Source organism: Ruegeria sp. HKCCD7255, from assembly GCF_013031565.1.
In the GTDB taxonomy this organism is placed as follows: domain Bacteria; phylum Pseudomonadota; class Alphaproteobacteria; order Rhodobacterales; family Rhodobacteraceae; genus Ruegeria.
Map to the genome: position 1 here is coordinate 505,195 of NZ_WQAG01000002.1, position 57,032 is coordinate 562,226.

General features: G+C 57.3%; 54 protein-coding genes and 2 tRNA genes (2 of these 56 only partly in view). 26 read left to right on the top strand and 30 right to left on the bottom strand.

Going from position 1 to position 57,032, the window contains the following annotated elements; translation table 11 throughout:
• Together lpxD and GOX45_RS06250 are read right to left on the bottom strand one after the other, a co-directional pair.
• Positions 1–893, bottom strand: the 5' portion of a protein-coding gene (lpxD, locus tag GOX45_RS06245) for a UDP-3-O-(3-hydroxymyristoyl)glucosamine N-acyltransferase (protein WP_171099053.1). It extends 199 nt beyond the left edge of the window; 893 of the gene's 1,092 nt are visible here — the first part of the coding sequence; it begins with the start codon at positions 891–893; the stop codon falls past the left edge of the window.
• A 36-nt stretch (positions 894–929) separates the two neighbouring features.
• A complete protein-coding gene (locus GOX45_RS06250; protein ID WP_254445938.1) occupies positions 930–2,477 on the bottom strand; it encodes a murein L,D-transpeptidase in 1,548 nt (515 codons plus the stop codon).
• A gap of 395 nt (positions 2,478–2,872) precedes the next feature.
• Between GOX45_RS06250 and GOX45_RS06255 the strand changes: the two genes are divergently transcribed.
• From GOX45_RS06255 to GOX45_RS06275, 5 genes are all read left to right on the top strand, one after another.
• Positions 2,873–3,442, top strand: coding sequence for a DUF882 domain-containing protein (locus tag GOX45_RS06255; RefSeq protein ID WP_171099057.1), 570 nt, complete (start codon positions 2,873–2,875; stop codon positions 3,440–3,442).
• A 228-nt stretch (positions 3,443–3,670) separates the two neighbouring features.
• Entirely contained in the window at positions 3,671–3,922 is a 252-nt protein-coding gene (locus tag GOX45_RS06260; protein WP_171098166.1) for a hypothetical protein, read from the top strand.
• Positions 3,903–4,136 carry a hypothetical protein gene (locus GOX45_RS06265; protein ID WP_171099059.1) on the top strand — a complete coding sequence of 78 codons (234 nt, stop codon included), beginning with the start codon at positions 3,903–3,905 and terminating at the stop codon, positions 4,134–4,136. The genes GOX45_RS06260 and GOX45_RS06265 overlap by 20 nt, the downstream gene beginning before the upstream one ends.
• Entirely contained in the window at positions 4,136–4,342 is a 207-nt protein-coding gene (locus tag GOX45_RS06270) for a hypothetical protein (RefSeq protein WP_171099061.1), read from the top strand. The genes GOX45_RS06265 and GOX45_RS06270 overlap by 1 nt, the downstream gene beginning before the upstream one ends.
• Positions 4,342–4,488 (top strand): hypothetical protein, encoded by a 147-nt coding sequence (locus GOX45_RS06275; RefSeq protein WP_171099063.1) that lies wholly within the window; start codon positions 4,342–4,344, stop codon positions 4,486–4,488. The genes GOX45_RS06270 and GOX45_RS06275 overlap by 1 nt, the downstream gene beginning before the upstream one ends.
• A 67-nt stretch (positions 4,489–4,555) precedes the next feature.
• Here GOX45_RS06275 and GOX45_RS06280 read toward each other — a convergent pair whose 3' ends face one another.
• The 11 genes from GOX45_RS06280 to GOX45_RS06330 all read right to left on the bottom strand — a co-directional run bounded on the left by GOX45_RS06280 (position 4,556) and on the right by GOX45_RS06330 (position 14,409).
• Entirely contained in the window at positions 4,556–5,188 is a 633-nt protein-coding gene (locus GOX45_RS06280) for a hypothetical protein (protein ID WP_171099065.1), read from the bottom strand.
• A 720-nt stretch (positions 5,189–5,908) separates the two neighbouring features.
• Positions 5,909–6,292, bottom strand: coding sequence for a hypothetical protein (locus tag GOX45_RS06285; RefSeq protein ID WP_171099068.1), 384 nt, complete (start codon positions 6,290–6,292; stop codon positions 5,909–5,911).
• 487 nt (positions 6,293–6,779) lie between these two features.
• A tRNA-Arg gene (locus GOX45_RS06290) sits at positions 6,780–6,856 on the bottom strand.
• Between the two features lie 75 nt (positions 6,857–6,931).
• The gene (locus GOX45_RS06295) at positions 6,932–8,152 is read right to left on the bottom strand and encodes a cysteine desulfurase (protein ID WP_171099070.1); all 1,221 of its coding nucleotides are present in this window, start codon (positions 8,150–8,152) and stop codon (positions 6,932–6,934) included.
• A gap of 12 nt (positions 8,153–8,164) precedes the next feature.
• Positions 8,165–8,731 carry a Yip1 family protein gene (locus GOX45_RS06300; RefSeq protein WP_171099072.1) on the bottom strand — a complete coding sequence of 189 codons (567 nt, stop codon included), beginning with the start codon at positions 8,729–8,731 and terminating at the stop codon, positions 8,165–8,167.
• Complete coding sequence (locus tag GOX45_RS06305; RefSeq protein ID WP_171099073.1) at positions 8,728–9,213, bottom strand: YIP1 family protein; 486 nt, start codon at positions 9,211–9,213, stop codon at positions 8,728–8,730. Before GOX45_RS06305 ends, GOX45_RS06300 begins: the two co-directional genes overlap by 4 nt.
• Positions 9,213–10,493: a Fe-S cluster assembly protein SufD gene (gene sufD / locus GOX45_RS06310; RefSeq protein WP_171099075.1), complete on the bottom strand. Its 1,281-nt coding sequence runs from the start codon at positions 10,491–10,493 to the stop codon at positions 9,213–9,215. Before sufD ends, GOX45_RS06305 begins: the two co-directional genes overlap by 1 nt.
• Complete coding sequence (gene sufC, locus GOX45_RS06315) at positions 10,493–11,248, bottom strand: Fe-S cluster assembly ATPase SufC (protein ID WP_171099077.1); 756 nt, start codon at positions 11,246–11,248, stop codon at positions 10,493–10,495. The genes sufD and sufC overlap by 1 nt, the downstream gene beginning before the upstream one ends.
• A 71-nt stretch (positions 11,249–11,319) precedes the next feature.
• Entirely contained in the window at positions 11,320–12,840 is a 1,521-nt protein-coding gene (gene sufB / locus GOX45_RS06320) for a Fe-S cluster assembly protein SufB (RefSeq protein WP_171099079.1), read from the bottom strand.
• An 18-nt stretch (positions 12,841–12,858) separates the two neighbouring features.
• A complete protein-coding gene (locus tag GOX45_RS06325) occupies positions 12,859–13,902 on the bottom strand; it encodes a cysteine desulfurase family protein (RefSeq protein ID WP_171099081.1) in 1,044 nt (347 codons plus the stop codon).
• A gap of 48 nt (positions 13,903–13,950) precedes the next feature.
• Complete coding sequence (locus tag GOX45_RS06330; RefSeq protein ID WP_171099083.1) at positions 13,951–14,409, bottom strand: Rrf2 family transcriptional regulator; 459 nt, start codon at positions 14,407–14,409, stop codon at positions 13,951–13,953.
• A 179-nt stretch (positions 14,410–14,588) separates the two neighbouring features.
• On the opposite strand from GOX45_RS06330, the gene GOX45_RS06335 reads away from it, so the two are divergent.
• The 4 genes from GOX45_RS06335 to GOX45_RS06350 all read left to right on the top strand — a co-directional run bounded on the left by GOX45_RS06335 (position 14,589) and on the right by GOX45_RS06350 (position 18,862).
• Positions 14,589–15,242 carry an alpha/beta hydrolase gene (locus GOX45_RS06335; protein WP_171099085.1) on the top strand — a complete coding sequence of 218 codons (654 nt, stop codon included), beginning with the start codon at positions 14,589–14,591 and terminating at the stop codon, positions 15,240–15,242.
• Entirely contained in the window at positions 15,242–15,487 is a 246-nt protein-coding gene (locus GOX45_RS06340; RefSeq protein ID WP_171099087.1) for a hypothetical protein, read from the top strand. The genes GOX45_RS06335 and GOX45_RS06340 overlap by 1 nt, the downstream gene beginning before the upstream one ends.
• Before the next feature lie 483 nt (positions 15,488–15,970).
• Entirely contained in the window at positions 15,971–17,788 is a 1,818-nt protein-coding gene (gene typA, locus GOX45_RS06345; protein ID WP_171099089.1) for a translational GTPase TypA, read from the top strand.
• Positions 17,789–18,076: 288 nt separating this feature from the next.
• Positions 18,077–18,862 (top strand): hypothetical protein, encoded by a 786-nt coding sequence (locus tag GOX45_RS06350; protein WP_171099092.1) that lies wholly within the window; start codon positions 18,077–18,079, stop codon positions 18,860–18,862.
• Positions 18,863–18,973: 111 nt separating this feature from the next.
• Here GOX45_RS06350 and GOX45_RS06355 read toward each other — a convergent pair whose 3' ends face one another.
• The 4 genes from GOX45_RS06355 to recA form a co-directional block, all read right to left on the bottom strand.
• Positions 18,974–19,510 carry a transglutaminase-like cysteine peptidase gene (locus tag GOX45_RS06355; protein WP_254445939.1) on the bottom strand — a complete coding sequence of 179 codons (537 nt, stop codon included), beginning with the start codon at positions 19,508–19,510 and terminating at the stop codon, positions 18,974–18,976.
• A gap of 412 nt (positions 19,511–19,922) precedes the next feature.
• Positions 19,923–20,210 carry a DUF1330 domain-containing protein gene (locus GOX45_RS06360; RefSeq protein ID WP_171099096.1) on the bottom strand — a complete coding sequence of 96 codons (288 nt, stop codon included), beginning with the start codon at positions 20,208–20,210 and terminating at the stop codon, positions 19,923–19,925.
• Between the two features lies 1 nt (position 20,211).
• On the bottom strand, positions 20,212–22,884 hold the full coding sequence (alaS, locus tag GOX45_RS06365) for an alanine--tRNA ligase (RefSeq protein WP_171099098.1): 2,673 nt from the start codon (positions 22,882–22,884) through the stop codon (positions 20,212–20,214).
• Positions 22,885–23,062: 178 nt separating this feature from the next.
• Positions 23,063–24,130, bottom strand: coding sequence for a recombinase RecA (recA, locus tag GOX45_RS06370; RefSeq protein ID WP_171099099.1), 1,068 nt, complete (start codon positions 24,128–24,130; stop codon positions 23,063–23,065).
• Between the two features lie 351 nt (positions 24,131–24,481).
• Between recA and GOX45_RS06375 the strand changes: the two genes are divergently transcribed.
• Positions 24,482–25,042, top strand: a complete 561-nt coding sequence (locus GOX45_RS06375) for a gamma-glutamyl kinase (RefSeq protein ID WP_371808955.1) — start codon at positions 24,482–24,484, stop codon at positions 25,040–25,042.
• Here GOX45_RS06375 and GOX45_RS06380 read toward each other — a convergent pair.
• The 3 genes from GOX45_RS06380 to guaB form a co-directional block, all read right to left on the bottom strand.
• Complete coding sequence (locus GOX45_RS06380; protein WP_171099104.1) at positions 25,039–27,330, bottom strand: ATP-binding protein; 2,292 nt, start codon at positions 27,328–27,330, stop codon at positions 25,039–25,041. The two genes, GOX45_RS06375 and GOX45_RS06380, sit on opposite strands and share 4 nt — an antisense overlap.
• A 103-nt stretch (positions 27,331–27,433) precedes the next feature.
• A complete protein-coding gene (locus GOX45_RS06385) occupies positions 27,434–28,597 on the bottom strand; it encodes an RsmB/NOP family class I SAM-dependent RNA methyltransferase (protein WP_171099106.1) in 1,164 nt (387 codons plus the stop codon).
• A 22-nt stretch (positions 28,598–28,619) separates the two neighbouring features.
• A complete protein-coding gene (guaB, locus tag GOX45_RS06390; RefSeq protein WP_171099108.1) occupies positions 28,620–30,068 on the bottom strand; it encodes an IMP dehydrogenase in 1,449 nt (482 codons plus the stop codon).
• 216 nt (positions 30,069–30,284) lie between these two features.
• Here guaB and GOX45_RS06395 point away from each other — a divergent pair, with 216 nt between their 5' ends.
• Together GOX45_RS06395 and GOX45_RS06400 are read left to right on the top strand one after the other, a co-directional pair.
• Entirely contained in the window at positions 30,285–32,330 is a 2,046-nt protein-coding gene (locus GOX45_RS06395; RefSeq protein ID WP_171099109.1) for an ASKHA domain-containing protein, read from the top strand.
• 24 nt (positions 32,331–32,354) lie between these two features.
• Positions 32,355–33,212, top strand: a complete 858-nt coding sequence (locus tag GOX45_RS06400) for a class I SAM-dependent methyltransferase (protein WP_171099112.1) — start codon at positions 32,355–32,357, stop codon at positions 33,210–33,212.
• Between the two features lie 8 nt (positions 33,213–33,220).
• Here GOX45_RS06400 and GOX45_RS06405 read toward each other — a convergent pair.
• Positions 33,221–33,294 (bottom strand) — tRNA-Gly (locus GOX45_RS06405).
• 80 nt (positions 33,295–33,374) lie between these two features.
• Positions 33,375–33,746: a VOC family protein gene (locus tag GOX45_RS06410; protein WP_171099113.1), complete on the bottom strand. Its 372-nt coding sequence runs from the start codon at positions 33,744–33,746 to the stop codon at positions 33,375–33,377.
• A gap of 39 nt (positions 33,747–33,785) precedes the next feature.
• On the opposite strand from GOX45_RS06410, the gene GOX45_RS06415 reads away from it, so the two are divergent.
• Positions 33,786–34,322 carry a winged helix-turn-helix transcriptional regulator gene (locus GOX45_RS06415; RefSeq protein WP_171099115.1) on the top strand — a complete coding sequence of 179 codons (537 nt, stop codon included), beginning with the start codon at positions 33,786–33,788 and terminating at the stop codon, positions 34,320–34,322.
• A gap of 56 nt (positions 34,323–34,378) precedes the next feature.
• On the opposite strand, the gene GOX45_RS06420 is transcribed toward GOX45_RS06415, so the two are convergent.
• From GOX45_RS06420 to GOX45_RS06435, 4 genes are all read right to left on the bottom strand, one after another.
• Positions 34,379–35,440, bottom strand: a complete 1,062-nt coding sequence (locus tag GOX45_RS06420) for a methyltetrahydrofolate cobalamin methyltransferase (RefSeq protein ID WP_171099117.1) — start codon at positions 35,438–35,440, stop codon at positions 34,379–34,381.
• A gap of 9 nt (positions 35,441–35,449) precedes the next feature.
• Positions 35,450–36,376, bottom strand: a complete 927-nt coding sequence (locus tag GOX45_RS06425; RefSeq protein WP_171099274.1) for a methylenetetrahydrofolate reductase — start codon at positions 36,374–36,376, stop codon at positions 35,450–35,452.
• 26 nt (positions 36,377–36,402) lie between these two features.
• A complete protein-coding gene (locus GOX45_RS06430; RefSeq protein ID WP_171099120.1) occupies positions 36,403–36,699 on the bottom strand; it encodes a virulence factor in 297 nt (98 codons plus the stop codon).
• A gap of 248 nt (positions 36,700–36,947) precedes the next feature.
• Positions 36,948–38,834, bottom strand: coding sequence for a PhoX family phosphatase (locus GOX45_RS06435; RefSeq protein ID WP_171099122.1), 1,887 nt, complete (start codon positions 38,832–38,834; stop codon positions 36,948–36,950).
• 180 nt (positions 38,835–39,014) lie between these two features.
• Here GOX45_RS06435 and GOX45_RS06440 point away from each other — a divergent pair, with 180 nt between their 5' ends.
• Together GOX45_RS06440 and GOX45_RS06445 are read left to right on the top strand one after the other, a co-directional pair.
• Complete coding sequence (locus GOX45_RS06440) at positions 39,015–40,127, top strand: Ppx/GppA phosphatase family protein (protein ID WP_171099123.1); 1,113 nt, start codon at positions 39,015–39,017, stop codon at positions 40,125–40,127.
• Entirely contained in the window at positions 40,127–40,843 is a 717-nt protein-coding gene (locus tag GOX45_RS06445) for an RlmE family RNA methyltransferase (protein WP_171099125.1), read from the top strand. The genes GOX45_RS06440 and GOX45_RS06445 overlap by 1 nt, the downstream gene beginning before the upstream one ends.
• 3 nt (positions 40,844–40,846) lie before the next feature.
• Here GOX45_RS06445 and GOX45_RS06450 read toward each other — a convergent pair whose 3' ends face one another.
• The 3 genes from GOX45_RS06450 to GOX45_RS06460 all read right to left on the bottom strand — a co-directional run bounded on the left by GOX45_RS06450 (position 40,847) and on the right by GOX45_RS06460 (position 43,892).
• Positions 40,847–41,041, bottom strand: a complete 195-nt coding sequence (locus GOX45_RS06450) for a hypothetical protein (RefSeq protein WP_171099127.1) — start codon at positions 41,039–41,041, stop codon at positions 40,847–40,849.
• A gap of 92 nt (positions 41,042–41,133) precedes the next feature.
• A complete protein-coding gene (locus GOX45_RS06455) occupies positions 41,134–43,029 on the bottom strand; it encodes a cytochrome c3 family protein (protein WP_171099129.1) in 1,896 nt (631 codons plus the stop codon).
• Complete coding sequence (locus GOX45_RS06460; RefSeq protein ID WP_171099131.1) at positions 43,026–43,892, bottom strand: YihY/virulence factor BrkB family protein; 867 nt, start codon at positions 43,890–43,892, stop codon at positions 43,026–43,028. The genes GOX45_RS06455 and GOX45_RS06460 overlap by 4 nt, the downstream gene beginning before the upstream one ends.
• Before the next feature lie 169 nt (positions 43,893–44,061).
• Between GOX45_RS06460 and GOX45_RS06465 the strand changes: the two genes are divergently transcribed.
• The 8 genes from GOX45_RS06465 to GOX45_RS06500 all read left to right on the top strand — a co-directional run bounded on the left by GOX45_RS06465 (position 44,062) and on the right by GOX45_RS06500 (position 52,475).
• A complete protein-coding gene (locus GOX45_RS06465) occupies positions 44,062–45,147 on the top strand; it encodes an AI-2E family transporter (protein ID WP_171099133.1) in 1,086 nt (361 codons plus the stop codon).
• Complete coding sequence (locus tag GOX45_RS06470) at positions 45,148–46,263, top strand: acetoin utilization protein AcuC (protein ID WP_171099136.1); 1,116 nt, start codon at positions 45,148–45,150, stop codon at positions 46,261–46,263.
• Positions 46,264–46,376: 113 nt separating this feature from the next.
• Positions 46,377–47,354 carry a MoxR family ATPase gene (locus GOX45_RS06475; protein WP_171099138.1) on the top strand — a complete coding sequence of 326 codons (978 nt, stop codon included), beginning with the start codon at positions 46,377–46,379 and terminating at the stop codon, positions 47,352–47,354.
• A complete protein-coding gene (locus tag GOX45_RS06480; RefSeq protein WP_254445940.1) occupies positions 47,311–48,303 on the top strand; it encodes a DUF58 domain-containing protein in 993 nt (330 codons plus the stop codon). Before GOX45_RS06475 ends, GOX45_RS06480 begins: the two co-directional genes overlap by 44 nt.
• Positions 48,300–48,773 (top strand): DUF4381 domain-containing protein, encoded by a 474-nt coding sequence (locus GOX45_RS06485; protein WP_171099140.1) that lies wholly within the window; start codon positions 48,300–48,302, stop codon positions 48,771–48,773. Before GOX45_RS06480 ends, GOX45_RS06485 begins: the two co-directional genes overlap by 4 nt.
• Positions 48,773–49,756, top strand: coding sequence for a VWA domain-containing protein (locus GOX45_RS06490; RefSeq protein WP_171099141.1), 984 nt, complete (start codon positions 48,773–48,775; stop codon positions 49,754–49,756). Before GOX45_RS06485 ends, GOX45_RS06490 begins: the two co-directional genes overlap by 1 nt.
• Entirely contained in the window at positions 49,756–51,258 is a 1,503-nt protein-coding gene (locus GOX45_RS06495) for a VWA domain-containing protein (protein WP_171099143.1), read from the top strand. Before GOX45_RS06490 ends, GOX45_RS06495 begins: the two co-directional genes overlap by 1 nt.
• The gene (locus tag GOX45_RS06500) at positions 51,255–52,475 is read left to right on the top strand and encodes a BatD family protein (RefSeq protein ID WP_171099145.1); all 1,221 of its coding nucleotides are present in this window, start codon (positions 51,255–51,257) and stop codon (positions 52,473–52,475) included. Before GOX45_RS06495 ends, GOX45_RS06500 begins: the two co-directional genes overlap by 4 nt.
• Here the strand turns inward: GOX45_RS06500 and GOX45_RS06505 are convergent.
• Positions 52,472–53,131, bottom strand: coding sequence for a Crp/Fnr family transcriptional regulator (locus GOX45_RS06505; RefSeq protein ID WP_254445941.1), 660 nt, complete (start codon positions 53,129–53,131; stop codon positions 52,472–52,474). The two genes, GOX45_RS06500 and GOX45_RS06505, sit on opposite strands and share 4 nt — an antisense overlap.
• A gap of 221 nt (positions 53,132–53,352) precedes the next feature.
• On the opposite strand from GOX45_RS06505, the gene GOX45_RS06510 reads away from it, so the two are divergent.
• The 3 genes from GOX45_RS06510 to cls all read left to right on the top strand — a co-directional run.
• Positions 53,353–54,963: an arylsulfatase gene (locus GOX45_RS06510; protein WP_171099149.1), complete on the top strand. Its 1,611-nt coding sequence runs from the start codon at positions 53,353–53,355 to the stop codon at positions 54,961–54,963.
• Positions 54,964–55,038: 75 nt separating this feature from the next.
• Complete coding sequence (locus tag GOX45_RS06515; protein WP_171099152.1) at positions 55,039–56,013, top strand: HAD family phosphatase; 975 nt, start codon at positions 55,039–55,041, stop codon at positions 56,011–56,013.
• Positions 56,014–56,033: 20 nt separating this feature from the next.
• A protein-coding gene (gene cls, locus GOX45_RS06520) for a cardiolipin synthase (RefSeq protein ID WP_171099154.1) crosses the window boundary here: on the top strand, positions 56,034–57,032 show its 5' portion. The gene runs 414 nt beyond the window's last position; the window shows 999 of its 1,413 coding nt (coding positions 1–999); the start codon lies at positions 56,034–56,036; its stop codon lies off the right edge, out of view.

Genomic DNA, 57,032 nt, shown 5'->3' on the forward strand with positions numbered 1-57,032 from the left:
AAGATGTTATCGACCACGCCGGTTTGTCCGCCCAGGACCACGTTATTGCCGATCTCGACCGAGCCCGACACACCGGTTTGCCCGCAAAGCAGACAATCGCGTCCAACGCGTGTGTTGTGCCCAACATGAACGAGGTTATCCAGTTTCGACCCATCGCCGATGACCGTATTGCGAATGGTGCCGTTATCGATCGTGCAATTGGACCCGATCTCAACATCGTCGCCGATCTGAACAGCCCCCAGCGAGTGAATCCGCATCCAGCTTTGTGCTTTTGCATCGCCCTGATCACCCATTGTCTTGCGCGCGTTTTCTGCGCCCGAAACCTCTGGGGTGACATAGCTGAACCCATCTCCGCCCACGCGTGCGCCGGGTTGCGCGATGAAACGGTCGCCGATCTGTGCGCGCGCGCCGATGCTGACCATCTCGCGCAGCAGCGCATTTTCGCCCAGAACGGCATCCATACCAACGGTGGCATGGGCCCCAAGGGTCGAACCCGATCCGATGCGCGCCCGGGCGCCAATCACCACAAGCGGGCCGATTGAGACGTTTTCGCCAATCTCGGCTGTCGGATCAATCACGGCAGACGGGTGGACACCCGGAACGACACCCTGCCCGCGATCCATCATCGCGGTAACACCCGCCATCGCCCGGCGTGGGCGTGCAACAAAGATGGCGGCTTCAAGCCCAAGCGCCTTCCAATCAGCCCCGTCCCACAATACCGCCGCACGGGCGGTGCCACCGGACAGAGACTCGGCGTATTTCGGGGACATGGCCATCGCCAAATCCGTTGGTCCCGCGTCACCCGGTTCGGCGGCGCGCAAAACGGTCAGGTCGGTATTGCCTGCGGCCTCAACACCCAGGGCATCGGCGATTTGCTGAATGGTGAACTGCATTTGGGGCGTCCTTCTGGCAGGATTTGCGCCCCGTGCTTACCCCTGAACGTCCGGCAGGACCACCCCTGCCTTTTGCAACGCCTCCCAGATCTTGCGATCCCGGTCATAAACGTCGCGGCGATATTGAACCTCGCCTTTGGGGCCGATGAAAGCCGTGCGATAGATCAGATGCACAGGGATGGGTTGGTCGAGTTTGACCGTAGCCTCGCGCCCCGCATCCAGCACGCGGTGGAAAAACGCTTTTGGGTCTTCCTCTTGGACAGCCAACAAGGCGTAGGCGAACTCGAAGGGTTCCGCCAGTCGAATACACCCGTGCGAGAACGCCCGAACCTCACGCGCGAACAGGTTTTTCTGAGGCGTATCATGCAGATAGATGTTGTACTTGTTGGGGAACATGAACTTCACCAACCCCAGCGCGTTGCTGCGGCTGGGTGGTTGACGCATCGCAAACGGGAAGTCACGCGCGGTGAAAGTGGTAAAGTCAACAGCCCCGCGGTCGACCCGGCGGCCGCTACGATCAGTGATCTCAAGATGGCTGACCGCATTCGGGTTGGTCTGCAATTGCGGCAGATACTCTTTGGTGATGATCGAGCGTGGCACATGCCAGCTGGGATTGATCACCATATGCTCCATCACATCCGAAAATTCAGGGCTGCGACGGTCATGCACATTCTTGCCGATCACTGCGCGCGTTTCGAAGGTGATATGCCCGTCGTCGACGATCTTGGCCGAGAAATCCGCCTGATTCACCAGCACATGTCTGGGCCCGCGTTCATCAGGCAACCAGCGTTCCCGCTCCAGCGCGACCAAAACAGCACGCAGGCGGTCCGACGCGGGCCGGTTGAGCTCGGTTAGGGTGCCCTGCCCGGCCACACCATCCGCCGCCAATCCGTGCGCGGTCTGAAAGGCCTGTACCGCCGCCAGCAGGTTGGCGTCGAAGGCAGGGCTGGCTGTAGGCTTCATATAGCCCATCGCAACCAGCCGGTTGCGCATCTTGATCACTGCGGGACCCGTATCGCCAAGTTCCAACTTGGCCACTGGAACCGTCGGCCCCCAGCCGCCGTCGGCAATCAGCTGTTCCAATACCAATTTCTGCTTCATCAACGCGCGATACTGGCGCGACTGCGGCATCAAGGAATGGAAGTATTGTGTTGCGTCTGCTGAGGAAATTTCTCTCAGATAGTCCTGGGCCGAACGGTATTCGACCTCGCGCACCAAACCGTCGTCGATGCTGCTTGGTTTCAGGAACCCTGACTGCAATTGGGTGGCATAGTCCACAAAAAGCTGGCTCAATTCCGCTTCAATCTGCCCCAGATCCCGCAGCGAGCGCGCAGTCTCAAGCCGGTTGAGCAAAGCTTGCACATCGACGCGCTGCGGCAGGCCATGCATATGAGCCGATGACAGGGCCCGGATCAGCCCTGCGCGCCGGGCAGCATATACCTCACCCTCACCGACCCAAATCGGTTGGAAACCCGTTTCACGATAGAATGCCGCTATATCGGACCGTTCTGACGATTGCTCGGCTACAGCCATGCGGAACGCGGTTCCTTCAGTCGCGGCCTGAGCAACCGAGGCGGCTGCCATGAAACAGGCTGCAAGTAAAGCACGTGTTGAAGTCCGAAAAACTGAGGTCATGGCGTAGCCTTGGATCTTGAAACTGGAACGGCGCGAAAAAGGAGCGCCTGAAAATAATGTTTTCCTACGGAAATCTTGTCCATTCACAAGTACATCACCCAACGGTTCCTCTGTCACCTGATGCGCGTTTGCATCGCGACAGGAAAAATGCACGTTATAATTGCACAAAAACATCAATTGCGCAGAAATTTGCCGAAATTTCCCCCTTGCCAGCGGATTGTTCAAAGTTTCCTTGGCCCGCGAATCTGCTTGTGCCATACATTCTGCATCTGGGATGGGGAAAAAATTAAGACGGCGCGCGTAACATCGTGCGCAGGCAGGAACTAGTACGGGACGAAACAAAAATGACCACGAGCAGTTCTTCGGGCTTGACCCGACGTGCATTGTTGGGTGCGTTTGCAGCCACAGCCGTTGTTGCAGCCCCCACCTATTCAAACGCAGCAGGTTTTCTACGTGGCGGCGGGGATATCCGCCGCATCCGTATGTATTCGGGCCGCACGGGCGAGCGGATCGATATGGTATATTGGGTGGATGGAAAATACATCAAGGATGCCGTCAAAGAAGTGAACTACTTCATGCGCGATTGGCGCAGCGATCAGGTCAAGAAAATGGACCTGCGCACCATCGACATCATGGCTGCCTCTCACAATCTTCTCGATGTGAGCGAACCTTACATGCTGCTCTCGGGTTATCGCTCACCCCAAACAAACGCCATGCTGCGATCAAAGTCGCGCGGCGTTGCGCGTAACTCCCTGCATATGAAAGGCCAAGCGGCTGATCTGCGGCTGTCCTCGCGCTCGGTCACGCAAATGGCCAAAGCCGCCATGTCCTGCCGTGCAGGCGGCGTCGGAAAATATTACCGCTCGAACTTCGTCCATATGGATTGCGGAGATATCCGCACCTGGCGCGGCTAACCCAAAGCCATAGCCAATTACCCCCTCGAACCCCCGTCAGCTGAGCTGGTGGGGGTTTTGTTTTGCCTGTTTCAAAACGTCGGGAACAACAAAATGGTGAAATGGCGCGCCTGAGAGGAGAAAGTTCGAACTCTCTCCTTGAGGCGCTACTCGAATGGGAGCGCCACTTACAGGGAACTGAACTCGCTGAAACCTTGAAGGGCCTAGAGCCTGAATCGAGGTGCAGCGATGTCCACCTCGAATAATAAATTCAACACCTTAGCCAAAGGGAAGACACCTGCGCCGTTCTCGCTGCGTCTGACCTTTGAAGAGCGTGCGAAGCTGGAAGAGGCCGCGAATGGTCTGCCTTTGGGGGCTTACATCAAGGCAAAGCTGTTCGGTGAAGACCTCGAGAAGGTTCGCAGGCGCAATATACAACAACCGCTTTGCCGTGCTGACGACCTCGCCAACTATTCAGCACTTGAACGGAACGGTCGGTAAGAACCCGATACACGTTCACCAATTCGAACTGACCCGCGCCCTGCAAACACTGCTGCGCGATCTTGGTATCCGCAGCAAAGACGTTCTGAACGACCGCCTGAAATCCCCGCTGGATGGAAAAAAACGCCAGCCGCACCGGAAGACCATCGATGCAAAACCAGTCGCAACGCATGATGACGGATCACCGAATTGGGACAGCCTGAGAATAAACTGATGCCCGACACATGCCCGCCGCGCGCATGGTTTGTTGAAAATCTGATGGGCGGGCACTGGCCACCGCCAGACGGACCGGGCCGCATCGCCTATTTTCGGGTGATGTCGGATAACCTCAACGTGGTATCGCTTCCGATCAGTCGGTTTGCCTTGATGGATGCCCTGCCGTGGGATGAACTGAACGACGTGAATTTGGGGCGCATCTGATGACCAAGAGACACATCGATGCCGCAGCCTGTGCCGCCATGTGGTGCGCAGCGATCAAGGAACACATCAAAGCAGCCGAACGCGGGGATGAATCCGCCCGACTATGGTTGTCGAATGATGGCATTCATCTTCTGTATAAATCCTGATCTAAAACGGATGACTTCGCGGCCTCGTTTATGATGTGTAGGCACCAACCAACTTGCTACTTTCATGTCAAAAACAATACCCAAGCTCCTGATAGTCAACCGCGTAAAGAGTTTTACACATATCCAAAACAAAACTGGGAACTGATGTCGGACGACCGCTCTTCAATTTCTTTGAAAATTCAATATTGTAATTTTTGAACATAAACTCAGACAAATCATCCAGCCTTATACTGTCCGTTATGGATTCTAAGCTCAAGCCCAAACGCTTGACGATTTGCAACTGACACCTCGTATGGGCATCTTTTTGATAATACATTGGAAAATATGTGCAAAGACGCCTCATAGTCTCTTCAGTGCGCCTGTCTTCAGCTCTTAGAGAGCAGAACTCCATATAGAAGTCGTTGTCACAAACATCGAACAGTAAATTGAATTGCTGATTCAAATTTGGTGGATTTCCAACCACTGGATAATTTACGAACCAATGGTAATAATATGACATCCAACGTTCTGCTGGATTACGATGAACAAACGCAACGCGCTCAATAGACTCAGTTTTGATGAAATCCCGCGCATCAGTTTCAGAATTTGGAACCAGCTGAAGCTCTACTGGCCTTTGGTTGTTTAAAGCAGTGAAGCCAACCTTTAGATTTGTAATCAAAAGTAAGTTTTTGTTTTTGTCGAAAAATATCCGCGATCTCATCAGTTGGCCTTCTACTTGGCTGTAGTTCTCGAGCGCAAATTCGTTTCTGCGTAAGGAAGAGTCAATGTTTCAGACTGAATTGATGATGAGACTTTCACGTCCATTACCCCTCCAGACAGAGTACACGCCTTTTCTGGGACGAAAATTAGAAGAGAGATTACTGTCACCAAAGTCCAAGTATTGCTGGTTCATTTGACTTCGCAGAGGTGGCTCCAAGTAGGAAAGATCAAAGTCCAGCTGGCAAACTTTAGGATAGTTTCAACAAACAGGCACACTAACGTCGGGTGCTAGAGATTGCTTAAGGTTGCAGATGAACGTGGCGAACACCGTTCGTGGCTTTTGACAAAATTCGACGACGTATTTCCCCAAGATATTGTTAAATTACGATATTCGAATGAAAAGTTTCATAAGATGAGCTGATTTTTTTGGATGTTGTTCTGCCCTTTCTGGAACTGTCGCCCAAAGCGATGCAATGGCGAAAACTTCGACCAGCGATAACCACACTCGCGCGACGAGAACCATAAGTAACACAAGCAACATCGCCGTTACCGTGCACGGTTCTGGCCTAGTTGTCCGTGTTGCTTCGTTTCTGTGTGGTGAGAAAATCATTGATTTGTACCGAAACGAAATCGGAAAACAGGGTTTAGTCAGCCAGATTGACCTCCACACTTGCCCGCGTGAATGTAATTCCGTCCCACCTGGTAGCTGAAAAGTGTTTGATCACGCCGGAGCGCAAGGAAAGGACTGGATCAAGGCTATTATTAATCCCTGTGTAAACGGTATCGACCACTGATCAGGATTTTCGTCTGCCCACTTGTAGAACGAATGCACTATGGACTTGTTTGTCCCACCTGTTCCAACCGCCAGCGGTCCGGCGTAACCGGGAGTATTACAGTTCTCTCGCATCACCACGTAAACGCCACGAGTGATGCCCAAGCAAAACCCAAGATCACTGTGGTCTTTTGCGTTCTCCAATGGGCGGTTCTCATAGTAATTGCGGCAAATTTCCCAACCTTTTCCTACCGTAAGTTCGGAAGACTGATCAGCGATGGCGGGCAATGCGTATACGGCGGTGAATAGTCCAGTGATGAGAAAGCTTTTCATCTAACGCTCTTTAGCTGCTCGAAGTACGTCGGTTGCTACTATCTGTTGTACTAACATTGCGAACAACAGAAATGTGCCACCGAGCGTCGATGCAACGTATTTGACTTGATGCAGGTCGGCTTCGTTGGCTACTGTGACTCATGACGGACACTGTTGCCAGTATCCGCCTGCTAGATAGGTTTCTAGACTTGGGTCGTTGCACTGTTACTTTTGGCCAAAACTTCTCAGTGCGACGACCAGACCTGCCATCGATGCCACTGTTCCAATAATGGTTATGACGTCGATCAGGTTTAGAGCATTCCCGCTCATACCTTTATGCTGGCGCGGTGAATCGACCGTGTAAACCCTACCGCCCAAGGTTATCCACAAACAAATTTATACCCTGTGGATTTTGGAAGTCGGAAACACGTACCAGCCAAAACGACGGCATTCTGGACACTGACGGGACACGCGATTGTGTCCAGATCGTCTAAGTTGTTGAAAAGGTTGGCGCACCTGAGAGGATTCGAACCTCTGGCCTCTGCCTTCGGAGGGCAGCGCTCTATCCAGCTGAGCTACAGGTGCGTTGGGGTTTAGCTACCCTCGTTCTGTTTTGGGCGCAACTGCAAAACGCTGCGCGTGCGTCCCGTTTCTTCGCGCTCAGGCAAAGAGTTCATGGGCCAGTTCCAACGCCTCGATCAGCGTGTCGACCTCATCTGTGGTGTTATAGAGCCCAAAGCTTGCGCGGCAGGTTGCCGAGACACCCAGATGATCCATCAACGGGCCTGCGCAATGGTGGCCTGCCCTTACGGCGACACCCTTTTTGTCAAGGATGGTCGAGATATCATGCGGGTGTCCTGCCCCGTCCAGCGTAAAGCTGAAGATGGCCGCCTTGTTTGGCGTTGTGCCCTGAACCTGCAGCCAGTTGAGCCCGGTCAGACGCTGCATGGCATAGTCGCGCAAACCCGCTTCGTGGGCCGCGATATTCTCCATCCCCAGGTCCATCATGTAGTCCAGCGCCACACCCAGACCGATGGTTTGGACGATGCCCGGCGTTCCAGCCTCGAACTTCATTGGCGGGTCATTATAGATGACCTGTTCCTTGGACACTTCCTTGATCATGTCACCACCGCCGATAAAGGGCCGCATCTCGGCCATGCGTTCGGATTTGATATAGATCGCCCCCGACCCTGACGGGCCATAGAGCTTGTGGCCGGTGATTGCGTAGAAATCGCAGCCAATATCGGCGACGTTCACCGGCATATGGACAGCGCCCTGGCTGCCATCGACCAGCACGGGCACCCCCTTGTCATGCGCGCCCTGTGTGATCGCTTTGACGTCAACAACCGTACCCAAAACGTTCGAACACTGGGTGACCGCGACCAGCTTGGTCTTGGGACCAATCGCATCGATCACCGCTTGCGGATCCAGATGCCCTGCCGCATCCACATCTACCCATTTCAGAACGACGCCGTGCCGTTCACGCAGGAAATGCCAGGGAACGATATTGGCGTGATGCTCCATCACACTCAGAACGATCTCATCACCCGCCTGCAGGCGTGGCATGGCCCAGCCATAAGCGACAAGATTGATCCCTTCGGTCGTGCCCGAGTTCAGCACGATCTCATCCTCGTCTGGGGCCCCCAGAAAGCGTGCGATTGTTCCGCGTACGGATTCGTATTTCTCGGTCGCGAGGTTCGACAGGTAGTGCAGCCCGCGGTGCACATTCGAATATTCATGCGCGTAGGCCTGCGTGATCGCATCAATCACCACCTGCGGCTTTTGTGCCGAGGCACCATTGTCCAGATAGGTCAGCGGCTTCCCATTCACCTCGCGGCTGAGAATAGGGAAATCGGCACGGATTTTCTGTATGTCGTACATGAGGATAAGTCTCTAGACCGGGCCGCCCGAAAACAGCATCAGAACAAAGGGAATGGCCACAACGCCCGAAATCAGGATCACCACGAAAGATCGGCCGAGTGAGTCAAACTTGTGCGCCTGATTGAGGAAATGCAGCGTGATGAACAGGCTAAACCCCAGCATCGCCAGGCTGAAGGGCAGGAACAGGAAGGGCAGCGCCAAGCCGCAGATGATCACGAAGGCCTGGCCGACGATCTGCAGCAGTTGCAGCCAGATAACCAGTGTCATGATCTCATAAAAATTTGCTGTGCCACCCAGCAGACGGCCGACCAGAAGGAAAGAGGCCACGCTAATCAGGATCGCTGCGACCGAAACCAGAAGCGTGCGCGACAGCGGTTCAGCGACCTGAAGCGTGTCCGGGCTTAGAGCCGGCAGCATGATGTTCGCGACAGATTGCAGCGCTGCGTTCAGGATCACGGCCAGCGAAAATGCCAGCCACAGCACGTCGCCGCCAAGCTTCATGGCCAGCAAGCGCCGGGCAGCTTCGGCAGGATTGGTCAGGGTGAGCCCGACAAGGTTCAGTAATGATGCAGTATTCATGCCCTAACCCATAGCGATTGCTTCAGGCCAGACAACCAAAACCACAGAAAAACCGCCACCCAAAGCAGACCGGCCAGCGTCAGAGCTGGTCCGGGACCAATGAAACCGGCAACAAGACCGTTCAACAACACCAGCGGTGTCGAGGCCAGCAACGCCCAAAACAGCGCCAGACGCGCACCATAGCTGGACCCACTGCCACCGAACAAGCGAGCCACCCCGTGTGAGATCCAGGCCAGCACGTAAAGCAGCAGAGGCAGGATAAAGACCGACCCCATCAGCGCGCCGCCCATCAGCATGTTCAGCTCAAGATCTTCCAGATGAGCCCGACGCGCCAGGCTGGGCAGTTGCGCCACAAAGCCGATCACGCAAAAAGCCATAACAAAGGCCAGCGCGCGATCTTCGCGCGGGCCCATCTTCATCAGACGCCCGACCACCCGACCGGGCCCGCGATAGGTTGCAACGATATCAGTTGTGACAGGCATCAGCGGCGGCGGGACAGCCATCCTTGCAAACGCTCGACAATGACCTCTGACAGAGCCTCGTTTTCGATCTCGTCCACGGCTTCGGCCAGGAAGGCCAGCGTCAGCATATCGGTCGCATCCGCAACCGGAACGCCGCGAGAGCGCAGATAGAACAGCGCCGTTTCGTCGATCGCGCCCGAGGTCGAGCCGTGCGAACAGGCCACGTCATCGGCATAGATCTCTAGTTCCGGCTTGGCGAGGAACTGGCTGTCATCGTCCAGCAGCAGAGACTGGCTGATCTGATACCCGTCCGTCTTCTGCGCCCCCTCTTTCACAAGGATCTTGCCTTGGAACACACCGGTCGCGCCGTTGCGCAGCACTTTCTTAAAGACCTGACGGCTTTCGCAATTCACCGCATCATGGGTAACGAACACCGTGTCGTCGTGATGGAAATCACCATCGCCAACACAAGCGCCGGCCACATGGGCCACAGCGTCATCGCCTGTCAGTTCCACAACCTGTTCATTGCGCGTAAGCACACCGTTCACGGTCAGAGTGAAGGATTTATAGACAGATTCCTTGCCCAGACGCGTGAACATATGGGTGGCCGCACGGCGCTGATGATCACGACCTTGCGCCCGGATGTGATGCAGCGTGCCATTGTCGGCGATATCGATTTCCATGCACTTGTTAAAGCGCGAGGCCGCCGGGCCGTTTTCCAGAATGGTCACCTCGGCATCGCTTTCGACCCGCACGATATGGTGCAGGATGGCGTCCGAATCCTCGGAAGCATGGCGATAGACAAGATTGATCGGTTTCGACGGCTTGCCGGTGACACGAATGGCCACACCATCCGACGCAAAGGCCGTGTTCAACGCAGCCAGCGGGCGCTGAACCGGCACCTGACCACGCGTTTCCAGAACGCCATAGAGATCCTTGGCCCAGTGGATATCCTTGCAGCAGATGTCCTCGAGCCGGTCAATCGAGACACCTTCAAGCGTCAGGTCGTCCGACTGCTCAGGGCTGAAAACACCGTCAATAAACACGATCTGAAGGCGATCGAAGTCGTGGAAGATGTCAGGTTCTTCGCCGTCAAACAGCGCAGCGTGGGGTGCTTCGACCGAAATCAAAGTGTCGGGCCGGGTATATTTCCAATACTCGTCGCGACGCCCGGGCAGGCCCATCTCGCGCACGCGAGCAATCGCTGCCTCACGCGCCTTTCTGGTGCAACCGGCATCCGGCAGGCTGAGCGCTGCCAGCCGCTCTTCAGTCGCAGTCTGTTTTGCTTGCGGTAAAGCCATCAGTTCACCTCGGCCAGAATGTCGGCGTATCCGTTGTTTTCTACCTCAAGCGCCAGCTCGGGTCCGCCCGATTTCACGATCCGGCCATCGGCCATGATATGCACAACATCGGGTTTGATGTGATCCAGCAGGCGCTGATAATGCGTGATCACCAGGAACCCACGGCCCGCATCACGCAGCGCATTAACACCTTCGGACACCAGTTTCATCGCATCCACATCAAGACCCGAGTCAGTCTCGTCCAGGATGCACATCTTGGGTTCCAGCATGGCCATCTGCAGGATCTCATTGCGCTTTTTCTCACCGCCCGAGAAACCCACATTGACAGGGCGCTTCAGCATGTCAGCGTCGATCTTCAGCGATTTCGCTTTCTCGCGCACCAGCTTCAGGAAGTCGGCTGCCGACAGTTCTTCCTGCCCACGCGCCTTGCGCTGTGCGTTCACGGCGGTCCGCAGGAAAGTCATGTTGCCCACGCCGGGGATTTCGACCGGATATTGGAACGCCAGAAAAATACCGGCTGCCGCGCGCTCTTCGGGCTCCATCTCCAGCAGGTCTTCGCCGTCCAGCGTCGCCGCGCCATCCGTGACCTCATAGCCATCACGCCCCGACAGCACATAGCTGAGCGTTGACTTGCCCGAGCCGTTCGGCCCCATGATCGCGTGCACCTTGCCAGCCTCGACCGTCAGATCAACACCTTTGAGGATTTCTTTCTCTTCTTCCTCAAGTTTCACGTGCAGGTTCTTGATTTCCAGCATGTTTTGTCCTTTTGCATCTCGCAGGGGAACCCGCAGGCTCCCAATGTATCTATTCGTCAGGGAAGTCGAGCTTAGCCCACAGATCCTTCAAGGCTGATCGCCACCAGTTGCTGTGCTTCCATCGCAAATTCCATTGGCAGCGCCTGCAACACGTCCTTGCAGAACCCGTTGACGACCAAGGCCACGGCCTCTTCCTCGTCCATACCGCGCTGGCGGCAATAGAACAGCTGGTCGTCATCCACTTTGGACGTCGTCGCCTCATGTTCCACGCGGGACGAGTTGTTGCGGACCTCGATATAAGGCACCGTATGCGCGCCGCATTTATCGCCGATCAGCAGGCTGTCGCACTGGGTATAGTTGCGACTGTCCTTAGCCTTGGGGTGCATCGACACCAGACCGCGATAGGTGTTCTGCGCCTTGCCCGCGCTGATGCCTTTCGACACGATCCGTGACTTGGTGTTCTTGCCCAAGTGCACCATCTTGGTGCCGGTATCGGCTTGCTGATAGTTGTTGGCAATCGCGATCGAATAGAACTCACCCTGGCTGTCATCGCCGCGCAGGATGCAGGACGGGTATTTCCATGTCACGGCAGAGCCGGTTTCGACCTGAGTCCACATCACCTTGGACCGATCACCGCGGCAATCGGCGCGTTTTGTCACAAAGTTATAGATGCCGCCCTTGCCGTTCTCATCCCCGGGAAACCAGTTCTGAACGGTCGAATATTTCACCTCGGCATCTTCTTCGATGATGATCTCGACCACCGCCGCGTGCAGCTGCGCGGTGTCGCGCTGGGGCGCGGTACAGCCTTCCAGATAGGATACATAGGATCCTTTGTCGGCAATGATCAGGGTGCGTTCGAACTGACCAGTGTTTTCCGCGTTGATGCGGAAATAGGTGCTCAGCTCCATCGGGCAGCGCACGCCCGGCGGCACATAAACAAACGAGCCATCCGAGAACACGGCCGAGTTCAGCGTGGCATAAAAATTGTCGGACACCGGCACAACCGTGCCCAGATATTTCTTGACCAGTTCGGGATGCTCTTTGATCGCCTCGGAAATCGAGCAGAAGATCACACCAGCCTTTTTCAATTCGTCCTGGAAGGTCGTACCGACGGAAACCGAGTCAAACACCGCGTCCACCGCGACTTTGCGGCCCTCGGCAGGCATGTTCTCAGCACCTTCGACACCAGCCAGAATCATTTGTTCTTTCAGAGGGATACCCAGCTTTTCATAGGTCGCCAGTAGCTTGGGATCGACCTCATCCAAAGACTTGGGCTTTTCTTCCATCGATTTGGGACGGGCATAATAATACTGGTCCTGAAAATCGATCTCAGGATAGTTGACCATCGCCCATTTGGGCTCTTCCATCTGAGTCCAGCGCTCGAACGCGGCCAAGCGCCACTCGGTCATCCATTCGGGTTCTTCATTCTTTTCCGAAATCAGCTTGACGATATCGGGGTTCACGCCTTTGGGGGCGTATTCCATCTCGATATCCGTTTCCCAGCCGTATTTATACGTGCTGACCTCGCGCACCGCATCCACGGTTTCCTGATCGACACCCTCTTTTACCTGGGTCTGGTCCAATGCGGCCATGTCTTACCCTCCTTGGGATCACGCAGCGCGCGCGTGATGCTTCTTTGCTTTATCCAGCCACGTCTCAGCGAAACGCAGCACGTCTTCTTCTGTTGTCTCGGGTCCTAACGATACCCGCACAGCGCTTGCCGCAACGGTTTCGTCATAGCCCATGGCCGTCAGAACCGCGCTTGCCCGCACCTTGCCGCTGGAACAGGCCGAGCCCGCACTGATGGCAAAACCCGACAGATCCATCTGCATCACCTGTGTTTCCCCTTTCCATCCGGGGGTCGCAAAACACAGCGTATTCGGAAGGCGATCCTGATCTTTCCCGACAAAAATAGTTGAATTAGGTCCGGCCTCAAGGGCATTTTCTAGAATAATTCTAAGATTCTCAACTTTTTCCCAGACACCATCGGCCAGATCCCGCGCTGCCGCTTCAGCTGCGGCCCCGAAGCCCGCGATTCCAATGACATTTTCAGTGCCCGAGCGTCGACCCATCTCTTGCCCGCCACCTTTGATCCTCGCGCCCAGTTCCGTGCCGCGTTTCAGCACCAAAGCGCCAATGCCCTTGGGACCGCCCAGTTTATGGGCCGAGATCAACGCCATCTGAGTGTCGAGCCAGTTGAACGCCACTGGAAGCTTGCCAAAAGCCTGAGTCGCGTCGGTCACGGCAAGCCCTTTTGGCAAAGTCTGGATGATCCCGGTTTCGGAATTGGCCAGCTGCAACGTAGCTTGTGCTGGGTCGGCTATGGATACCAAACCCGAGGGCGAAACAGGCAAAACTTCATCCGTCCAGGCGCGCACCGCATCATGCTCAATCGGAGCGCCAAGCAGGCCCCGACCCTCCAGCGCCAAAGCCGCAGCTTCGGTGGCGCCAGAGGTGAAGACAATATCGGCACCATCGGCCCCAAACGCCTCGGCCACCTGCGCGCGGGCCCGTTCAACCAACGCCTTGGCTGCGCGCCCTTCGGCATGAACCGAGGACGGGTTTCCGCAAAGCTCCATCGCTGCAATCATCGCAGTACGCGCTTCGGCCCGCAGCGGGGTTGTTGCATTGTAATCCAGATAAACGCGCTTCATGGATGCATCTTTTCTGGTGCGATGAAGGAAGCTTGCGTGGACATCGGCCTATTCATCCACAACGGCAAACAGGCTTGGAACAGCCGGGCAAGGCGCGAGGTCGTTCTCGATCACATCAGACAAGCGGGTCTGATGCAGGAAAACATAGACATGCGCGCTCAGGCTTTCCCACAGACGGTTCGTCAGCGACTGTGCGCGGCTGCCAGACGATCCACCGGACGCCCCTGCCCCCTTGTGCATGGCATCCACAGTTTCATCGACCGCTGCCAGAATCTCGACCACACGGATTTCCGACGCCGAGCGCGCCAGCTTATAGCCACCACCGGGCCCCCGGACAGAAGAAACAAGTTCGGCACGACGCAGCTTGACAAAAAGCTGTTCGAGATAAGGTAAAGAAATGTCTTGGCGGCCAGAAATTTCGCCCAAAGTCACCAATTGCTCCGCCGGTTGCAAAGCAATATCTGCCAATGCCACCATCGCATAGCGCCCTTTGGTCGACAGTTTCATGCTTTACCCCACCGGAAGTCGCGTGAAATCATTGACGTCACAACAGCCAGTGCGTATTTCCCACTGACAGCGTGTTCACGCGATGCAATGTAATTAGAACCGTTCTAAAGTGCCCGACGATTATCGTCAAGATAGTCCCGCTGAAGACGCGTTAAAAAAGAGACAGGACGAAAGCACTCATGCCCGAGGTGATTTTTCCCGGACCCGAAGGCCGCCTGGAAGGCCGCTACCACCCGCAAAAGGAAAAAGACGCACCGATCGCCATCGTGCTGCATCCCCACCCCCAATTCGGCGGGACCATGAACAACAAGGTGGTCTATAACCTGCACTATGCGTTCTATAATATGGGTTTCACCGTATTGCGCTTTAACTTCCGTGGTGTGGGTCGCAGCCAGGGCGAATACGACCAGGGTGTGGGCGAGCTAAGCGATGCAGCCTCGGCGCTGGACTACCTTCAGTCGATGAACAACAACTCCAAGCATTGCTGGGTTGCAGGCTTTTCCTTTGGCGCGTGGATCGGGATGCAATTGCTGATGCGCCGCCCCGAGATCACCGGCTTTATCAGCGTTTCGCCCCCGGCCAATATGTATGATTTCTCGTTCCTCGCCCCCTGCCCGTCGTCGGGGCTGATCATCAACGGCTCATCCGACCGTGTGGCCCCGCCCGCAGATACGGCGGCACTGGTCGACAAGCTGCATGAGCAAAAAGGGATCACCATCACTCATAACGAGGTCGAAGGAGCCGATCACTTCTTCCAGGATCGTCACATGGAGACGTTGATGACTGATGTGACCGACTATGTAAAACGCCGCCTGACCGAGAACACGCGCTGATGTCCGATACGGTTTCGACCCTCGCCGCCCGACTTGCGGAAGACACGTTGAAAGTCATGGACGAAACCGGCGACGACCGGTTCTTTGTCGAGGTGGGCGACCTGTTGGGAGCGTCGTCCCAAACATTGGAAGAGGCCTTTCTGACCGAAATTCGAGTTAGGCTGGCCGAACGCAAGGCGCGGCAGTTTGTCGTGAAACGCCTGTCACAATACCGGACAAAACAAAAAGCAATCGAAAAACAATAAGCTGAACCGTTCAACAGGATGGAAGATGCAAAATGAAAAAGGAGCCCGAAGGCTCCTTTTTCACCGGTTACGACGCGACAACCACAAAACAATAAAACCGTTCAACATCAACGGATTGCAATAGAATAGACGGACCCCCCGTCTGCAAGCCACCCAATTGCCACGATCAGAACCGACACGGTTATGACGGATTTAACAAATATCGTCATGTCTAAAAATACTCATAAAAATCAAAGCACTATTTAATAACGACACCTCTACCATAGATGTTAATGCTTCGAAAAGTCTGGTTTCCCTGACCTATGGTAAACTTGACGCCATTGGGTTAGCCCAACCGCTCCAAAATCTGCTTCGTTTCTAATCTGTCCTCTGTGCTTTTCGCGTTTTTCCAACGCTTCGGTCGCTGAACGCGCGTTTGGGCTGGAAGTTTGGTCCAAGCCGCGTTATGCGCGCGGCAACTTTCCGTTCAAAGGCTGACCTCTCATGGACCTGCGCAATATCGCAATCATCGCTCACGTGGACCACGGCAAAACGACCCTGGTGGATGAGCTGCTCAAACAATCCGGTGCGTTCCGGGAAAACCAGGCGGTTGCCGAGCGCGCCATGGACAGCAACGATCTGGAACGCGAGCGCGGCATCACCATTCTGGCGAAGGCAACAAGTGTCGAGTGGAAAGACACGCGCATCAATATCGTCGACACCCCCGGACACGCCGACTTTGGCGGAGAGGTCGAACGGATCCTCAGCATGGTTGACGGCGTTGTTCTGCTGGTCGACGCGGCCGAAGGCCCGATGCCACAGACCAAGTTTGTCACCTCCAAGGCGCTGGCCCTGGGTTTGCGCCCCATCGTGGTGCTGAACAAGGTCGACAAGCCAGACGCAGAGCCTGACCGGGCCCTGGATGAGTGCTTTGACCTGTTCGCCAATCTCGGTGCCGATGACGACCAGCTGGATTTCCCCTCCATGTATGCCTCGGGCCGGTCGGGCTGGGCGGATATGGAGTTGGACGGGCCGCGCAAGGATCTGAGTGCGTTGTTTGACCTGATCGTCGACCACGTCCCGTCCCCGAAACAGGTGGACAAGAAAGACGAACCCTTCCGGATGTTGGCAACGACCTTGGGCAGCGATCCCTTCATCGGTCGTATCCTGACCGGTCGCGTCGAAAGCGGCACTCTGAAAGCCGGTGATACGCTCAAGGCGCTTAGCCGGGATGGTACGCTGATCGAAAACTTCCGCGCCTCAAAAATTCTGGCCTTCCGCGGGCTCTCGCAACAGCCCATCGATCAGGCCGAAGCGGGCGACATCGTCACCATCGCAGGTATGAGCAAAGCCACTGTCGCCGATTCTCTGGTGGCCCCCCAAGTTGAAGAAGCCCTTCCCGCGCAGCCGATCGATCCACCCACCATCACTGTAACCTTTGGCATCAACGATTCCCCGCTGGCCGGGCGCGATGGCAAAAAGGTGCAATCGCGCGTTATCCGGGATCGATTGATGAAAGAGGCCGAATCCAACGTGGCTATCCGCATCACCGACACTCCGGGCGGCGAGGCGTTCGAAGTTGCCGGACGTGGCGAATTGCAGATGGGTGTTCTGATCGAGAACATGCGTCGCGAAGGTTTCGAGCTTAGCATCTCGCGCCCGCAGGTTCTGTTCCGCGAGGAAAATGGCCAACGTCTGGAACCCATCGAAGAGGTCACGATCGATGTGGATGACGAATATTCGGGCTCGGTCATCGAAAAGATCACCGGCGCGCGCAAAGGCGAACTGGTCGAGATGCGCCCAGCCGGTGCAGGCAAAACCCGCATCATCGCCCATGTGCCGTCGCGCGGGTTGATCGGCTATCACGGGGAGTTCCTGACCGATACCCGTGGCACCGGCGTTCTGAACCGCGTGTTCCATGATTGGGCCCCGCATAAAGGCCCGATCCCAGGGCGCCGCGCAGGCGTTCTGATCTCGATGGAGAAAGGTCAGGCCGTGGCTTATGCGCTGTGGAACCTCGAAGAGCGCGGACGGATGTTCGTGGGTCCGCAGGTCGAAGTCTATCAAGGCATGATCATTGGAGAGCATTCGCGCGACAATGATCTTGAAGTGAACCCGCTTAAGGGCAAGAAACTGACCAACGTGCGCGCCAGCGGATCGGACGACGCAGTGCGCCTGACACCGCATGTGCAATTTTCACTGGAAGAGGCCATCGCCTATATCGACGATGACGAGTTGGTCGAAGTGACGCCAAATGTAGTGCGTTTGCGCAAGCGATACCTTGATCCGCACGAGCGCAAACGCATGTCCAAGGCCTCGTAACGCCGTTTCTAGGACGGCTACAATCACCCATATGTTGCATTTTTGCCCACATATGGAGAAACAATCAGGTGCCAAGACCCTATATAGTATAAGGTCTTAGCGCCCTTTTTTTACTCATTTTTCCGGAATTCAAGTGTCCGACCGCTGGTTCTTGAACTTGCGTCGTCTTGAAAGTCTGGCATTACGAAGGTGTATTTGCGGCCAAAGTGTGACGCTGTTCATATAAGCGCTTTGCCTGAATGTGTATCAGTCGTCGCAGTCGAGTTTATGAGTTCCAGGAGAAGCGCCATGCGCATCAAATCCAAATTGCTTTCTGTTGTACTGACCAGTGCGACTGTCCCGTTTGTTATGTCTGCCCCCGCCTATGCCGATCAAAGATGTACGGTCGCGACCGGAAAACAATCCGTCGCGACGCAGACCTTGTGCGAATGCAAAGTAGTAACAACCGGCCTTATCAAATACCTGCAGAAACGTCCCGATTTTGACGACATCGTCGCCCGCACCGCGTCGGAATGTGCACCGTTCGCAGCAGTGCTGACCGACTTCCCGACCTCATCAGTATCGGGCGCTGCCGACAACCGGTCAGGTGATGGCCCTGCCGACGAGAATGACGCAGACAACTTCGGCGATACCACCGGCGAAAACGAAGATAGTGCGAACACCGGCGGCGGCGGCACCTCTGGTGGCGGTTCGAATGGCGGCGGCGGATCTTCCAGCGATACCGGCACAAACGGCGGCGGAGACGACACCGGATCCGAACGTGAAGAAGAGCGTGAGGAAGAAAGAGAAGAAGAGCGCGAAGAAGAGCGCAAGGAAGAAAAAGAAGAAGAGCGCGAAGAAGAGCGTAAGGAAGAAAAAGAAGAGAAGCGCGAAGAAGAGCGCAACGAAGAAAAAGAAGAGAAGCGCGAAGAAGAGCGTAAGGAAGAAAAAGAAGAGAAGCGTAAAGAAGAACGCAAAGAAGAAAAGCGCGAAGAAAAAAAGAAAGAAGAGCGTAAAAAAGAAGGCTACGAGGGCAAAGGCGAGAAGAGCCACGGCAAAGGAAAAGGCGGGAAAGCTAAGGAAGGCAAGAAGTAAACACTAACAGTTTGCTTCCGAGGCAAAGCATCGCAATCGCGAATTGCCTTACCTACCGATCAAACACCCACACGGCGCCGCCGAATTGTTCCTTGATGAGCGATGGCGGCGTCAGCTTTGCAGGTAGACACCAACCCAGTTTCGCGGTTGTCTGGGATCCTGCATCCTCAGAAACAAGTAGCGCGTTACAGACCAAGGCTTGATACGATTGGTCAAGTTATCCAGTACCAAATCTCCCTGGCTTGAACGATAGACCAATACCGCGTGTGCGTTTCGCTTTCTGTCCAGAACCGTCGCGATCAATAGCTTGCTGGGGTCGATCCCTGCTCGGATCAACTCCCGCTTTTTGAGCAACGCAAAATCTTCGCAGTCACCGCCGCGCCTTGTGGGCAAAGCCCAGCGTTCTTGCATTCGGTACTGAGATTGATCGGTAACTTCCCGGGTCGACGCATTCACATGTCGATTGATACGCCTGACCAATTCCATCTCGCGCTCACCCGACATCGAGACCGAAGTCGCGCTGGCACAAGCCCAGCTATACTGATCGCAAAGCTGGAGAGCGCCCGAAGGCGGTGGCGATGCGGAAACGACCGGCAAAAACGCAGTCCCGGACGCAACGGCCGTAGAGGACAGTCCAGATGCACCCATGCAAAAAATGGCCGCACCCAGCAGGGCAACCCCTCGTTTCAAAAAGCTTTTGTCCCTCGTGCCAACGAAAAGCATGACAGTCCCCCCAGGCGTCAGTCCGTTTAGGCGTTTGGCAAAATCACAATACATTCGTATTCCAGAAAGTATTCCTGAACATTTCGCCAACCGCAATGGTTATGACAGGTTGGTCCTGAAAAGCGGCGGAATCCCGTTCAACTTCATGGCCATTTCGGTGCATCATCGTGGCAGGCCATGACACAATCTGAGCGACAAATACGTAAAATATCGTTAAATTACTTAATCTTAACCAAAGACTCTCAGGCGCACCCCGTCGGCCAACGGAAATGCGAAATCGCCGTCTGCAAAACGCAGCTTTGTCAGTTTGGAACCGGTCAGCGCGCCCAAGTGATTCCTATTCGGTGATCTCGACCACCATCAATTCGCGCTCGCTTGCCCCTCGCGCATGGGAAAGGGCTTCTTGATAGGCGTCTGAGTTATAGCATTCCACCGCCGCTTCCACCGACGGAAACTTTGCCACGACGTTGCGTGAGCGCTCTTTGCCTTCCAGTTGTACATAACGCGCTGCCCGCGCGATAAAATGCCCACCATGGGCCGCGATTGCCGGGCCAGCCAGTTCGGCATATTTTCCGTATGCTTCCGCGTCTGTCACAGTGACATGTGCAATCCAAAGTGCAGCCATCTTACCCTCCCAATACCTGTTCTGCGGCCTTGATCGCGGCTTCGGCGTTCGACGCATCCTTGCCACCGCCTTGGGCCATGTCCGGGCGACCACCGCCACCCTTGCCGCCCAGCTCGATCACTGCGGCCTTGACCAAATCAACAGCGGAAATCTTGTCGGTCAGGTCTGGCGTCACACCGGCAGCGACAGCAGCTTTGACGCCTGTATCTGCAATCAAGAGAACCGCACCCGATTTCAGCCGCGCTTTGTGTTCGTCGATCAGCGACGGCAGGTCCTTGCCAGACACACCTGTGAGCGCCTGCGCCAGAAAGGCCACCCCGTTGATGTCGCGCGCCTCGGCACCACCACCCTGCCCGGCCCCTCCGGCCATGGCCAGATCACGGCGCAGTTGGGCCACTTCGTTCTGCAAGGCCTTGCGCTCGTCCAGCAGCGCTTTGACACGCGGCACCACATCATCCGGCTGCGCTTTCAGCTCCAACGCGACCTGCGCCAGCCGGTGATCCTGCGCCGAGAGATAGCGGAAGGCCTCATCGCCGGTCAGCGCCTCAATCCGGCGCACACCTGCACTGCTAGCACTGTCGCCCAGAACCACAAAGGTGCCGATGTCACCTGTCTGGCGCACATGGGTGCCACCACAGAGTTCAATCGACCAGGTTTCGCCATCTTGCCCTTTGCCGGTCGGCGCCTTGCCCATCGAAACAACGCGGACTTCATCACCATATTTCTCGCCAAACAGCGCCTGAGCGCCCAGGGCTCGCGCATCATCAGGCGTCATGATCCTTGTTTCCACAGCCGAGTTTTGCCGAATGAAATCATTGACTTCACGCTCGACCTTCTGGATCTCTTCCAGGCTCAGTGCCTTGGAATGGCTAAAGTCGAACCGCAGCCGGTCCGCGGCGTTCAACGAGCCGCGTTGCGCCACGTGATCCCCCAGTGCCTCGCGCAGTGCTTCGTGCAGCAGGTGCGTGGCCGAGTGGTTGGCCCGGATGGAAGACCGGCGGGCATGATCAACCTCCAACGCGATCCCGTCGCCTTTGGACAGCGTGCCGGATTCGACGGTGACCTTATGGCCATAGACCTTGCCATCGGCAAATTTTCTGGTGTCCGTCACCCGGCACACGTGCTCGCGATCTTCCAGACGGCGCAGCTCACCAGTGTCACCAATCTGACCACCAGCCTCGCCATAGAATGGGGTCTGATTAACCACGACCCAGGCCTCTTGGCCTACGCTGATACTGTCCGCCTGTGCGCCATCGACGATCAAGGCCGCCACCTGCGCCTCGGCGTTTTCGGTGTCGTAGCCCAGGAAATCGGTGGCCCCGGCATAGTCGAGCACATCAAACCAAACGGCCTGATCCGCAGCCTCGCCAGACCCGGCCCAGGCCGCGCGAGCCTTGGCCTTTTGTTCCGCCATAGCCGCATCAAACCCATCTGTGTCGACCTCACGGCCTTTTTCACGCAGCGCATCCTGGGTCAGGTCCAGCGGGAAGCCGTATGTGTCATAGAGTTTGAACGCCGCCTCACCCGACAAGGGTGCACCTTCAGCCAGGCCCGAAACTTCGTCATCCAGCAGTTTGAGCCCGCGATCCAGCGTTTGCTTGAATCGGGTTTCCTCCAAAAGCAGCGTTTCTTCGATCAACGGCTGCGCCTGAGACAGCTCGGTATAGTGTCCTCCCATAAGCTGAACCAGGGTCGGCACAAGTCGGTGCATGACCGGGTCTTTGGCCCCCAGCAGGTGTGCGTGGCGCATAGCGCGGCGCATGATGCGGCGCAGAACATAACCGCGCCCGTCATTGCTTGGCATCACCCCATCGGCAATCAGAAACGAGGTCGAGCGCAAATGGTCTGCGATCACCCGATGATGCACGTTCTGGTCGCCGTAAGGATCAACACCGGTCGCCTCGGCCGAGGCCTCGATCAGGGTTTTGAACAGGTCCGTATCGTAATTGTCGTGGCTGCCCTGAAGCAACGCACCAATCCGCTCCAGCCCCATCCCGGTGTCAATCGACTGCATGTCAAGCTCGACCATCGAGCCGTCCTCGAACTGTTCGTTCTGCATGAAAACGACGTTCCAGATCTCGATAAACCGGTCGCCATCTTCTTCGGGTGAACCCGGAGGGCCGCCCCAGATATGGTCGCCGTGATCGTAGAAAATCTCGGTGCAGGGACCGCAGGGGCCGGTCGGGCCCATCTGCCAGAAGTTGTCGCTGGTTGCGATGCGGATGATCCGGTCTTCGGGCACGCCGACCTTCTTCCAGATCTCAAACGCTTCGTCATCTGTGTGGTAAACCGTGGCCAGCAGGCGGCTTTTGTCGATTCCGTATTCTTTGGTGATCAGGTTCCAGGCAAAGGGGATGGCCTCATGTTTGAAATAGTCGCCGAACGAGAAATTCCCCAGCATTTCAAAGAATGTATGGTGGCGTGCGGTATAGCCGACATTATCAAGGTCATTGTGCTTGCCGCCGGCACGTACACATTTCTGCGCCGTGGTCGCGCGTTTATAGTCCCGTGTCTCAAGGCCGGTGAACAGATTCTTGAACTGCACCATGCCCGAGTTGACAAACATCAGCGTCGGATCGTTGCGCGGCACCAGAGGGCTGGACGCCACGACCTCATGCCCCTGTTTTTCAAAATAATTCAAAAAGGTTGATCGGATATCGTTCAGGCTGGGCATGGGGCTCTCTCGGCGCGCAGAAATCTTGGTTTTCGCAGGTTTATCCCCCCGGTTTCAGACTGTCCACAGCCCAGATGGCCGGATACGAAACAAGGCGGCCCGTTTGGACCGCCCTGCTCCACGTATTCTCAGCACCGTCGAAGTGCCGGGGGATTTAAGCTGTTCCCGTCAGCAACCTTCACGCTTCGAGGATGTCGTCATCCTCTGCCGCGCCGGGTGGCATGTCGAAATCAAGCCCATGTGCCGCGCGGATCTTGTCCTCTATTTCGAACGCAATGGAGGAATTGTCGCGCAGATATTGCTTGGCGTTCTCACGCCCCTGCCCAATCCGCTCATCACCATAGCTGAACCACGAGCCCGATTTCTCGACCACGCCCGCCTTGACGCCCAGATCCAATAGCTCACCCATCTTCGATATGCCTTCGCCATACATGATGTCGAATTCGACCTGTTTAAAGGGTGGTGCCACCTTGTTCTTGACGACCTTTACGCGGGTCTGGTTGCCGACCACTTCATCGCGGTCCTTGATCGCACCGATGCGGCGGATATCCAGGCGGACCGAACTGTAGAATTTCAGCGCGTTGCCCCCGGTGGTGGTTTCCGGGCTGCCGAACATCACGCCGATTTTCATGCGAATCTGGTTGATAAAGATAACCATACAGTTCGAACGGCTGATCGAGCCGGTCAGCTTACGCATCGCCTGGCTCATCAACCGGGCTTGCACGCCAACACTGCTGTCGCCCATGTCACCCTCAAGCTCGGACTTCGGCGTCAGTGCCGCGACCGAGTCAACGATGACCATATTCACCGCCCCCGAGCGCACCAGAGTATCCGTGATCTCAAGCGCTTGTTCGCCGGTGTCGGGTTGCGAGATCAGCAGTTCGTCAAGATCAACACCCAACTTGCGGGCATATTGCGGATCCAGCGCATGTTCGGCGTCGACAAAGGCGCAGACACCACCGCGTTTTTGCTGCTCGGCAATGCAATGCAGGGTCAGCGTCGTTTTACCCGAACTTTCCGGGCCATAAATCTCAACAATCCGGCCCATCGGCAAACCACCGATTCCCAGCGCGATATCCAGGCCCAGCGACCCGGTTGAGCTGGCTTCGATATCCTGCTTGGCGTCCTCGCCCAGCTTCATGATCGAGCCTTTGCCGAACTGCCGTTCGATCTGGGCCAGCGCGCTGTCGAGCGCCTTTTGCTTGTCTGCGTTTTTCTTGTCGCTCATCGTCAGAAGATCCGCCATTGTCCTGTCGCCTTCCTTTTGTCACACCCATGTACGGGCGGCAATCACTGCTTTGTTCGCCTCTTGTTCCTAATAGGACCAAAAAGAGAACATTTCAATAAAAACTTACTAAGCTCACCTTTTCCCAAACCAGTTAACGAGTGGTTTATTTCTGAAATAAAAAGTCGCACATCGAAAATTCGCGATCTATCCGTATGTTTTGAAACAATTTTGCAACCCGATCCAATGCGGTGCGCGGCCCGAGATTGGCGTCTCAGGCAGATTGCGATAAGCCTGTCCGTGTCATCCATTCTCGGAATCCCCGTCAGCCACATGCTTGTTTTTTTTGAAGAACGCCTTGCCCTGCTATCCATGCCCAAAACCGGCAGCACGGCCTATATCTCGGCCCTGAAGGACCGCGCGGATCTGGTGATATCTCATCCACCCGAGCTCAAACATGCTTCGGTCCGACGGTTTGACCGGTTCTTTCAGACGATGTTTCAGAAAATGTTCGACACCGAGATGGAGATCATGGCTGTGGTGCGCGAGCCCGTAGACTGGCTGGGCAGTTGGTACAGGTATCGCAGTCGCCCGGATTTGATCGGGTCAGAGAACTCGACCCGGGATCTGAGTTTCGACGACTTCATCCAAGCCCATCTGCAAAAATCGCCCCCTGCTTTTGCCGATATCGGCCGCCAAAGCGATTTCCTCAAGCCCCGCAGCAATGGCGCAGGTGCAACCCACATTTTCAAATACGACCACCAAGAGGAAATCCGCACCTTCCTTGAAAACCGGCTGAACTGCGCGGTCGATCCGGCGCGCGAAAACGTCTCTCCGAGCCGATCGCTGGAACTTTCAGAGGCCACACGATTGCGCCTTCGGTCCGAACTTGCGGCAGAGTTCGCGCTCTATGAGGCGGCACGCTACGTCTAGTTCAGCCGTTGGAACACCGCTTCGGTCAGTTGGTTGAGCGAAAAGGGCTTCGGCAGGAAGGTGGAGTTTTCGACCTGCGGTCCCGCTTCCCCAAAGGCGCCTTCGGCATAGCCTGACATAAAGATCACCTGCACCTCGGGCCGGGTCTTCAACGCCTGGCTAACCCATGTTGGACCATCCATCCCGGGCATGACGACATCGGTGACAAACACATCAACCGACAGGTCCTTATCCTCAAGCAGGGTCAAGGCGGCTTCGGCCGAATCCGCCTCGAGCACGGTATAGCCTTTCAGCCGCAATGCGCGCGTGGCAAAGGCCCGGACTGGCGCTTCGTCTTCGACCAGTAGAACCACCCCTTCGCCTTGGCGCCCGCCTAGATCCGGCACCGTTGCCGGGCCTTTTGGCGTTTCTTCAGGCAGCGCAACGCTGACCGGCAGATAGACCGTAAACTCGCTGCCCTGCCCCACAACGCTGTCGACAAAGATGAACCCGCCGGTCTGCTTGACGATCCCGTAGACGGTCGAAAGACCCAGCCCCGTGCCCTCGCCCGTGCGTTTGGTGGTAAAGAAAGGCTCAAAGATCTTTTGCAGTTTGTCGACGGCGATCCCTGTTCCGCTGTCGATGACTTTCACCGTCACATATTCACCGACCGGCACGGTGGCTCGGTCACGCGTCAACGGTTGGTCAAGAGACAGGATCTCGGTTTCAATCCTGATCTCACCCCCCTCGGGCATCGCGTCCCCTGCGTTCACCACCAGGTTCATCAACACCTGTTCCAACTGCCGCTTATCCGCCCGTACGGGTTTGAGCACCGGATCATGGCTGAGGATCAGGCGGACTTTTTCGCCAACCAACCTGTTGAGCAGGTGGATAAGGTCGGAAATCGTATCGCGCAGATCCAGCATCTCGGGCCTTAGGGTCTGCTTGCGCGAAAAGGCCAAAAGCTGACTGACAAGAGCCGCGGCACGGTTTGCGTTTTGATTGATCTGCACCAGATCGCTGTAATTGGCATCGCTTTGGTCATGACGCAGCAGCAACAGGTCGCAATGCCCCGAAATCGCTGTCAAAAGGTTGTTAAAATCATGCGCGACACCCCCCGCCAGCTGCCCCACGGCCTGCATCTTTTGGCCTTGTACGAATTGCGCCTCGAGCGTCTTGAGCTCGGTCGCATCGTTCAGCACGGCGATCAGGCAGGGTTCACCATCACGCAGGATGCGCGACAGGGTCACTTGCACAAAAGTCTCTTTGTCCTGCCGTTTGAGACGCAGGATTTCTGTGTGCGGTGTCGTATCTTGCTCGGCAGTTTGGGCAAGCCAATCCTCAATTGGCCTGTTCAACCCTTGCATCATTTGGTCGATATTAGTGTTTCCGGGCAACAAATCTCCGATAAGGCGAGAGGCAAGCCGGTTGGCCTCAAGTATCTCACCCTGCAGCGACAGGCGCATGATCGGGACCGGTAGATCCGAAAAAGACATCACCCCAGCCTGCCCGACACCGTGTTCCAGAGGCGCCAGCAGCAATGCGCGATCCAACCCTTTTTGTCGTAGCGTGGTCACAAGGAACGCCTTGGGCCCATGAACCGTTACAAGCCGTGTGACCCCTCCCGATTGCGCAACATCCGGTGGCAATAGGTGTTCGAGCTTGGGAGGAACACCACTCAAGAGCCTTCGGGCAGGTTCATTGGCATGCAAGATGACATCGTTTCGACCGATGTTCAGAACCGGAAGCTGAATGCTGTTCCAACTCTGCTGCGCCTGCAAATCGACACGCCAGTAGACCATCCCGTCGTTGAGCCAGGTTGCTGCGACGGGGATTGCGACGCCGCGGGTTGCGATGTCTTCCGATGCATAGCCAGCTTCTTGTGCCAGAGACTGCAAGCGGACCAAAATCGCGGCTGGATTGGCGAAAATGGATCTTAAGCAGGCTGCCATATGCGAACCCTGCACGGCCTGAAACCGGCTGCTCGCGAGCGTGTTCGCCAAAAGAACATTGCCTTCGATATCCGCTACGAAACAGGCAGCATCCTGGTTTTCCAACACCTTGGCGAGCACGTCTTTTGTCTGTGCAGCAGTTCGTTTTTGCAAAGTGTCGCGGCCAAGGATCACCGCTACGACACCCAGAAACGCCAATCCGATCGCGATCAGGCCAGCGCCCCAGGCTGGTGGAGCGATCCCCATCGCCGGAGCGAGCAAAAACATGATTGAAACCAAAATCAGTGAAATGACGCGTTTGCCTGAAACACCCACAAAGCGAGGGTCTTCGGTAATAAACTCAACAGAATCTGTCATATACGGCCCTGAATAGAACGTCGCAGAATATCAACTCGATTTGGTTAACGACTGCTTAAAGGGTCAAGCCGCCAATAACCCGTTAAAGTTGTATCTCAACGGTCTATTTTCGTGTCAAGTGCGCACAAAAGAAACCATCGGTTCCGTGCGACACAGGCCACGCTTTATCAAAAATCGACGTCCAGTCCGGGCACGCTTGCAAGAAAGCATCCACGACCGCCTGGTTCTCAGCAGCCAGCACAGAACAGGTTGCGTAAGCCAGAATGCCTTTTTCCGCGACCAGAGGGATCACGTCACGCAGGATTTGCCCTTGTGTCACAGTCAGGCCGCGCAATGCGTCCTGCGTCAATGACCATTTCCCGGCGGGTGCACGGCGCCAGGATCCGCTGCCGGAACAGGGAACATCCGTCAGAACAACGTCGAACGGAGCCAATTTGGCCAGTTGCCCGTTGGAGAGTATAGGTATCTTTGCACCGGCCCGCTCCGCGCGTGCAGGCAGGTCGCGCATCCGCCCGGGATTGGCGTCATGCGCAAAGACCTCAACTTGCGGATCACGTGCAGCGATGGCCAAGGCCTTTCCGCCGCCACCCGCGCAATAGTCCAGAACGCGCAGGCCCGGCTTCAGCGGGATGGAGGCTACCACCGCTTGGCTGGCAGCATCCTGCAGTTCAACAGTACCGTTCTTGTAGGCGTGGCTTTGCGCGATTCTTCTGGCCCCTTCGGTCACCTCAAGCGCGGTGTCGCAGGCCGGGTGGGCTTGGGCTGAAATGCCCTCCTGCGCTAATTGCGTGATGGCTTCCGCACGGGTCGTCCGTTGCAGATTCACACGCAGATGCACCTGCGCGCGCGACTTTAGGGCTTGCGCCGCCGCCTCCGCCTCGTCCCCGAGGGACAGGGTGAATTCAGGCCAGAGCCAATCGGGGATGTCGAGCCGCTCAGCCTCGGACGCAAAGGCGCGCGGTGCTTCATCCTCACCAACCGGTGCCGGCGCGTGCCGGTCGCCCGAGAACAGCATGTCGATGGCAAGGCCCTGTGCACGGGCCAAGCCGATCATCAACCCTCGGCCACCCGGCGCACCACCCAATGCAGCGAAGGACCGCCTGTTCCTGATTGCATCAAACACATGATCCCGGATCGCCGCACGATCCTTGGACCCCGCAAACCGACTGCGCCGGGCCCAGCCGGTCAGCGCCTTTTCGACCGGAGCCCCTGACAGGATGTCGTCGAGAATCTCGATCGCGGCCTGCACACGGGCTGCCGGGGTCATGGCTGTCTCCGATCCTGGTCGGTTACATCACGCGGTAGTTCGGGCTTTCGCGGGTGATCTGCACGTCATGCACATGGCTTTCCTTCAGGCCCGCCCCGGTGATTTTGACGAAGTTGCAGTTCTTGCGCATTTCATCCACCGTGGCACAACCGGTATAGCCCATGGCTGCCCGCAAACCGCCGACCAGCTGGTGCACCACCGCGCTGGCCGAGCCTTTATAGGGCACCTGACCTTCGATGCCTTCGGGCACCAGCTTGTCATTGGCCGCATCTTTCTGGAAATACCGGTCGGCCGAGCCGCGCGCCATCGCACCCAAGCTGCCCATACCGCGATAGGATTTGAACGACCGGCCCTGATACAAGATCACTTCGCCCGGGCTTTCATCCGTGCCTGCAATCATCGAGCCGACCATGGCGCAGGACGCCCCAGCCGCGATGGCCTTGGCAAAATCACCCGAAAACTTGATCCCACCATCAGCAATTACCGGCACATCACCAGCCGCTGCGGCGCAATCCATGATCGCGGTCAACTGCGGAACGCCAACGCCTGCCACCATCCGCGTGGTACAGATCGAGCCCGGCCCGATCCCCACCTTGATCGCATCCGCGCCCGCGTCTATCAGCGCTTTGGTTGCTTCAGCCGTGGCCACGTTGCCCGCGATGATCTGAACCTCATTCGACAGGGTCTTGGCGCGTTTGACCGCATCCAGCACCCCTTGCGAATGGCCATGCGCCGTATCGACCACGATAATGTCGACGCCGGAATCTACCAATTGTTCGGACCGCTCGAACCCGGCATCTCCGACCGAGGTCGCCGCCGCCACGCGCAATCGGCCCAGCCGGTCCTTGCAAGCGGTCGGGTTCAACACCGCCTGTTCCGTGTCTTTGAGCGTCAGCAGACCCGTCAGCTTGCCAGACCCATCCACAACCAGAAGCTTTTCGATCCGGCGCGCGCGCATCAGGCTTTTGGCCTCTTCCAGATCTGCGGGCTCTTGCAGCATTGCCAGGTTGTCCGCGGTCATCATGGCATGGATCGGCGTGTCATCCGAAGTGGCGAAACGCATGTCGCGGTTGGTGACAATCCCGACCACCCGGCCATCGCCGTCCACAACCGGGAAACCGGTAAAGTTGTAGCGTTCCACCAAAGCCTGCGCATCTGCCAGCGTTTGATCCGCACGCAAAGTCACCGGATTGTACACGATGCCGGATTCAAAACGCTTCACCCGGCGGATCTCACGGGCCTGTTCTTCGACTGACAGGTTCTTGTGGACCACCCCGATCCCTCCGGCCTGCGCCATCGCAATGGCCATCCGCGCCTCGGTCACAGTATCCATCGCCGAGCTGAGCAAGGGGATGTTCATGGTGATCTCACGCGTGACCCGCGTGCTGGTATCCGCCGTTGCCGGCAGCACAGTGGATGCGCCCGGAACCAGGAGAACGTCGTCAAAGGTGAGTGCCTCACGAATCTGCATCTGATAACCCCATGCAAAAGCCCGTTTGACGGCGACCCTATGGCATGGATTTCAACCAAGGGAAAGCCCCGAACCCAAGTTGTTTGCCCCTGCGGGGTTCTGCCGCGCCCCAAAACGACGCCTCTTGATCAAAACCTGCCGCGGAATGGCCTTTCCCTTTGCGAATAAACCCATATCTTGCGCGGCAGATGCGCGAATACAAAAGGCAGGCCTTTCATGACCACCGATCCTCTTGTCGTTTTTACCCCCTCGGGCAAACGCGGGCACTTTCCAATCGGCACGCCGATTCTGACGGCAGCGCGCCAGTTGGGTGTCGATCTGGATTCGGTCTGCGGCGGACGCGGGATCTGTTCGAAATGTCAGATCACCCCAAGTTATGGTGAGTTTCCCAAGCATGGAGTCACCGTATCCGAGAACGCGCTGAGCGCGTGGAACGCGGTCGAGCAGCGCTATGATGACAAACGCGGGTTGAAACCCGGGCGTCGGTTGGGATGTCAGGCCACCGTACAGGGCGACGTGGTGATCGATGTGCCGCCCGAAAGCCAGGTACACCGCCAGGTCGTGCGCAAAGCCGCCGCCGCGCGCGCGATCACTATGGACCCGGCGACCCGCCTGTATTTTGTGGTGGTGGAAGAACCCGACATGCACTCTCCCACCGGCGATCTGGAACGGCTGGAACGTGCGTTGCAGCAACAATGGCAGATCGACGCCGTGACTGCCGACCTGTCGCTGATGTCCAAGCTGCAACCGGTTCTGCGAAAAGGCAAATGGGAGGTCACCGTCGCCTTGCACAAAGGGTACAAGGACAGTGTGGCCCGCATCGTCGAAATCTGGCCTGGCCTGCATGAGCAGGGCCTTTACGGTCTGGCCATCGATCTGGGCTCGACCACCATCGCCGCGCATCTGACCGATCTGGAAACCGGCGAGGTCAAGGCATCTTCGGGCCTGATGAACCCGCAGATCCGCTTTGGCGAAGACCTCATGAGCCGCGTGTCCTACGCGATGATGAACCCCGGCGGCGATCAGGAAATGACCAAAGCCGTGCGCGAGGCAATCAACGATCTGACCACCTCGATCGCCGAGGAGGCCGAGATTGACACCGCCCTGATCGTCGAGACGGTTTTTGTCTGCAACCCGGTGATGCACCACCTGTTGCTGGGGCTGGATCCGGTTGAGCTCGGCCAGGCGCCCTTTGCGCTGGCCACGTCTGAAAGCATGTCTTTGCCCGCGCGCGAGATGGGTCTGACCACGATGAACCCGCGGGCTCAGGTTTACATCCTGCCCTGTATCGCGGGCCATGTCGGCGCTGATTGTGCCGCCGTGGCCTTGTCGGAAGAACCCGGCAAATCCGACGATCTGGTGCTGATCGTCGATGTGGGCACCAATGCCGAGATTTTGCTGGGCAACACCCATCGTGTTCTGGCTTGCTCCTCGCCCACTGGGCCTGCTTTTGAGGGCGCTCAGATCAGCTCGGGCCAACGCGCCGCCCCCGGTGCCATCGAACGGATCGAGATTGATCCGGTCACCAAAGCCCCCCGCTTTCGCGTCATCGGGTCCGACAAATGGTCGGATGAAGACGGGTTCGACATCGACATTGCAACCACCGGCATTACCGGGATTTGCGGATCCGGCATTATCGAGGCTGTCGCCGAAATGCGCATCGCGGGCCTGCTGGACGAAAGCGGGCTGATCGGCTCGGCGGCACAAACCGGAACCGAACGCTGCGTGCCCGAAGGACGCACCCATGCTTATCTGATCCATGACGCCAGTGCTGAAGGCGGCCCGCGCATCACGGTGACACAGGGCGACATCCGTGCCATTCAACTGGCCAAATCCGCGCTCTATGCCGGGGCGCGGCTGCTGATGGATGAGATGGCGGTCGACAAAGTGGATCGTGTGGTGCTGGCGGGCGCGTTTGGCGCGCATATCTCGACCAAACATGCGATGGTTTTGGGCATGATCCCGGACGCACCTTTGGACAAGGTGACAAGCGCAGGCAACGCCGCTGGCACTGGTGCCCGGATTGCGCTGTGCAATATCGGCTCACGGGCTGAAATCGAGCGCGTCGTGCGTGAAATTACCAAGATCGAAACCGCAATCGAGCCAAAGTTCCAGGATCACTTTGTTGCGGCCAACGCGATCCCGCATAAATCCGACCCGTTCCCGGAACTAGCTCAGGTGGTCACCCTGCCCGCGCCATCGTTCAACACCGGAGGTGCGGATAGCGAAAAATCTGGTCGTCGGCGCCGAAGGCGGTCATAGTCCCCCTCATGCAGGAGGCGCACCATGTTGACGATGAATCTGGACCAGGAAGAATACTGGGGTAAGTCCGATCAGGGCGTTAAGTGGCTGACCTTCGAGGACCAATTGGATCAGCTTTTTGCACCGGTTCTTGATCTTGTGATAGACCGGGCCGCGCTGTTGCCGGGCCAGCGGGTGCTGGATATCGGTTGCGGGACCGGCATCAGCACGCTGGCCGCAGCAGAATGCGTCGGTCCCAAAGGTCATGTTCTGGGCGTGGACATTTCAAAGCAGTTTCTGGATCGAGCCCGTGCCCGCGCGGCGCAAAACGATCTGTCGAACACGACCTTTCAATATGCCGACGCTCAAGCGCACGATCTGTCACCTGGCGATCGCGACGTGGCGATTTCACGCTTTGGCGTCATGTTCTTCGAAGATCCGGTCGCAGCGTTCGCCAACATGGCGCGGGCGTTAAAGCCCGGGGGCCGCATCGTCTTTGCGGCCTGGGGAGACTTGTCGCAAAACCCCTGGTTCAAAATCCCCCATGTTGCGGCCGTCAAGCGCATGGGCCAGCCCCCCAAAATGGACCGAAACGCCCCCGGCCCTCTGGCCTTTCACGCCCGTGATCGCGTGGCGGGTTTGATGACGCAGGCCGGGCTGTCCGAGGTCTCGGTCGACGCCGTCCCCCTGAAACTCACAGGCCCCGACACCGCAATCGACGCAGCCGCCCTCAGCGCCCGGATCGGGCCCTCTGCTCGCACCATCGCGCATTTTGATGGCACCGAAGAGGACGAAATCGCCGTGCGTGACGCAGTTGCACATGAATTTGCACCGTTCGAGACGTCTCAGGGCACGCGCATCCCGGCGCTGATCAACATCTTGCAGGCGCGACGCCCTTCCTGAGGAGGTTCTGGAGCGGGTAGCGGGAATTGAACCCGCACGTTCAGCTTGGGAAGCTGACAGGCTACCATTACATCATACCCGCCGCGAAAGACTGAATAGCACCGGCCAGAACCTAGGTTCAATCTCAAATTGCGGTTCGGCGTGGTATTAATCGCGCGGCATTCACTTGGTCAGATCTTGCGCCAGCATCAAGGCGTTGTTGTCGGGATCGTAGAAGGTTGCGGTGCTGACCATACCTTCGATCGTGTCGGTTGGACCATCAAACCGAACGCCTGCGTCTTCAAGCGCAGCTCGCGCCTGAACGATGTTCGAAACACCAAAGACAGGGACGCAATTGCCCGGCACGGGCTCGGCCTGCTCACCCAAACCCAAGGTCACGCCTTTGGTTTTGGTTTGCACCTCGCTCCAGCCCGCCTCATCGATGTGATACAGCAGCTCAAAGCCGAGATTTTCCAAATACCACGCAGCGCTTGCATGCCGATCGCGGACAGAAAGCGCCAAAGTGAGGGTGTTGTCGAGAGAAACGCGGGCCATGTGCTTTACCTATGTCTGTAATTAAAGTAACTATACTTTATGGACATTACGACACTTGTCAACCTGACATCTCGGGCCTGGTGCCTGAGTATCTTGGCGGCCCTGAACGCGGGCACGCCCGGGCGTCAGGCACCTTTGCTGGCGGCGACACAGGCCAGTCGAACGTCATTTCGGGCAAGTCTGGACCATTTGATTGACATTGGCCTTCTGGAACGAAATCCGGGCCATGGTCACCCCTTGCGGCCCGAGTTTCGGCTAACACCCGCCGGCGCCGAGGCCGCGCAAATGGCCAGAAAGATCATCAAGGCAGTTCCGAATGCAGATGAATTTGCCCTTCTTCGCAAAAGTTGGAGCGTTCCAGTGCTGGCCCTGACCCAAACCCCGCAACGGTTTTCGATCATGAAAACCAAGTTGCACAGGGTCACGGATCGCGCGCTGTCAGCATCGCTGCTTCAACTGGAGGAAGGTGAATTAATCCAAAGGGATATCAACCTGTCTGAACGCAGGCCTTACCCGACCTATTGCGCGATCAATGCCGGGCGTGAGGTCGGTCATGCGGTTGGGTTGAACTTTTAGTAACAAACGAAAAAGGCCAGGCAAATGCCCGGCCTCTTGTGTTTCGTTTGTCTGGCTTACGCCCGGCGGCGACGTCCGCCTCCGCGACGCCCGCGCCCTTCGCCTTCGGCTCCGGGTGCATCAGCGGGTTTGTTGGCGCGAATCCACTCGCCCCCATGCGGGTCATTGTTGGTCAGCAGGTTGGCGGCGCGGATGGCCTCCATCTCTTTGCCCGAGCGCGGCTTGGTCGAGCCCAGACCAAACATCTGAACAAAACTCTCATCGTCCATTCCGTCCGGCAAAATGATCCCAGCAGCGGCGACGGCCTCTTTCTTTTCGGCAATCTTCTTCTGCGTCACCGGCAGCGCGACCGGGTTCATGATGGCAGAGGTCATGCCAGCCCCCATCGCCATGGGCAGAAACGCGTTGTTGATGCCATGGCGGTTGGGCAGACCGAATGAGATGTTCGACGCGCCGCAGGTGGTGTTCACACCCAATTCTTCGCGCAGACGACGGACCAGAGCAAAGACCTGCAGTCCAGCCGTTGCCATCGCGCCAATGGGCATCACCAGCGGATCGACCACGATGTCATGGGCTGGAATACCGAAATCGGCGGCGCGTTCGACGATTTTCTTGGCCACGTCGAAGCGTACATTGGGGTCCTCAGAAATCCCCGTGTCATCATTCGAAATCGCGACAACCGGCACGTTGTATTTCTTGACCAGTGGCAGAACCAGTTCCAGGCGTTCTTCCTCACCCGTGACCGAGTTCAGCAACGGGCGGCCTTCGGCGGCTTCAAGACCGGCCTCCAGCGCGCCGGGCACCGAACTGTCAATGCATAAAGGCACGTCCACAAGCCCCTGAACCAGCTCGACAATCTGACGCATCAACGGCGGCTCGGTCTCGTTCGGGTTGGGGTTCGAGTTATAGACAACGCCCGCATTGATATCGAGAACAGTCGCGCCCGCGGCCACCTGCGCCAACGCGTCTTTTTCGACAGTCGAGAAATCTCCGGCTTCCAGCTCAGCGGCAAGTTTTTTGCGGCCCGTTGGATTGATCCGCTCACCGATCACGCAGAACGGCTCATCAAAGCCAAGAACGGCAGTTTTTGTTTTTGATTCTACGACTGTACGAGTCATTTCCGTTCCTTAAGCATTTGCAGGCTGAGCCGAGGCGCCGCCGTTATTGATCGCCCAGTTGGCGTTGGTCTTGATCCCACCCAGCGGGAAGAAGTGCACGTTTGTGATGTTGAAATCTGGGTTGGCAGCTTTGTGGTTGGCCAATTCAGTCAGGACATCGGTTGGCTCATAGGGCAGCAGCAGTTTCGAGACATCCATCGCGCGTTTCTGCAGCACCTTCAGCGAGGGGCCGACACCGCATGCGATGGCGAACTTGATCAGGGTCTGCAATTTCGCAGGCCCCGCGATACCGATATGGATCGGAATATCGATGCCCGCCTCTTTCAAACTGTCGGCCCAGGCTATGATCGGCTTGGCATCAAACGCGAATTGCGTGGCAAGGGCCATTTCGGCGTCTGTGGTCACGCTGAATTTCTGCTTCCAGCGCAGCGCTTCGTCGACATTCTTGGTCGAGCCGTCCGGGTCGATATCCTTATTGCCTTCGGGGTGGCCTGCCACATGCAGGCGTTTGAATCCTGCCTTGTCGAACAAGCCGGTTTCCAGCAACTGCATCGAGCTGTCGAAGGCGCCATGCGGGGTGGCAACACCGCCCGCCAGCAGCAGCGCTTGCTCGACACCTGCCTCGCCTTGATACATGGCGATCCAGTTTTCCAGCGTAGCGGCATCCTTGATGATCCGCGCCGGGAAATGCGGCATCACCGGATAGCCTTCAGCCGCAAGGCGCCTGGCGGTCTTGACCATGTCTTCAATCGGCGTGCCTTCGATATGGGCGATATAGACGCGCGTACCCTGAGGCAGCAGCGCGCGGAAATCTTCGACCTTTTCGGCAGTACGCGGCATCACTTCGATCGAATAGCCCCGCAAAAAGGCTTCGACGGTGGGATTGACCGGGCCGGTTTCGACCGCGTCACGTTTCTTGAAGTTCAGCAAAGCCATTGCGGCCTCCCATAGCTGTCTGGGGCTCATGCCCAACCGTCATTGGCGATCAGAGCCTTGATGCGTTCCTGATCATACTCGGTCTCAAGACGCAGGGCCTGGGCTTCGGCGATGTCCGAGGGATCACCCTCGACCGCGAAAGGTTCGGCTTTGCGCCATTCGGCCAGATAGGCATCACTGTCCTTGGCATTCACCTTCATGGCGGCACGGTCGATGGCTTGTTCGAACCGCTCTTCCAACTGCCGCTTGGCCCCGCGACGGCCTTTGCCGACGATGACCTGAGCGGGAATGTCGCGCCAGTATACGATGGTGACGTCAGGCATTACTGTGATTCCTCCTAACCCGATAGGCCGGTTCTAAACTTCAATATGGGCGCGGGTCGGTCGAATTTCGACACACGGCGCTTTCACAGCGACGTTTTCACCCCGCACCGGGATACAGGGCTTTTAACGAGTTCCGGCGCAGAAACGCATATCAAAATTCTCAACGTCTCTATGAGGACGCTGCATAAACACGAAAAACCCCGGACGAAGCGTTCCGTCCGGGGCATGATTTCGATAGTGATCAGGCGTTAGCCGACCAGGCCACCATCTTCGCGTGTGACCGCAATGATGGCCGAACGCGGAACGGCATTGCCGCCTTCGGGCCAATGGCTGTTGCCATCTTCGCCGGGGTGCTGAATGCCCACAAACATCGTGCGGCGATCCGGCGACCAGCTGAGGCCGGTGATCTCACACTCGTTCGGGCCCACGAGGAAGCGGCGGATCTCACCGGTGACCGGGTCGCCTGCCAGCATCTGGTTGTTGCCCTGACCGGCAAAGTCTCCTTCGTTGCCATAGTTGCCATCGGTCTGGATCCACAGCAGGCCATTGCTGTCAAACTTCAGACCATCGGGCGAGTTGAACATGTTGTCCGCGCTCACATTGTCCGAACCGGCATAGGCGTCGCTGTGTACGGTCGGGTTGCCCGCCAACACATAGAGATCCCAGCCAAAGCCCGGTGCGGTGTGATCGCCGTCAGCAGGACGCCAGCGCACGATCTGGCCATAGTTGTTGGCCTCACGCGGGTTCGGACCGTTGACCGACGTGTCGTCGCCACCGGCATTCGGCTTGACGCCACGGTTCTTGTTGTTGGTCAGGCAGCAATAGACCTCGGCCACATTCGGGTTGGCGGCAACCCATTCGGGGCGGTCCATGGTGGTGGCGCCGACTGCCGAGCCCGCCTGACGGGTGTGAATGCTGATATCCGCCTGCGACGCCATACCTGTGGTCTCGGGCGTCAGCTCCAGCCATTCACCTGTGCCGTCGTCATTGAACTTGGCCACAGACAAGGTGCCGTTTTCCAGCAGCGCGTTGGTGTCAACGCCGGCGGCATAAACACCGTCCGAGACAAAGCGATACAGGAACTCGCCGCGCTCATCGTCACCCATATAGACAACAACGCGGCCATCATTGTTCACGATCGCTTCGGCATTTTCGTGCTTGAAGCGGCCCAGAGCGGTCAGTTTGCGCGGGGTCGATGTCGGGTCGGTCGGGTCGATCTCGACCACATAGCCTGCCCGGTTCGGCTCATTGGGGTTTTTCGAGGCGTCGAAACGGTCGTCGATCTTGGCCCAGCCATAGCCCCAGTCGCTGGCCGATACGCCATAGCGCTTCAGCTCGGCACTAACCTCGTGGTTCTCGTCTTCTGCCGAGAAATAGCCGTTGAAGTTTTCTTCACAGGCCAGGTAGGTGCCCCAGGGGGTCATGCCATTGCCGCAGTTGTTCCAGGTGCCTTTCGACGTGGTCCCGGTTGGATCTGCTGCGGTTTTCATCAGGTCATGACCTGCCGCAGGGCCGGTCAGCGCCATAACGGTTTGCGGCGTGATGCGGCGGTTATAGGGGCTGTCCTTGACGATGCCCCAGCTGCCATCGGTATTGGCTAGTTCAACAACGGTGACCCCATGGGCCATCATGCCCTTGGCCACGTCATCATCTGATGCGGCTTTGGCATCGGGGTTGTTGCCCCAAATGATGTCGCGGTTGGTGTATTCGTTGTTCACCACCAGCAGGACATGGCCGTCATGGAAGAATACGTCCTGACCATCGGTGTTGTCGCCAAAGGCACGCTCCTGGCTGGCTGCGGTGCCGCGGGTCGCCGGATCAAACTCGGGCGCATCCGACCACAACGGGTCGCCCCAGCGCACCATAACCTCGGCCTTATAGCCAGCAGGTACCACCACCTCGTCAGCGGTCGACACAGGGATGGCCTCGAACGAGAAACGATCAGCAGCCGCACGCGCACCCGAAGGAAGAAGTGCACCGCCCACAGCGGTAAAGCTGCCCATGGCCAGAACACCACCCAGAAAGCCGCGACGCGACAAGGCACGTTCAACCACACGGTCAAATTCACATTCCTCAGGGCGTGGATTTACCACCTCATCATATTCGTCAAAGGTCAGAATGCGCTCATCTTTCATGGAAATCTCCGTAAATTGGCTGAAAGCTGGTGAAGAATCCCCTGCTGGGATCGGCATGGACTTCGCATTTCAATGTGAACGTCATGTGACAGTTCCGTCAGTTTGAAAATCGAATTCACTTGCGCGTCGGCAAGACCCCGCCTAGGGTCAAATCAACTCGATAATCGGAGGGCGTGACAAATGGCGCCCAAGCGTCCCAAAGGTGCGGGCGCGTTCCCGAAGGCGGTCGAAAGCCCCGCGCCGGCAAGGCCCGATCCGGATGCTCTTTATGCGGCATTGGATTTGGGTACAAATAGTTGCCGCATGCTGATTGCCCAGCCCAAGGGCAGCGGATTTCATGTGGTCGACAGCTTCTCCAAATCGGTGCAACTGGGCGCCGGTCTGGAACGTACCGGACGACTGTCACGGGCGTCCATGTCGCGCACCGTTCAGGCGCTTCGGATTTGCCAGCAAAAGCTGAAACGCAACAAAGTCAAACGGATGCGCCTGATCGCGACCGAGGCCTGCCGCCGCGCCAAGAACTCGCGCGACTTCATCCGGCAGGTCAAACGCGAAACCGGTCTGACGCTGGAGATCATCCAGCCCGAGGAAGAGGCGCGCCTGGCCGTCATCTCTTGCGCGCCGCTGGTCTCAACAAAGACCGAGCAACTGCTTGTGGTGGATATCGGCGGCGGCTCGACCGAGCTGGTGTGGATCGACATCTCCTCTGTGCCGCGCCGCGATCGCCCGGCGGCGATCATGCGGCTGCATAACGGGTTTCATACCGCCGAAAGCCCGTTTCCGGCAGCCAAGGTGGTGGATTGGATCAGCGTTCCGCTGGGTGTGGCCACCCTGCGCGACCAGTTCCATGACGTCGAGGATGACGCCGCCCGTTTTGCCCTGATGAGCTGGTTTTTCGAAGAGAACCTGGCCGATTTCGCACCCTACAAGGACGAACAGACCCGCGACGGGTTTCAGATCGTTGGCACCAGCGGCACAGTTACAACCGTTGCCGCCTCGCATTTGGGGCTTAAACGCTATGACCGCACGAAGGTTGATGGCCTGCGTATGACCAGCGATCAGATTGACAAAGTGATACGCGGCTATCTAGAACTCGGCCCTCAGGGTCGTCGCCGCGATCCCCGGATCGGGGATGACCGGCAGGCCCTGATCATGTCCGGCTCGGCCATTTTGCAGGCATTGCTCAGATGCTGGCCCACCGACCGCCTGTCAGTCGCGGACCGGGGCCTGCGCGAAGGCCTGCTTTATGCGCAGATGAGCGCGGACGGTGTATTGGAAGACGGACCGTTCTGATGGCGAAGACACCTACGGGGAAAAACAATTCGGGCCGCGGACAACGCGACCTGAAGGTCAAGGTGAAAACTGCGCGCGGGCGCAAGCTCAGCTCGACCCGCTGGCTCGAGCGGCAGTTGAACGACCCTTACGTCAAACGCGCGAATGCCGAAGGCTATCGCGGGCGCGCGGCTTTCAAGATTCTGGAACTGGACGACAAGTATCGCTTTCTGGTGCCAGGCGCGCGCGTGGTGGATTTAGGCTGCGCGCCGGGTGGCTGGTTGCAGGTTGCGGTCAAACGCGTCAACGCGCTGGGCGAGAAAAGCGGTAAGCGTATCGGCACCGTGCTGGGCGTCGATCTGCAAGAGGTCGAACCCGTAGCAGGGGCCACTGCCCATGTGCTGGATTTCATGGAGGATGACGCCGACCAGAAGGTCAAGGACTGGCTGGGCGGCAAGGCGGATGTGGTGATTTCGGACATGGCCGCAGCCTCATCCGGACACAAACAAACCGACCATTTGCGCATCATGGCGCTCTGCGAAACCGCTGCCTATTTTGCCTTTGACGTGCTGGAAGAAGGCGGCACGTTTGTGGCCAAGGTTCTGGCTGGCGGTGCCGAAGGGGACCTGCAAAAGCTGCTCAAGCAGAAATTCACCAAGGTCGCCAATGTCAAACCGCCCGCGTCGCGATCAGACAGTTCCGAAAAGTTTGTCGTGGCGACCGGGTTTCGGGGCTGACGCTCAGTCCAGTTGGATCTTGTTCGACGAAAGGGTTTGCGCGCGCAGCGAGGCGTTCGCCATACCCTGTAACATCAATGCCTGACCGTGGTTGATATCCGTGGGTGCGCGGCTGCGCAGTTCTTCGATCCGCGCCTCCATCGTCTTTTTCCGCCGTCCCAGGCGGGGTTCAACAAAAGTCGCTGCACGTTTCAACATGGGGCACCTGATCTATGACAGACTGTATCAGTGCCCAGTCTTGCGTCAGATTATGCCACCAATAGGGCTGAATTCAGCCCGTTTGAAGCCAATTACCGTCCATATTGGACTGCCAATTGCCGCAAGGCCGGATCGTCTGGCAAGATCGTCAGCCCCTCATCCAGCGCTTGCAAAGCGGCCTCGGTGCCTCGGTTCAGTTGGGCCAGTTGCACGATCATGGGCCAGGCTTCGGCGCGTTGCGGGTCAAGGGCGACCACCTCGCGAAATGCGCCTTCGGCAGCGCGAGAGTTGCGTAGCGTGAGGGCAAAACCGCCCAGAACCAAATGGGTTTCGGGGAAATCCAGTCGTGTCGCAATGCTGCGCTGCCAATCCGCAATCCCTGCCCCAGCAGCTTCGCTTTGCGCCTGAGTCATCGCTTGTGTCGGGATCGTCAGGAACTCTTTCGCGGCCGATATGCGCACATTGCGCAATGGGTCCGACAGCAGTGGTTCCAGCCGTGTGACACGGTCAGCGATCGGGGCGCCTCGTTGAACGGGGGCCGCATTGGCGCGGATCAACGGGTCGGGATCAGAAAGTAACGGAGCAACAGCCGCAGCGACAGCCGCGTTTGCCATGGGCTGAAGCAGAAACAGGGCGGTCGCACGGACGATCCCCGCCTGATCCGGATCCAAGGCGATGGCGGTCAAATCTTGGGCACCCGTCAACTGACCCGATACAGCGGCATCGAAACTTGTCCCGAAATGCGGCCCGCGCTGTGTCGAGGCCGGGTACCAACCTGCGATCTGCTGCGCCGCCCATTGCTGCGTTTCACCAGTGTGGCAATCGGTACAGGCATCTGCCCCAAACCCCAGATCCGGGCGCGGGATGCGAAAGCTGTGATCTTTCCTCCCATCGACGCCCATGTAGACCCGCTCGATCATATGGCACGAAACGCATTGCGCCCCTGCGCTGTCCTCAGCGTGATAGTGGTGATCCGGCGTATCGTAAGCCTTGAGCGTCAGAGTTGGGAAATCCGGGTTTCCGGCAGGCGAATGGCACTGGGTACACAGCCCGTTGCCCTCGGCGATCGTCTCAGCCCGGTGCGGGTCATGGCACTCGATACAGCCGACACCACGGGCATACATTTTGGATTGCAGGAATGAGCCATAGACATAGACCTCATCCAGAATCTGCCCGTCAGGGTAATAGAGCCCGGGGCGCAGCACAGCCAGGTTGTAGGCATCGTGATACGGCGTTCCCGGCAGCGGATTGCCATCCGCCAGTGCCTCGCGCCGGGAATGGCATGTGGCGCATTGCTGGATGCCTGCTTCGGTGGTCCCCCAATCCATGGAAAACCCGTATTCGCTCAGCCCATCTGCCAGCACTTGCCCGTCCAACCAATCGATATGCGCTGAGCCCGGCCCATGACACGCCTCGCACCCGACGCCGATTTCCGCCTGTTGCGAGGCATAGCTGCGCGTCTGCGCGTCGTAGTCTTTGACAAAGCCTGTGGCGTGGCACTCGGCACAGCGGGCGTTCCAATTCTTGTAAGGCCCCGTCCAGTGCAACCCGTCATCGGGGGGCAGGTCTTGATCGGGATAGAGGTGATACCAGCGCTTATTTTCTGTGTCCCAGACCACATCAAAGCTTTGCATTCGGCCCGGTTCGGTCTCGAACAGGTATTGCTGCAGCGGTTCGATCCCCACGACCGAATGCACACCGTATTCTGTTGTCACACCATCCTTTTCGGTGACCTGTGCAAGAGGCACTCCATCGCGCAGCGCAAATGTGACATGCATCCCATCATGGCTAAAGCTTGATCCATCAAAATCCGCGCGCAATGTGCCGCTGTCAGTTTCCGTCCAGGCCAATGCGTGGTGCGAGCCCGCCCAGGCCTCGCCCTGTTCCTGATGGCACTCAATGCAACTGTCCGATCCGACATAGCTCTGCGCATGAGCAATCGTTGCAGCGCCAATGACCAAGAAAAATGCAAGAGAGAAAAGCTTCACACGGCATCCTCGGAATCAGAGCGCTGCAGATCAATCAAAGCGCCGTTATATTCGGCCCCCAGGATCAGCATGGCAGAACACAGGTACAAAAAGATCAGCGCGGCCATGGCACCGGCCAAACCGGCATAGGTGGCGCTGTAGGTGGCGAAATGGGCGATATAGATCGAAAAGCCCCAACCCCCGATCGCCCAAAGCGCCAATGTCAAAAGCGCCCCGGGCAAGATCTGCGACAGCTTGTGTCGCCGGATCGGCAAGACCAGATGGGCAATCAGAACCGTACCTGCGGGCACCGCGACCGTGAAGGTCCAGCGCAGACGGTCAACAGACAACCATTCGTTCACACTGACATCGGTGCGCTCGGTCACCAAGTTTGTATAGGCTGGCAGCACAACCTCGACCACGGCAATCGCCAGAATCGAAGCGCCCCCAGCGATGACCAGCCCAAAGCAGAGCAGGCGCGCCTTCCAGAACGGCCAGCTGTCCTGATCGTGATAGGCCTGGGTCATGGCCTTGCGCACTGCGACAACCCCGTTTGAGGCAAAGAAGATCGCAAGCAGGCCACCAAGGGTGATCACCCCTGTTCCAGCACCGTCCAGTACAGCGCGCAGCTCGGCCACTATGGGGTCGGATACGTCGCTGGGCCAGGCCCCAAAGATCAGCTCGATCAGATCCTCGGTGACATAGCCCTGCGACAGCGCCCCGGCCAAAGCCACCGTGAACAGCGCAAAAGGAAACAGGGCCATCATCAGCGACATGGCCACATGGCTGCTCATGACGAACCCGTCCTTGCGGTTGAACCGCCCAAGGGCCAGCGCGAGCGCGCGCAGAAACATGCCTGGCGAGGGAATCATCGAATGCGTCATGCCCCGACCCTAGCCCGCCTTGTGTGGTGACTGAACCCACAGTGACCCAACGCGGGTCGAAATCCGGCAGATAAGAGCCTGACCGGATTGAAAAAACGCCGAACCTGTGCAGGATCAGGTCTGACCCTTGCGGGACCTGCGCCCGCCTCATGCCCGATAAGGCCCGTTCATGACCCCGCAACCAGACAGCCAGACAGACCACCCCCGCCTGAAACTGTCGGTGATCCGCGACGTCACAATTGTTGCAACGCTTGTGGTACTGGCGCTTTATGCAGGGGCCAGCTTTCTGATCCCGCTGACCATGGCCTTGCTGATCAATGTGCTGATCATCGCCCTGGCAGATCGCGTGATCGCCCTGACCCGAGCGCCGGTCTGGTTTGCCAATCTGGTGGGAGTGGTGCTGGTTCTGGCCGGTTTGTTCATGATCATGTATGTTCTTGGCAGTCAGGCGACGCAATTTGCGCGTACCATCAGCACCTACGAGACGCAGTTCGACAATGCGGTGAACCGGATCACCGGTCTTGTGGGCAACGATGTGACCAGCTTTATCCGCGACAACCTGATCAGCATCGACATGTCTTATGTGGCACGGCTTTTGCTGGGCAGCGCGACTTCTTTGCTCAACCAGTTCTTTCTGATCAGCCTCTATGTGGCCTTCTTGATGGCCGAGCGTCTGGCCTTTCGCAAAAAGATCCAATTGGCGGCTGGTGCACCAGAATTCGGAGCTGATCTGGCCTCGGTCCTGGGGGCCATTTCGTTCAGCCTGCAGCGCTATGTCGGCGTCAAGACGCTGATCAGCCTGATCACTGCCGGCATCAGCTATTCCATCTTTCGCGCCCTGGGTCTGGAATATGCCGAGACCTGGGCGGTTCTGACCTTTGCGCTGAACTTCATCCCCTCGATCGGATCGATCATCGCCGTGGTGTTTCCGGCGCTGATTGCGCTGGTGCAGTTTGAAAGCATCGGCCCGTTTCTGGTGGTGGTGCTGGGATGTGGCACGATCCAGTTTGTGATTGGCAACTTCGTCGATCCCGCGATGCTGGGTCGGTCGCTGAACATGTCGACCTTTCTGGTGATCCTGGCCCTGATGTTCTGGACCACAGTCTGGGGCTTGATCGGCGCTTTCCTCAGCGTGCCCCTGACCGTGTGCATCCTGATCATTTTCAGCCATGTCCCGGCCCTGCGCCCGGTGGCGATCCTGATGTCTCTGGACGGCAGGCTTGGGGATGATGACCCGCAACAGGCCAAATCGTGAATGCTGGATCAACCAGTTTTCATCGGGTCCGAGATTTATCGCCATTCGACCTATGGCAGACAACATCCGCTGGCCATTCCGCGCGTCTCGACCGTGATGGACCTGTGCCGTGCCTTGGGTTGGCTGACGCCCCAGAGCTATCGCGTCAGCCCCCGCGCCAAGCCCGAGGCGTTGATGGCCTTTCACACGCCCGACTATATCGCGGCGCTTCAAGCGGCTGAACGGGCGCAAGCGGTGTCAGACAGCGTACGGGACAGGTACGGGCTGGGCACCCTGTCCAATCCGGTCTTCCCCGAGATGTATCGTCGCCCTGCGACCTCTGCGGGCGGATCCATGCTGGCGGCCGAGCTGATCCGGGACGGTGGCATTGTCTACAACCCCGCAGGCGGCACGCATCACGGGATGGCAGACCGCGCCAACGGGTTCTGCTATCTCAACGATCCGGTTCTGGCGATCCGCACCCTGCTGAACGCAGGGCTTTCGCGCATCGTCTATGTGGATATCGACGCCCATCATTGCGACGGGGTCGAGGCGGCGTTTCACGGCTCTGCCCAAGTGCGGATGATTTCGGTGCACGAGGCCCGCAGATGGCCCTTTACTGGCGCGCTGTCTGATGATGCGGGCGGTGCGGCCTGGAACCTGCCGGTCGCGGGCAACCTCAATGACAGTGAATTCGACGCGATCCTTGATCAGCTAATCCTGCCGGTGACACAGGACTTCGACCCACAAGCCATCGTCTTGCAATGCGGTGCGGATGCTGTGGCCGAAGACCCGTTGTCTCGGCTGACCCTGTCCAACAATGCCCATTGGCGCGCGGTTGCACTGCTGAAACCGCTGGCCCCGCGCTTTCTGGTTCTGGGCGGTGGCGGGTATAACCCGTGGTCGGTCGGACGGTTGTGGAGCGGTGTCTGGGCCACACTCAACGGCTATGAAATCCCCGACAAGCTGAACTCCAACGCACAAAGCATCCTGCGCGGCCTGTTCTGGAACCGCGCCGCCGGACGTCAGCCACCCGCGCATTGGTTTGACACGCTGCGCGACCAACCAAACGAAGGCCCGGTACGCTCCGAGTTGAAGGCCGACCTGCATAAGCTCGCTGCGCGAAATTCACGCTAGATCACGCCCTGAATCGTTGCTAACCTGCGATCATTACAAAACATTTCCGGCCGCTTTCTCCTGGGCATTTTCGTGATGCCAAGACCAACCAGAGCATTGATTGGACGACCTAAATGAATGCACTTAATCAGATGAATGAACTTAAATCGCGCATGAGTCAGGCCATCATCGGCCAGACCGACGTGATTGACCGATTGGTCATTGGGCTGTTGGCGAACGGCAATTTGTTGATTGAAGGACTGCCAGGGCTGGCAAAAACGCGCGCGGTAAAGGCCATGGCCAAGAATCTGGATTCCAGTTTCAGCCGTATCCAGTTCACACCCGATCTGCTGCCTTCGGACGTCACTGGAACTGAAGTATTCCAGCAAACCGAACAGGGTGGAACATTCCGGTTCGATCCGGGCCCGATCTTTGCCAATATCGTTCTGGCCGATGAGATCAACCGCGCCCCCGCCAAGGTTCAGGCCGCGCTGCTTGAGGCTATGGAAGAACGGCAGGTTACGGTGTCCGGCACGACGCATAAGATGGAGCCTCTGTTTATCGTAATGGCGACTCAGAACCCGATCGAACAGGAAGGCACCTACCCTCTGCCAGAGGCGCAAATGGACAGGTTCCTGATGCATGTTCAGATCACCTATCCCCCGGTCGAGGATGAAGTCGAGGTGATCCGCCTTGTGCGCGGTGAGGAAGTCGCAGCAAGCAACAGCACCGCCCCCAAGCGCGCTGATCCGATTCCGCAAGAGGCCGTGTTTACAGCACGCGCAGAGATTGGCCAAATCCACGTATCTGATGCGATGGATCGCTATATGGCCGATCTTGTACAAGCGACCCGTACACCCAAGAAACTCAGCGACGATCTCGCCCGCTGGATCGAAGTCGGCGCCAGCCCTCGTGCTTCGCTCGCGCTGGACAAATGTGGCCGGGCCCATGCCTGGATGAACCAGCGCGACTATGTCGATCCAGCCGATATCCGAGCCATTGCGCCGGATGTCTTCCGGCACCGGATCACGCTGAGTTTTGAAGCTCAGGGCATGGGCAAATCCGCTGATGACGTGGTCACCGAAATGCTGTCGCTTGTCGCACTCCCGTGACATGTCGCACCCGGCATCATATCAGAACGATCCCCGCATCCATGTTGACGCGGACCGTTTGCTTCGCCTGGGGCTACAGGCCCGCGCAATCAACCTGTTGCCACACCAACCAGCGCGTTCAATCCTGAACGGCCGGCACGCCTCGCGTCTGCGCGGGCGTGGCCTGAATTTCGAAGAGCTGCGCGCCTACCTACCCGGCGATGACATTCGCACGATTGATTGGAAAGTCACCGCGCGCACCCGCTCACCCCATGTTAGGGTCTATACCGAGGAACGCGACCGCCCTGCTCTTTTGCTTGTCGATCAAAGAGTTTCGATGTTTTTCGGAACCAAAACATATATGAAATCGGTTGTCGCCGCCGAGGCCGCTGCCATTGCCGCCCACCGCATTCTGGCACAAGGAGATCGTGTCGGCGGCATCGTATTCGGCGACCGCGACCTGGCCGAGCACCGCCCCCAACGGCGCGCCAAAGCACTCATGCGGTTTCTGTCTTCGGTCGGCGCGATGAACATGGCGCTGAACGCGGCTCTGCGCCCGGTACCAACCGTGTTCTTGAATGACATATTGGGGTCTGCCAACGCTTTGGCTCACACCAATACGCTGGTCTGTGTCTTTTCCGATTTCGATGGTCTGAATGACAAGAGCGAGGCACTGATCCGCAACCTTGCTCTCTCTAACGATCTGATATTGTTCAATATATCAGATCCGTCCGCACAGGATCTTCCAAAAGGTCTAAAACTCACCGTATCCGACGGCACCGACCAAATCGAGGTAGACAATACCGATCCCGCGCTTTCCGCACGGATCAGGACAGCGATGGAAAACCGACTGTCGCAACTGCATCTCTGGTCGCAGCGCTATGGGTTTCCGGTCGTCCCATTGACGACAGCGCAACCGGCATTGGATCAGTTGCTGCATCTGTTCGGACATCGCGGGAGGCGCAAATGAGCATCCAGACCGATGGGAAATCCCTTGTGGATCTGCTGAATATGCTCGAGCCCGCTCCGGAACCTGCCCCGATTTCCATGCTTCCGCAAACCTGGGGATGGGCGGTTCTGGCTGCGATCCTGGTTGTGTTGGCGCTCTGGGCTCTTTGGTTATACCTCCGACACCGGCGCCAAAACGCTTACCGCCGTCAGGCACTGAAAGAACTGGACCGATCCGCCGATGACCCTCGATTAGCCTCCGAGATCCTGCGGCGAACCGCATTGGTGGCTTTTCCCCGACAAGAGGTCGCAGGACTATTCGGCGATGAGTGGTTGAGCTTTCTTCGGCAAACCTCTGATCGAATGACTTTTTCCGAAGAAACCTGGATGGCACTCGGCTCAGCCCCCTACAAAGCGGCATCACCGAACAAAGATGTCACGCGATTGGTTAGAACATGGATCACCTTGCATAAGTCCGGAGGCGCAAGCTGATGTTGTCCTTCGCCTCGCCTTGGGTTTTCCTGCTGCTGCCGCTTCCCGCGTTGGTCTACTGGTATGCACCGCCTTATCGCCAGCCAAGCCAGGCCATTCGTATTCCCTTTTTTCGGCACGTCGCCAAAGCGGTCGGAGCCGCACCACATTCGGGCGTCGCGGTCGCTGGGCGATCACGACTGCAAACAATTGTAGTGATCTGTATCTGGGGCCTGCTCATCTGCGCCATGGCCCGGCCTGAACGACTGGGTGATCCGGTGGTGGTCGAGAAATCCGCCCGCGACGTGGTGCTGGCACTGGATATTTCGGGTTCGATGGATCAGCGCGATTTCCGTTCCAGCGACGGCACCCCGAAACAACGGTTGGACGCGGTAAAAGACGTCTTGCGTGGCTTCATTGCCCAAAGGCAAGGTGACCGGATGGCTTTGATCATCTTCGGAACGCGCGCATTTGTACAAGCGCCTTTCACTGAAGACCTCAACAGTTTGAATGGCTTCCTCGACCAAACTCAGGTTGGTATGGCAGGTCCAAATACGGCTTTGGGTGATGCAATTGGCCTGGGCATCCGCACCTTCGACACCAGTGAAGTGGAACAGCGACTTATGATCGTTCTGAGTGATGGTGCTGACACATCCAGCCGCATGACGCCGATCAACGCGGCAGCGATCGCAGCAGAAAAAGGTGTGGTCGTCTACACGATTGGCGTTGGGGACCCAAATGCCACCGGAGAAGACCGGGTTGATCTGGACGCATTGCAACAGATCGCGTCGCGCACCGGTGGCGCGTATTTCTTTGCAGATGACGAAGCAGCTCTGACCGAGATCTATCAGCGCATTGACCAGCAGAATCCCCGTATTGTGGAAACACAAAGCTACCGACCCAAACAAAGCCTTGCGCATTTCCCACTGCTGTTTGCTTTGCTGCTGCTTCTAGGCAGTTCGATCACCTTGCACATTGTCCATTCGCGCCGAGGTGTATCGTGATGCAGTCTTTGGCGGAATTTCATTTTTTGCGAGCGGGTTACCTTCTGTTCCTCATTCCGATTACGATCCTGTGGTGGCGATTGCGCCCTCGAAAAAGCGCTGCGCAAAAACTGCCAGACGGGATCGCCCCACATCTGAGTGCTGCGCTTCTGCTAGGTGCGGATGATCGACGGCGTGTCTATCCGATTGATCTTGCGATGTTGGCGGCACTCCTGATCACGCTAGCGGTCTCTGGGCCCACATGGTCGCGGGCGACGAATCCGTTGATCGCAGATACCGCGCCTTTGGTGATTGCGCTGAAGGTCACGGACAGTATGGAGCAGACTGACCTGACCCCTACACGTCTGGAGCGTGCGAAATACAAGATCACCGATATGATCACGGCCCGGTCTGGCGCTCAGACTGCTTTGATCGCTTATGCTGGCTCGGCCCACCAGGTGGCGCCGTTGACCGAAGACCCGAATATCCTGCGCCCATTGTTAGAAGGTCTGGTTCCAGCAGTTATGCCACAGCAAGGCGATGTCGCATCCATTGCCTTAGATTTAGCTTTGAACATATTGGAAAGCAACGAAACTCCTGGGTCTGTCTTGTTTGTTCTGGACGACCTCGAACCCTCTCAGGCACAAGGTTTCGACAGCCAAGGATTTGATGTTTTCTTCCTTACGATGCTTCCCGACGGTGCACGCATCGTCCAACTGGACAACCTTTCCAACGCAACTGTCGTACCGTTTACTCCGGACGATCAAGACATCAACAGATTGAACAGGCGTATTCAATCGGCCTATGCCGACGCATTGGATGATGATGACCGGTTGGATTGGACAGACCAAGGTTGGCTGTTGGCTTGGCCTGCGGCCTTTCTGTGCTTGTTGTGGTTCCGCAAAGGCTGGGTGATCCGCTGGGCCGTACTTGCCTGCATCCTCGCAATTCCGAGCGGTCCGGCACAGGCTGCAGGCTGGCGCGACTGGTTCCTGACACCGGATCAACAGGGGCAGGTTGCGATGAACCAGAAACGCTATGGAGATGCTGCCGACCTGTATCAGGAGCCGTATCACCGTGGCTATGCGATGTTGAAGGCGGGTCGATATCCAGAGGCGGCCGAGGTTTTTGCGCAAATTGACACGGCCGAAGCAGCCTTTGCCGAAGGATTGGCCCGCATCCGAAATCGAGAATACCGGCCTGCTATCGCTGCCTTCGAAACTGCGTTGGACCGCAGGCCCGGCTGGCCCGAGGCGGAGCACAATTTGGAGGTTGCGCGCGCGATACTTGAATTTGTCGAGACCACCCGGGAACAATCGGACACGGGGGAAGAAGCCGGGATCGGCGCGGATGATACCGTTTTTGACAACGAAGACAGCAAAGGTGCGCAAACCACCATTCAGGCCCCGAAAGACGGTGCCGAAGGCTTGTCTGCAGACCAGTGGATCAGCGCAATTGATACCGATATGCAGGACTTTCTGCGCAATAGGTTTTTGCTCGACAATCAGGCGTTAAATCAATGAGATACGTAGCGCTGTTCGTATGGATTTTCTGGGGCATTCCGACATTGGCTCAAGTCGCGCCCAACGTGACGGTCCAGGTACCGGACGACGCAACGACTGTTGGCCAACCCGCCATTATCCGCGTCAAGGTTCTGGTCCCGACCTTCATGCCATCGCCGCCAGTTTTCCCATCGCTTGAGCGCGAAAACCTTCTGGTCCGTTTACCTGAACGTGCCTCGGGGCCCGTAAGTGAAGCGATTGAGGGAGAAACTTGGTCAGGCGTGCAACGCAGCTATCGTGTCTATCCCTTGACGGCAGGCATCTTTGACCTTGGAGCACAGCAGGTTGTCGTTACATATGCGGATCCGGACACACACGCGCCCATTCAGACTACCGTGGACCTGCCCAGGATAACTTTTGAGGCGACTGTACCTGATGCGGCACGCGGACTGGACCCGCTGATCATCGCGACCGGTTTCGACGTCACGCAAGAGATCGACGGTGAACGCACACTCAACTCCGGAGACGCCATTACCCGTCGTTTGACCGCACGTATTTCCGGCACTACCCCAATGCTGATCCCGCAATTGATGCCGGATCTGCAGGGCACCCTGCTGCGTTCCTATCCGAAAGAGCCAAAACTAACCGAGACCGAACATCGCGGCGTGCTGTCCGGGCAGCGCGTGGATGAGGTAACCTATCTGGCGCAGAATGGTGGAGACACCCAGTTGCCGGCAGTCTCGATCCAATGGTTCAATCTGACAAGCAACGCAGTCGAAACAATCGAAATCGACGCCATAGACTTGACCTTGGTGCCACCCAAGGCTCCACCACCTGACGCTGCAGACATCGCACGCTATCTTGGGTGGATTGCGGTCCTCGCCGGGATATTCTGGACTCTGTACCGCTTTGGAAAACCGCGCTTAAACACCTGGAAGAGCCGACGCAGACAAACCTATCTTGCGTCGCCGAAACATGCCCTTGATCAGATCAAAGCAGGGCTTCAAGCACATGATTTAAAGACAGTTTATACAGGTTTGGAAGAGTGGAAGAGCAAAGCCGATTGGCCAGCAGACAGCGCGGAGCTGGAGACAGCGCTTACACAGATTGGTGCAGCGATTTATGCCCAGAAGAAGCCGAACAAAGCGGATTGGAACGCTGCCGGGCTGGCACTCGACCGTATGCGTCACTCAAGTGAGAAAGCGCATACTGCAGCTCTTCCGCCACTGAACCCTTAGCTTTGGCAACTGGCAATCAATGCCCGTCGGTCGCTGAGCTTTACCCTGCCATATCCCAACTCGATCAAACCCATATCCACTAGGCGATGTAAGCAGCGATGTAGCGTCGGTGCTGAAACCGCCACCATCTCGGCCAGCTCCTCTTGCGAGACGACAATCCAGTCGTCTTCTGTTGTGTTGCACTCATCGAGATGCAGCAACCGCAAGACCAGCCGCTTCTCGGTCCCTGTTACGGCAAGATTGGCCATGATCCGCAGCGCCGTTTGGATGTTTGCGTGGCTCAACGCATAAAAATCCCGAACGTAATCCGGGTTCGAGCGAACCAGGTTTTCGATCCGCGTATTGGGAAAAAACAGGGTCTGACTGCATTGAGTCGTCACAACGCTGACAAGACGCGAAGCCCCTGCAAACAAGGCCAAATCCCCGACCCAGAACCCATGACCTTCACGGTGAACAACAAATTCCTGCCCATCATCGGCAGGTGCTGTAATCTGAACCGCTCCTTCCAGTATCGCGTAGATACCATTCGCTTCATCGCCATAACGATAGAGCGTTTCACCCGCGGCAAAGGCTTTGGGTACGCCAATGGCCAGCAGGCTGTCTTGAAAGGTTTTGGATCGCGTCGCAAACCATCCGGCTTCGCGTAATCGTCTCATTTTATTCACGTTATCTGACATTACCACTTTGTAATATTATCATATGATGAGTTCTTAATTTCCACGATAATTTAGACTGATTGCATTCGATTCCCAGTGCTATCTGACTGCCTCTTCCTGGGCATCGAACCATTTCGGACTATCCGACATCCTTTATGCCGGATAGTCCCATTTGATTTTCTTTCGGGGCGCCTGGCGTCCAAACAAATCAGGAGCACATCATGTCCCCACCTCGCACGATTGCAGACAATTGGCGCGGCGCAATTCGCCGGTTCGCGGTTGCGTCAGTCGCCATTGCTATGGCACTTCCTGCCTGGGCACAGGATCAGAAACCCAACATCCTGGTGATCTGGGGTGACGATATTGGTCAGTCCAACATCTCGGCCTATACGATGGGGCTCATGGGGTACCAGACCCCCAATATCGACCGTGTTGCCAAGGAAGGCATGATCTTCACCGACTATTACGGCGAACAGTCATGTACCGCTGGGCGGTCGTCCTACATCATGGGGCAATCGGTTTTCCGTACGGGCTTGTCCAAAGTAGGTCTGCCCGGCGCTGATCTGGGTATGCAGACCGAAGACCCGACCATCGCGGGCCTGCTGAAAGATCACGGCTATGTCACGGGTCAATTTGGCAAGAACCACCTGGGTGACAAGGATGAACATCTGCCCACAAACCACGGTTTCGACGAATTTTTCGGAAATCTTTACCATCTCAACGCCGAGGAAGAGCCCGAGAACGAAGACTATCCCGGTGATATGGTTCTGGCCGATGGCCGCACCTTCCGCGAAACCTATGGTCCGCGCGGTGTTATCAAGTCCAAGTCGGACGGCACCATTGAAGACACCGGCCCGCTGACCAAAAAGCGCATGGAAACTGTTGATGACGAAACCGTCGCGGCGGCGATCGACTTCATCAAACGCGCGCACGAACAGGGTCAGCCTTTCTATGTCTGGTGGAACGGCACGCGTATGCACTTCCGCACCCATGTCAAAGAGGAGATGCGAGCGCAGGCGAACGAAATCTTTGGCGGCGTGGCGGATGAATACACCGCAGGCATGATTGAACATGACATGCATGTAGGGCAACTGCTTGATCTGCTGGATGAACTTGGGATCGCCGACAACACGATCGTGCATTACTCGACCGACAACGGTCCGCATATGAACACCTGGCCTGACGCTGCGGCCACGCCGTTCTGGGGCGAGAAGAACACCAACTGGGAAGGCGGTTGGCGCGTTCCGTCGATGGTGCGCTGGCCCGGTCAGATCGAAGCAGGTTCGGTCACCAATGAGATCGTGCATCACATGGATTGGTTGCCGACCTATCTGGCCGTTGCCGGTGATCCGGACATCAAGGAAAAGCTGAAAGCTGGCTATAGCTCGTCCGGTATGGGCCGTGACTATAAGGTTCACCTGGATGGCTATAACATCCTGCCGCTTCTGACTGGAGAAACCACAGAAAGCCCGCGGCAAGAGATCTTCTATTTCTCGGATGACGGTGATCTGACTGCGCTGCGCTTTGACGATTGGAAGCTGATCTTCCTTGAGCAGAAAGCCTGGGCAACCCTGCGGGCCTGGATCGAACCCTGGACCGAGCTGCGCATTCCGTTGATCGTAAACCTGCGTCGCGATCCGTATGAGAGGGCCTATCGCACGTCCAACACCTATTACGACTGGCTGTTGGATCGCGCCTATTTCCTGGTTCCAGCTCAGCAATATGTGGGCAACTTCCTGGCGACCTTCCAGGAATTCCCACCACGCCAGAAGGCGGCCAGCTTCAACCTGGATCAGGTGATGGAAAAGCTGAACAGCCCGACCAACAACTAGGTCTGGCTTCTTTGAAACCTTCGGGGTCGCCGCACTGGCGGCCCTTTCTTTTCAACAGTTTTCAAAGGGTTTCTGATGCGAAATACAGTTCTTGCCGCATTCCTGTTTCTAGCTCCGGGTGTGTTGTGGTCCGATCCCCTGCCCAGTTGGGCGGAGGGAGAAACCAAGACGCAAATTGTAGATTTTGTCGACAAGGTTACCGATCCGGAAAACGCAGCTTATGTTACCCCGGCCGAACGGATCGCTGTCTTTGACAATGACGGCACGCTTTGGGCTGAGCAACCGGTCTATTTTCAGTTCATTTTTGCCATGGACCGGCTGGCCGAGCTAGCCAAGGAAGACCCATCCATTCTATCGAGCCCAACGCTGAAAGCTGCGGCACAAGGCGATCTGGCAACCGTTCTTGAGGGCGGCCACGACGCGCTGATCGAAGTCGTCAACGCCACGCATGCCGGCCTGACGGTCGACGCGTTTCAAGATGCGGTTGCCGAATGGCTGGACACTGCGCGCCACCCTTCAACCGGCCTGCCCTATGATCAGATGACCTATCAGCCCATGGTCGAGCTGCTGCGCTATCTACGCGATGAAGGCTTCAAGACCTATATCGTCTCGGGCGGAGGTCTTCATTTCATGCGTGTCTTTACCGAGGAAGCCTATGGCATCCCGCCTGAACAGGTCCTGGGCACCTATTCCGAGACCACATATGACTCCTCTGGCGATACTCCCGTTATCGCCAAGGCCAGCGGTATCGTGTTTGTGGACGACAAAGAGGGCAAGCCCATCAATATCGAACGCACAATCGGGCGGCGGCCGATCCTTGTTGGCGGCAACTCCGATGGTGATTTCGCCATGATGGAATGGACCACCGCTGGCGACGGGGCACGGCTGGGTATTCTTGTGCATCACACGGATGCCGAACGCGAATGGGCCTATGACCGCGACAGCGCCATCGGTCGGTTGGTCGATGGGCTGGACAAAGGCCCAGATATGGGCTGGGTCATCGTGGATATGGCGCAAGACTGGTCACGCGTCTACACTGGCGCGAACTGATCTCTGACCCATGGCCGAATATGTGGACACTTCTTGTTTCTCTTTTTGTCTTCGCGCTTTACTGCACGGCCATCGTTTTTGCCGTGCGCTCGGCGCAGACCGCACGAACGCCACAAGGGGCCATGGGTTGGGTCGTCTTTCTGCTGTCTGCGCCGATGCTGGGCGTGCCCCTCTATCTGTTCTTAGGCCACCACAGGTTTCGCGGCTACCGCATCGCCCGGCGTGAGAGCGAGCGGGTGGTTGAAGGCATCAAAGCCTTTGCCGATTTTTCCAAACCCGATCCTGATCGCGTGACCATCAACCCTCGACCCTTCGAGGCGCTGTCGCATATGCCCGTCTCACGCGGGAACGGGGCCGAGCTTTTGGTGGATGGAGAGGCCACGTTCAAATCAATATTCGAGGCCATTGATAGCGCGCAAAACTATGTGCTGGTGCAATTCTATATCGTGCGCGATGACCGGTTGGGGCGGCAGTTGCAGGACAAATTGATCGCCGCGGCGAAACGCGGCGTGCATGTGCGCTTCATGACCGATGCCGTGGGCAGCTATGGCCTGCCAACAACTTATCTGGATGCATTGCAGGACGCTGGTGTGGATGTAGCTGATCCGCGTGAACAGCGCGGGCCAAACCACCGCTTTCAGCTGAACTATCGCAACCACCGCAAAACCGTGATCATTGATGGCGAGACGGGGTTTATTGGCGGGCACAATGTGGGCGTCGAGTATCTGGGCGAAAGCCCCCGCTTCGGGCGCTGGCGCGACACGCATGTGAAGATGACTGGCCATGTGGTCCGGCAGTTGCAGTTGATCTTTACCGAAGACTGGCATTGGGCCCGCGACGAGGATCTGATCGATCAACTGGACTGGTCCGGCAGCGAATCCGATCAGGATATGAACGCCTTGCTGGTGGCCACCGGTCCCGGCGACGAAACCGAGACCGGCGCGATGATGTTTTTCTCGGCTATTGCCGAGGCGAAATCCCGGATCTGGATCGCCTCGCCCTATTTCGTACCTGATATC

Coding starts and splice junctions, on each gene's coding strand:
- GOX45_RS06435 (WP_171099122.1), bottom strand. CDS start 38,834: ATGAAAGATGAGCGCATTCTGACCTTTGACGAATATGATGAGGTGGTA.
- GOX45_RS06300 (WP_171099072.1), bottom strand. CDS start 8,731: ATGAATACTGCATCATTACTGAACCTTGTCGGGCTCACCCTGACCAAT.
- sufC (WP_171099077.1), bottom strand. CDS start 11,248: ATGCTGGAAATCAAGAACCTGCACGTGAAACTTGAGGAAGAAGAGAAA.
- GOX45_RS06280 (WP_171099065.1), bottom strand. CDS start 5,188: ATGAGATCGCGGATATTTTTCGACAAAAACAAAAACTTACTTTTGATT.
- GOX45_RS06475 (WP_171099138.1), top strand. CDS start 46,377: ATGAATGCACTTAATCAGATGAATGAACTTAAATCGCGCATGAGTCAG.
- GOX45_RS06480 (WP_254445940.1), top strand. CDS start 47,311: ATGACGTGGTCACCGAAATGCTGTCGCTTGTCGCACTCCCGTGACATG.
- GOX45_RS06500 (WP_171099145.1), top strand. CDS start 51,255: ATGAGATACGTAGCGCTGTTCGTATGGATTTTCTGGGGCATTCCGACA.
- GOX45_RS06270 (WP_171099061.1), top strand. CDS start 4,136: ATGCCCGACACATGCCCGCCGCGCGCATGGTTTGTTGAAAATCTGATG.
- GOX45_RS06450 (WP_171099127.1), bottom strand. CDS start 41,041: ATGTTGAAACGTGCAGCGACTTTTGTTGAACCCCGCCTGGGACGGCGG.
- GOX45_RS06485 (WP_171099140.1), top strand. CDS start 48,300: ATGAGCATCCAGACCGATGGGAAATCCCTTGTGGATCTGCTGAATATG.
- GOX45_RS06305 (WP_171099073.1), bottom strand. CDS start 9,213: ATGCCTGTCACAACTGATATCGTTGCAACCTATCGCGGGCCCGGTCGG.
- alaS (WP_171099098.1), bottom strand. CDS start 22,884: ATGCCCAGCCTGAACGATATCCGATCAACCTTTTTGAATTATTTTGAA.
- GOX45_RS06440 (WP_171099123.1), top strand. CDS start 39,015: ATGGCGCCCAAGCGTCCCAAAGGTGCGGGCGCGTTCCCGAAGGCGGTC.
- GOX45_RS06260 (WP_171098166.1), top strand. CDS start 3,671: ATGTCCACCTCGAATAATAAATTCAACACCTTAGCCAAAGGGAAGACA.
- GOX45_RS06275 (WP_171099063.1), top strand. CDS start 4,342: ATGACCAAGAGACACATCGATGCCGCAGCCTGTGCCGCCATGTGGTGC.
- GOX45_RS06375 (WP_371808955.1), top strand. CDS start 24,482: ATGCCCAAAACCGGCAGCACGGCCTATATCTCGGCCCTGAAGGACCGC.
- GOX45_RS06465 (WP_171099133.1), top strand. CDS start 44,062: ATGACCCCGCAACCAGACAGCCAGACAGACCACCCCCGCCTGAAACTG.
- GOX45_RS06410 (WP_171099113.1), bottom strand. CDS start 33,746: ATGGCCCGCGTTTCTCTCGACAACACCCTCACTTTGGCGCTTTCTGTC.
- GOX45_RS06415 (WP_171099115.1), top strand. CDS start 33,786: ATGGACATTACGACACTTGTCAACCTGACATCTCGGGCCTGGTGCCTG.
- typA (WP_171099089.1), top strand. CDS start 15,971: ATGGACCTGCGCAATATCGCAATCATCGCTCACGTGGACCACGGCAAA.
- GOX45_RS06510 (WP_171099149.1), top strand. CDS start 53,353: ATGTCCCCACCTCGCACGATTGCAGACAATTGGCGCGGCGCAATTCGC.
- GOX45_RS06395 (WP_171099109.1), top strand. CDS start 30,285: ATGACCACCGATCCTCTTGTCGTTTTTACCCCCTCGGGCAAACGCGGG.
- recA (WP_171099099.1), bottom strand. CDS start 24,130: ATGGCGGATCTTCTGACGATGAGCGACAAGAAAAACGCAGACAAGCAA.
- GOX45_RS06255 (WP_171099057.1), top strand. CDS start 2,873: ATGACCACGAGCAGTTCTTCGGGCTTGACCCGACGTGCATTGTTGGGT.
- GOX45_RS06330 (WP_171099083.1), bottom strand. CDS start 14,409: ATGAAACTGTCGACCAAAGGGCGCTATGCGATGGTGGCATTGGCAGAT.
- GOX45_RS06360 (WP_171099096.1), bottom strand. CDS start 20,210: ATGGCTGCACTTTGGATTGCACATGTCACTGTGACAGACGCGGAAGCA.
- GOX45_RS06430 (WP_171099120.1), bottom strand. CDS start 36,699: ATGCCTGACGTCACCATCGTATACTGGCGCGACATTCCCGCTCAGGTC.
- GOX45_RS06400 (WP_171099112.1), top strand. CDS start 32,355: ATGTTGACGATGAATCTGGACCAGGAAGAATACTGGGGTAAGTCCGAT.
- GOX45_RS06445 (WP_171099125.1), top strand. CDS start 40,127: ATGGCGAAGACACCTACGGGGAAAAACAATTCGGGCCGCGGACAACGC.
- GOX45_RS06285 (WP_171099068.1), bottom strand. CDS start 6,292: ATGAAAAGCTTTCTCATCACTGGACTATTCACCGCCGTATACGCATTG.
- GOX45_RS06350 (WP_171099092.1), top strand. CDS start 18,077: ATGCGCATCAAATCCAAATTGCTTTCTGTTGTACTGACCAGTGCGACT.
- GOX45_RS06515 (WP_171099152.1), top strand. CDS start 55,039: ATGCGAAATACAGTTCTTGCCGCATTCCTGTTTCTAGCTCCGGGTGTG.
- guaB (WP_171099108.1), bottom strand. CDS start 30,068: ATGCAGATTCGTGAGGCACTCACCTTTGACGACGTTCTCCTGGTTCCG.
- GOX45_RS06460 (WP_171099131.1), bottom strand. CDS start 43,892: ATGACGCATTCGATGATTCCCTCGCCAGGCATGTTTCTGCGCGCGCTC.
- GOX45_RS06295 (WP_171099070.1), bottom strand. CDS start 8,152: ATGTACGACATACAGAAAATCCGTGCCGATTTCCCTATTCTCAGCCGC.
- GOX45_RS06380 (WP_171099104.1), bottom strand. CDS start 27,330: ATGACAGATTCTGTTGAGTTTATTACCGAAGACCCTCGCTTTGTGGGT.
- GOX45_RS06385 (WP_171099106.1), bottom strand. CDS start 28,597: ATGACCCCGGCAGCCCGTGTGCAGGCCGCGATCGAGATTCTCGACGAC.
- GOX45_RS06420 (WP_171099117.1), bottom strand. CDS start 35,440: ATGACTCGTACAGTCGTAGAATCAAAAACAAAAACTGCCGTTCTTGGC.
- GOX45_RS06505 (WP_254445941.1), bottom strand. CDS start 53,131: ATGAGACGATTACGCGAAGCCGGATGGTTTGCGACGCGATCCAAAACC.
- GOX45_RS06470 (WP_171099136.1), top strand. CDS start 45,148: ATGCTGGATCAACCAGTTTTCATCGGGTCCGAGATTTATCGCCATTCG.
- GOX45_RS06355 (WP_254445939.1), bottom strand. CDS start 19,510: ATGGGTGCATCTGGACTGTCCTCTACGGCCGTTGCGTCCGGGACTGCG.
- GOX45_RS06340 (WP_171099087.1), top strand. CDS start 15,242: ATGTCCGATACGGTTTCGACCCTCGCCGCCCGACTTGCGGAAGACACG.
- GOX45_RS06325 (WP_171099081.1), bottom strand. CDS start 13,902: ATGAAGCGCGTTTATCTGGATTACAATGCAACAACCCCGCTGCGGGCC.
- GOX45_RS06495 (WP_171099143.1), top strand. CDS start 49,756: ATGCAGTCTTTGGCGGAATTTCATTTTTTGCGAGCGGGTTACCTTCTG.
- GOX45_RS06425 (WP_171099274.1), bottom strand. CDS start 36,376: ATGGCTTTGCTGAACTTCAAGAAACGTGACGCGGTCGAAACCGGCCCG.
- sufB (WP_171099079.1), bottom strand. CDS start 12,840: ATGGCCGCATTGGACCAGACCCAGGTAAAAGAGGGTGTCGATCAGGAA.
- GOX45_RS06490 (WP_171099141.1), top strand. CDS start 48,773: ATGTTGTCCTTCGCCTCGCCTTGGGTTTTCCTGCTGCTGCCGCTTCCC.
- sufD (WP_171099075.1), bottom strand. CDS start 10,493: ATGGCTTTACCGCAAGCAAAACAGACTGCGACTGAAGAGCGGCTGGCA.
- GOX45_RS06335 (WP_171099085.1), top strand. CDS start 14,589: ATGCCCGAGGTGATTTTTCCCGGACCCGAAGGCCGCCTGGAAGGCCGC.
- GOX45_RS06250 (WP_254445938.1), bottom strand. CDS start 2,477: ATGGCAGCCGCCTCGGTTGCTCAGGCCGCGACTGAAGGAACCGCGTTC.